At 57.4% G+C, this 43649-nt stretch carries 54 protein-coding genes (1 of these 54 running past the window's edge); 29 read left to right on the forward strand and 25 right to left on the reverse strand.

The annotated features are described in order from the left end of the window. Positions 1-325 carry the 5' end (the start) of a threonine-phosphate decarboxylase gene (locus RUESEDTHA_RS16415; protein ID WP_180887792.1) on the reverse strand. The gene continues 641 nt to the left of window position 1, outside the view, so the window shows 325 of its 966 coding nt (coding positions 1-325); its start codon is at positions 323-325; its stop codon lies off the left edge, out of view. A 183-nt stretch (positions 326-508) separates the two neighbouring features. On the opposite strand from RUESEDTHA_RS16415, the gene RUESEDTHA_RS16420 reads away from it, so the two are divergent. Next, on the forward strand, positions 509-871 hold the full coding sequence (locus tag RUESEDTHA_RS16420) for a response regulator transcription factor (RefSeq protein WP_180887793.1): 363 nt from the start codon (positions 509-511) through the stop codon (positions 869-871). Here the strand turns inward: RUESEDTHA_RS16420 and RUESEDTHA_RS16425 are convergent. Then, complete coding sequence (locus RUESEDTHA_RS16425) at positions 853-1842, reverse strand: glutathione S-transferase family protein (protein WP_180887794.1); 990 nt, start codon at positions 1840-1842, stop codon at positions 853-855. The genes RUESEDTHA_RS16420 and RUESEDTHA_RS16425 overlap by 19 nt on opposite strands. A gap of 213 nt (positions 1843-2055) precedes the next feature. Here RUESEDTHA_RS16425 and RUESEDTHA_RS16430 point away from each other — a divergent pair, with 213 nt between their 5' ends. Continuing rightward, positions 2056-2409 carry a hypothetical protein gene (locus RUESEDTHA_RS16430; protein ID WP_180887795.1) on the forward strand — a complete coding sequence of 118 codons (354 nt, stop codon included), beginning with the start codon at positions 2056-2058 and terminating at the stop codon, positions 2407-2409. A gap of 35 nt (positions 2410-2444) precedes the next feature. On the opposite strand, the gene RUESEDTHA_RS16435 is transcribed toward RUESEDTHA_RS16430, so the two are convergent. Further along, a complete protein-coding gene (locus RUESEDTHA_RS16435; protein ID WP_180887796.1) occupies positions 2445-3617 on the reverse strand; it encodes a MalY/PatB family protein in 1173 nt (390 codons plus the stop codon). 94 nt (positions 3618-3711) lie between these two features. Here RUESEDTHA_RS16435 and def (RUESEDTHA_RS16440) point away from each other — a divergent pair, with 94 nt between their 5' ends. From def (RUESEDTHA_RS16440) to RUESEDTHA_RS16460, 5 genes are read left to right on the forward strand one after another with little or no spacing between them, the layout of a single operon-like run. Next, the gene (def, locus tag RUESEDTHA_RS16440; protein WP_180887797.1) at positions 3712-4230 is read left to right on the forward strand and encodes a peptide deformylase; all 519 of its coding nucleotides are present in this window, start codon (positions 3712-3714) and stop codon (positions 4228-4230) included. Continuing rightward, positions 4227-4721, forward strand: a complete 495-nt coding sequence (gene def / locus RUESEDTHA_RS16445; protein WP_171125295.1) for a peptide deformylase — start codon at positions 4227-4229, stop codon at positions 4719-4721. The genes def (RUESEDTHA_RS16440) and def (RUESEDTHA_RS16445) overlap by 4 nt, the downstream gene beginning before the upstream one ends. A gap of 43 nt (positions 4722-4764) precedes the next feature. Further along, positions 4765-5679 (forward strand): methionyl-tRNA formyltransferase, encoded by a 915-nt coding sequence (fmt, locus tag RUESEDTHA_RS16450; RefSeq protein ID WP_180887798.1) that lies wholly within the window; start codon positions 4765-4767, stop codon positions 5677-5679. 6 nt (positions 5680-5685) lie between these two features. Further along, positions 5686-5922, forward strand: a complete 237-nt coding sequence (locus tag RUESEDTHA_RS16455) for a hypothetical protein (RefSeq protein WP_180887799.1) — start codon at positions 5686-5688, stop codon at positions 5920-5922. A gap of 1 nt (position 5923) precedes the next feature. Continuing rightward, the gene (locus RUESEDTHA_RS16460; RefSeq protein ID WP_170413888.1) at positions 5924-6160 is read left to right on the forward strand and encodes a GlsB/YeaQ/YmgE family stress response membrane protein; all 237 of its coding nucleotides are present in this window, start codon (positions 5924-5926) and stop codon (positions 6158-6160) included. Between the two features lie 51 nt (positions 6161-6211). On the opposite strand, the gene RUESEDTHA_RS16465 is transcribed toward RUESEDTHA_RS16460, so the two are convergent. From RUESEDTHA_RS16465 to RUESEDTHA_RS16485, 6 genes are all read right to left on the reverse strand, one after another. After that, positions 6212-6835 carry a trimeric intracellular cation channel family protein gene (locus RUESEDTHA_RS16465; protein WP_180887800.1) on the reverse strand — a complete coding sequence of 208 codons (624 nt, stop codon included), beginning with the start codon at positions 6833-6835 and terminating at the stop codon, positions 6212-6214. Beyond that, the gene (rnhA, locus tag RUESEDTHA_RS16470; protein WP_171125287.1) at positions 6832-7299 is read right to left on the reverse strand and encodes a ribonuclease HI; all 468 of its coding nucleotides are present in this window, start codon (positions 7297-7299) and stop codon (positions 6832-6834) included. Before rnhA ends, RUESEDTHA_RS16465 begins: the two co-directional genes overlap by 4 nt. Next, positions 7292-7879: a bifunctional 2-polyprenyl-6-hydroxyphenol methylase/3-demethylubiquinol 3-O-methyltransferase UbiG gene (locus RUESEDTHA_RS16475; protein ID WP_255431786.1), complete on the reverse strand. Its 588-nt coding sequence runs from the start codon at positions 7877-7879 to the stop codon at positions 7292-7294. Before RUESEDTHA_RS16475 ends, rnhA begins: the two co-directional genes overlap by 8 nt. After that, positions 7876-8328 carry a DUF3429 domain-containing protein gene (locus RUESEDTHA_RS20910; protein ID WP_255431787.1) on the reverse strand — a complete coding sequence of 151 codons (453 nt, stop codon included), beginning with the start codon at positions 8326-8328 and terminating at the stop codon, positions 7876-7878. Before RUESEDTHA_RS20910 ends, RUESEDTHA_RS16475 begins: the two co-directional genes overlap by 4 nt. Then, positions 8325-9275, reverse strand: coding sequence for a 4-hydroxy-3-methylbut-2-enyl diphosphate reductase (gene ispH, locus RUESEDTHA_RS16480; protein ID WP_180887802.1), 951 nt, complete (start codon positions 9273-9275; stop codon positions 8325-8327). The genes RUESEDTHA_RS20910 and ispH overlap by 4 nt, the downstream gene beginning before the upstream one ends. 187 nt (positions 9276-9462) lie before the next feature. Then, positions 9463-10035 carry an NYN domain-containing protein gene (locus RUESEDTHA_RS16485; protein ID WP_058278950.1) on the reverse strand — a complete coding sequence of 191 codons (573 nt, stop codon included), beginning with the start codon at positions 10033-10035 and terminating at the stop codon, positions 9463-9465. 140 nt (positions 10036-10175) lie between these two features. Between RUESEDTHA_RS16485 and folK the strand changes: the two genes are divergently transcribed. The 5 genes from folK to RUESEDTHA_RS16510 all read left to right on the forward strand — a co-directional run bounded on the left by folK (position 10176) and on the right by RUESEDTHA_RS16510 (position 14812). After that, complete coding sequence (folK, locus tag RUESEDTHA_RS16490) at positions 10176-10745, forward strand: 2-amino-4-hydroxy-6-hydroxymethyldihydropteridine diphosphokinase (RefSeq protein ID WP_180887803.1); 570 nt, start codon at positions 10176-10178, stop codon at positions 10743-10745. A gap of 94 nt (positions 10746-10839) precedes the next feature. After that, a complete protein-coding gene (rpoZ, locus tag RUESEDTHA_RS16495; RefSeq protein ID WP_142639234.1) occupies positions 10840-11193 on the forward strand; it encodes a DNA-directed RNA polymerase subunit omega in 354 nt (117 codons plus the stop codon). 26 nt (positions 11194-11219) lie between these two features. Next, positions 11220-13352: a bifunctional (p)ppGpp synthetase/guanosine-3',5'-bis(diphosphate) 3'-pyrophosphohydrolase gene (locus RUESEDTHA_RS16500; protein ID WP_180887804.1), complete on the forward strand. Its 2133-nt coding sequence runs from the start codon at positions 11220-11222 to the stop codon at positions 13350-13352. Between the two features lie 16 nt (positions 13353-13368). Beyond that, positions 13369-14067 carry a DUF2062 domain-containing protein gene (locus tag RUESEDTHA_RS16505; RefSeq protein ID WP_180887805.1) on the forward strand — a complete coding sequence of 233 codons (699 nt, stop codon included), beginning with the start codon at positions 13369-13371 and terminating at the stop codon, positions 14065-14067. Continuing rightward, a complete protein-coding gene (locus RUESEDTHA_RS16510; protein WP_180887806.1) occupies positions 14060-14812 on the forward strand; it encodes a pyridoxine 5'-phosphate synthase in 753 nt (250 codons plus the stop codon). Before RUESEDTHA_RS16505 ends, RUESEDTHA_RS16510 begins: the two co-directional genes overlap by 8 nt. Before the next feature lie 10 nt (positions 14813-14822). Here RUESEDTHA_RS16510 and RUESEDTHA_RS16515 read toward each other — a convergent pair whose 3' ends face one another. Beyond that, the gene (locus tag RUESEDTHA_RS16515; protein WP_180887807.1) at positions 14823-15671 is read right to left on the reverse strand and encodes a PHB depolymerase family esterase; all 849 of its coding nucleotides are present in this window, start codon (positions 15669-15671) and stop codon (positions 14823-14825) included. Between the two features lie 123 nt (positions 15672-15794). On the opposite strand from RUESEDTHA_RS16515, the gene acpS reads away from it, so the two are divergent. The 3 genes from acpS to rnc all read left to right on the forward strand — a co-directional run bounded on the left by acpS (position 15795) and on the right by rnc (position 17785). After that, positions 15795-16196 (forward strand): holo-ACP synthase, encoded by a 402-nt coding sequence (gene acpS / locus RUESEDTHA_RS16520; protein WP_171125271.1) that lies wholly within the window; start codon positions 15795-15797, stop codon positions 16194-16196. Between the two features lie 75 nt (positions 16197-16271). Continuing rightward, entirely contained in the window at positions 16272-17111 is an 840-nt protein-coding gene (gene lepB, locus RUESEDTHA_RS16525; RefSeq protein WP_180887808.1) for a signal peptidase I, read from the forward strand. Next, on the forward strand, positions 17108-17785 hold the full coding sequence (rnc, locus tag RUESEDTHA_RS16530; protein WP_180887809.1) for a ribonuclease III: 678 nt from the start codon (positions 17108-17110) through the stop codon (positions 17783-17785). Before lepB ends, rnc begins: the two co-directional genes overlap by 4 nt. 3 nt (positions 17786-17788) lie before the next feature. Here the strand turns inward: rnc and RUESEDTHA_RS16535 are convergent, their stop codons facing one another. Together RUESEDTHA_RS16535 and RUESEDTHA_RS16540 are read right to left on the reverse strand one after the other, a co-directional pair. Next, complete coding sequence (locus tag RUESEDTHA_RS16535; protein ID WP_180887810.1) at positions 17789-18547, reverse strand: hypothetical protein; 759 nt, start codon at positions 18545-18547, stop codon at positions 17789-17791. After that, positions 18544-19305, reverse strand: a complete 762-nt coding sequence (locus tag RUESEDTHA_RS16540) for a hypothetical protein (RefSeq protein ID WP_219635874.1) — start codon at positions 19303-19305, stop codon at positions 18544-18546. The genes RUESEDTHA_RS16535 and RUESEDTHA_RS16540 overlap by 4 nt, the downstream gene beginning before the upstream one ends. Positions 19306-19535: 230 nt before the next feature. Between RUESEDTHA_RS16540 and era the strand changes: the two genes are divergently transcribed. The 3 genes from era to recO all read left to right on the forward strand — a co-directional run bounded on the left by era (position 19536) and on the right by recO (position 21640). After that, positions 19536-20444 carry a GTPase Era gene (gene era / locus RUESEDTHA_RS16545; RefSeq protein ID WP_171126846.1) on the forward strand — a complete coding sequence of 303 codons (909 nt, stop codon included), beginning with the start codon at positions 19536-19538 and terminating at the stop codon, positions 20442-20444. Continuing rightward, positions 20441-20770 carry a DUF1491 family protein gene (locus RUESEDTHA_RS16550; protein ID WP_180887812.1) on the forward strand — a complete coding sequence of 110 codons (330 nt, stop codon included), beginning with the start codon at positions 20441-20443 and terminating at the stop codon, positions 20768-20770. Before era ends, RUESEDTHA_RS16550 begins: the two co-directional genes overlap by 4 nt. Before the next feature lie 144 nt (positions 20771-20914). Further along, entirely contained in the window at positions 20915-21640 is a 726-nt protein-coding gene (gene recO, locus RUESEDTHA_RS16555; RefSeq protein WP_180887813.1) for a DNA repair protein RecO, read from the forward strand. Here recO and RUESEDTHA_RS16560 read toward each other — a convergent pair. From RUESEDTHA_RS16560 to RUESEDTHA_RS16570, 3 genes are all read right to left on the reverse strand, one after another. After that, positions 21624-22016 (reverse strand): META domain-containing protein, encoded by a 393-nt coding sequence (locus tag RUESEDTHA_RS16560; RefSeq protein ID WP_171126842.1) that lies wholly within the window; start codon positions 22014-22016, stop codon positions 21624-21626. The two genes, recO and RUESEDTHA_RS16560, sit on opposite strands and share 17 nt — an antisense overlap. Before the next feature lie 13 nt (positions 22017-22029). Then, complete coding sequence (locus tag RUESEDTHA_RS16565) at positions 22030-22584, reverse strand: hypothetical protein (protein WP_180887814.1); 555 nt, start codon at positions 22582-22584, stop codon at positions 22030-22032. A 171-nt stretch (positions 22585-22755) separates the two neighbouring features. After that, positions 22756-24447, reverse strand: a complete 1692-nt coding sequence (locus RUESEDTHA_RS16570; protein ID WP_180887815.1) for an acyl-CoA dehydrogenase family protein — start codon at positions 24445-24447, stop codon at positions 22756-22758. Between the two features lie 144 nt (positions 24448-24591). Here RUESEDTHA_RS16570 and RUESEDTHA_RS16575 point away from each other — a divergent pair, with 144 nt between their 5' ends. Further along, positions 24592-25356 (forward strand): sulfite exporter TauE/SafE family protein, encoded by a 765-nt coding sequence (locus RUESEDTHA_RS16575; protein WP_180887816.1) that lies wholly within the window; start codon positions 24592-24594, stop codon positions 25354-25356. On the opposite strand, the gene RUESEDTHA_RS16580 is transcribed toward RUESEDTHA_RS16575, so the two are convergent. The 3 genes from RUESEDTHA_RS16580 to RUESEDTHA_RS16590 all read right to left on the reverse strand — a co-directional run bounded on the left by RUESEDTHA_RS16580 (position 25353) and on the right by RUESEDTHA_RS16590 (position 28174). Next, a complete protein-coding gene (locus tag RUESEDTHA_RS16580; protein ID WP_255431788.1) occupies positions 25353-25895 on the reverse strand; it encodes a hypothetical protein in 543 nt (180 codons plus the stop codon). The two genes, RUESEDTHA_RS16575 and RUESEDTHA_RS16580, sit on opposite strands and share 4 nt — an antisense overlap. A gap of 33 nt (positions 25896-25928) precedes the next feature. Further along, positions 25929-26219, reverse strand: coding sequence for a hypothetical protein (locus RUESEDTHA_RS16585; protein ID WP_171125248.1), 291 nt, complete (start codon positions 26217-26219; stop codon positions 25929-25931). 356 nt (positions 26220-26575) lie between these two features. Further along, a complete protein-coding gene (locus tag RUESEDTHA_RS16590) occupies positions 26576-28174 on the reverse strand; it encodes a phosphoenolpyruvate carboxykinase (RefSeq protein WP_180887817.1) in 1599 nt (532 codons plus the stop codon). Positions 28175-28519: 345 nt separating this feature from the next. Here RUESEDTHA_RS16590 and RUESEDTHA_RS16595 point away from each other — a divergent pair, with 345 nt between their 5' ends. From RUESEDTHA_RS16595 to RUESEDTHA_RS16625, 7 genes are all read left to right on the forward strand, one after another. Then, positions 28520-29224 carry a response regulator transcription factor gene (locus RUESEDTHA_RS16595; RefSeq protein WP_180887818.1) on the forward strand — a complete coding sequence of 235 codons (705 nt, stop codon included), beginning with the start codon at positions 28520-28522 and terminating at the stop codon, positions 29222-29224. 33 nt (positions 29225-29257) lie between these two features. Further along, positions 29258-30976 carry a sensor histidine kinase gene (locus tag RUESEDTHA_RS16600; RefSeq protein WP_180887819.1) on the forward strand — a complete coding sequence of 573 codons (1719 nt, stop codon included), beginning with the start codon at positions 29258-29260 and terminating at the stop codon, positions 30974-30976. 89 nt (positions 30977-31065) lie between these two features. Continuing rightward, a complete protein-coding gene (locus RUESEDTHA_RS16605; protein ID WP_370456806.1) occupies positions 31066-31449 on the forward strand; it encodes an HPr kinase/phosphorylase in 384 nt (127 codons plus the stop codon). Next, a complete protein-coding gene (gene rapZ, locus RUESEDTHA_RS16610) occupies positions 31446-32327 on the forward strand; it encodes an RNase adapter RapZ (protein ID WP_180887821.1) in 882 nt (293 codons plus the stop codon). The genes RUESEDTHA_RS16605 and rapZ overlap by 4 nt, the downstream gene beginning before the upstream one ends. Further along, positions 32324-32731 carry a PTS sugar transporter subunit IIA gene (locus RUESEDTHA_RS16615; RefSeq protein WP_171125234.1) on the forward strand — a complete coding sequence of 136 codons (408 nt, stop codon included), beginning with the start codon at positions 32324-32326 and terminating at the stop codon, positions 32729-32731. Before rapZ ends, RUESEDTHA_RS16615 begins: the two co-directional genes overlap by 4 nt. A 2-nt stretch (positions 32732-32733) precedes the next feature. Then, the gene (locus tag RUESEDTHA_RS16620; RefSeq protein WP_170428736.1) at positions 32734-33003 is read left to right on the forward strand and encodes an HPr family phosphocarrier protein; all 270 of its coding nucleotides are present in this window, start codon (positions 32734-32736) and stop codon (positions 33001-33003) included. Positions 33004-33042: 39 nt separating this feature from the next. Then, positions 33043-33942, forward strand: a complete 900-nt coding sequence (locus tag RUESEDTHA_RS16625) for a lysophospholipid acyltransferase family protein (RefSeq protein WP_171125232.1) — start codon at positions 33043-33045, stop codon at positions 33940-33942. A 74-nt stretch (positions 33943-34016) separates the two neighbouring features. Here the strand turns inward: RUESEDTHA_RS16625 and RUESEDTHA_RS16630 are convergent, their stop codons facing one another. After that, a complete protein-coding gene (locus tag RUESEDTHA_RS16630; RefSeq protein ID WP_180887822.1) occupies positions 34017-34892 on the reverse strand; it encodes a 3-hydroxybutyryl-CoA dehydrogenase in 876 nt (291 codons plus the stop codon). Between the two features lie 162 nt (positions 34893-35054). Between RUESEDTHA_RS16630 and RUESEDTHA_RS16635 the strand changes: the two genes are divergently transcribed. Then, entirely contained in the window at positions 35055-35876 is an 822-nt protein-coding gene (locus RUESEDTHA_RS16635) for a DUF6473 family protein (protein WP_219635876.1), read from the forward strand. Positions 35877-35924: 48 nt separating this feature from the next. On the opposite strand, the gene RUESEDTHA_RS16640 is transcribed toward RUESEDTHA_RS16635, so the two are convergent. The 6 genes from RUESEDTHA_RS16640 to RUESEDTHA_RS16665 form a co-directional block, all read right to left on the reverse strand. Beyond that, entirely contained in the window at positions 35925-36854 is a 930-nt protein-coding gene (locus RUESEDTHA_RS16640; RefSeq protein WP_180887823.1) for an electron transfer flavoprotein subunit alpha/FixB family protein, read from the reverse strand. Then, positions 36854-37612, reverse strand: coding sequence for an electron transfer flavoprotein subunit beta/FixA family protein (locus tag RUESEDTHA_RS16645; RefSeq protein ID WP_180887824.1), 759 nt, complete (start codon positions 37610-37612; stop codon positions 36854-36856). The genes RUESEDTHA_RS16640 and RUESEDTHA_RS16645 overlap by 1 nt, the downstream gene beginning before the upstream one ends. A gap of 243 nt (positions 37613-37855) precedes the next feature. Then, positions 37856-38428: a cob(I)yrinic acid a,c-diamide adenosyltransferase gene (locus RUESEDTHA_RS16650; RefSeq protein ID WP_171125226.1), complete on the reverse strand. Its 573-nt coding sequence runs from the start codon at positions 38426-38428 to the stop codon at positions 37856-37858. Then, on the reverse strand, positions 38429-38632 hold the full coding sequence (locus RUESEDTHA_RS16655) for a twin transmembrane helix small protein (protein ID WP_180887825.1): 204 nt from the start codon (positions 38630-38632) through the stop codon (positions 38429-38431). Positions 38633-38712: 80 nt separating this feature from the next. Beyond that, positions 38713-39540 carry an SDR family NAD(P)-dependent oxidoreductase gene (locus RUESEDTHA_RS16660; protein WP_180887826.1) on the reverse strand — a complete coding sequence of 276 codons (828 nt, stop codon included), beginning with the start codon at positions 39538-39540 and terminating at the stop codon, positions 38713-38715. A gap of 69 nt (positions 39541-39609) precedes the next feature. After that, entirely contained in the window at positions 39610-40221 is a 612-nt protein-coding gene (locus tag RUESEDTHA_RS16665) for an SH3 domain-containing protein (RefSeq protein WP_255431789.1), read from the reverse strand. A 200-nt stretch (positions 40222-40421) separates the two neighbouring features. On the opposite strand from RUESEDTHA_RS16665, the gene parC reads away from it, so the two are divergent. Both parC and RUESEDTHA_RS16675 read left to right on the forward strand, forming a co-directional pair. Next, the gene (gene parC / locus RUESEDTHA_RS16670) at positions 40422-42770 is read left to right on the forward strand and encodes a DNA topoisomerase IV subunit A (RefSeq protein WP_180887827.1); all 2349 of its coding nucleotides are present in this window, start codon (positions 40422-40424) and stop codon (positions 42768-42770) included. A 97-nt stretch (positions 42771-42867) separates the two neighbouring features. Further along, positions 42868-43461, forward strand: a complete 594-nt coding sequence (locus RUESEDTHA_RS16675; RefSeq protein ID WP_180887828.1) for a hypothetical protein — start codon at positions 42868-42870, stop codon at positions 43459-43461. The last annotated feature ends 188 nt before the right edge of the window (positions 43462-43649 follow it).

The following is a 43649-nucleotide window of genomic DNA, read 5'->3' on the forward strand; positions in this document are numbered from 1 at the left end:
TGACGTGAACCCGCCCACGCGGTGCAAGATCGGGTATGCGCGCAATCAGGGCCGAAGCGCCTGGTGCGGGTAAAATATCAACCCCGTCGGGGACGGACCAAAACCGACGCGCAGCACTGGTCAGGCGTTCAAACGCGCCATGATCGGGAAGCGCGCTCCAATCCGAGGGCGTCAAACCCGTGACATCATAGGGATGCGGATTGATCCCGGTCGAAAGGTCCAGCCAATCGCCGCGTGCCCCACCATAGGATTCGATCGCCCCGTCTAGCCCGCCGCCATGATCGCGTTTGGATCGGGGGTTCAAGATATCGTTATGGGTTGTCATCGTGAAGCTCATTGGAATCCCAGATTTCTGTCCGTTTCAAGCGGATTTTCGCCGTCGGCACAAGCAAATCCACGAGATCCGGAAGCCCTGCAGATACCGTTAACAGTTTGTTAAGGAAATCGCGTGATCACAAACTGCAGGGGCCAGCACTGTTTGTTCTACCTTGCCCCGAGGTTGTTGCTGATGAATGTTTTGATTGTAGAGAGTAACCCCGATCTTGGTCGGGTCTGGAAAAGGCATATAGAGCGTCAGGGCGCTGAGGTCACGCTTGTGGCCGGGCAAGAGGCCGCGATCCTTGCGCTTTATGGCGCAGAGTTTGACATCATTGTGTTGGACCTTGTGTTGGAAACCGGCAGCGCGCTGGCTGTCGCCGATTTCGCCAGTTATCGCCGCCCCGAAGCGCGGGTGATTTTTGTCACCAACACCACGTTCTTCTCGGATGGGTCGATTTTTGCGCACAGCCCGAATGCGTGCGCTTATGTCCAAAGCGAAACGCCGCCAGAGGATCTGGCGGCGATGGTTGAACATTACGCGGCCGGTCGCTGACCGCGACCGTGCGGTTCCATGTAATCCAGCACGGGGTTCACCGGGATAATCCGATGCGGATTTATACTGTCGTGACTATAGTGGTAGTGCCGCACGATATGGTTCATGTTCACGGTCTGTGCGACACCGGGCCATTGATAAAGCTCGCGGGTATAGGCCCACAGGTTCGGGTAATCGACCAGACGGTTTCGGTTGCACTTGAAATGCAGGTGATAGACGGGATCGAACCTGATCAAGGTTGTGAATAGCCTCCAATCAGCTTCTGTAACGCGATCTCCCATAAGATAGCGATGGGAACTCAGGCGGTCTTCCAGCCAGTCCAGTGTTTCAAATAGCGGCCCAACAGCCGCGTCATACGCTTGCTGGCTGGTTGCGAACCCTGACTTATATACGCCGTTGTTGACGTCAGAATAGATACGTGCGTTGACCTCTTCGATATCGTCACGCATAGCCTCGGGCCAGTAATCGTCGGTGTTTCCCGTGATCCCGTCAAAGGCCGAGTTGAACATGCGGATGATCTCGGAACTTTCATTCGAAACAATGGTTTTCTGGGTTTTGTCCCATAGAATTGGCACCGTAACGCGGCCCGAATAGGCGGGATCGGCCTTGGTATAGACTTGATGGGCGAACTCCAACCCAAAGAGCCCGTCCCCTGTAGCGCCATGGTCGTCCGTTTCAAACGTCCAGCCTTTGTCCATCATGTCAGGATGTACCACTGAAACCGAGATAAGGTCAGTCAGCCCTTTCAATTCGCGAAAGATCAACGTGCGGTGTGCCCAGGGGCAGGCGAGGCTGACATAGAGGTGATAGCGATCCGTTGCGGCCTTGAAGCCCCCCTTGCCGGAAGGACCTGCGCTGCCGTCTGCCGTTATCCAATTGCGAAACTGCGCTGCACTTCGTTTGAACGCCCCGCCTGTGGACTTGGTGTCATACCATGTGTCGTGCCACTTGCCGTCTACCAACAGGCCCATGCTCTGATCCTCCGAATTGAGATGTCAAAGAACATAGGCGGTCGCCTTAAAGGTTCCTATGCGAGGCGACGCGCATATTGCCTGCGTCTGCGCACAAGTCCGGTTGGGATTTCCGTGCAACAGGTTGAAATCCAAACGCTCTTGGTGACCAACTTTACTGGATTTTTACATTCTGACCCTCAGAATAGGACTCTGCTGCGGGGGAAATTTGCAATGACGACCTATGTTTCAAAGGAAATGAGTGCCGAATTGGATGCGGCACGAATCGCGGGATTGAAAAAGACAAGCCGACTTCGTGTCGAATTTGGCGACAATACGTTCAAAATCCTACGATTGTGGAGGGATGGCTTTACCGTCGAAGCTGAAACGACACCTCAGCTTCGTGGTCTGGTCGATATCTATGATGGCGCAAATCACCTCTACCAGTGCCTGATCATCGCGGATCAGGACGAAGCCGGTGAAATGCGGTATGAATTCAAGCGCAGCACTGCTGCCTCGGATAAGGCCCCGCTGGATTTCTACCGCGATCCCGATGCCCCGATAGCTTTGTTGGGGCACAAGGATTGATCCATTGCCCAACGGATGACGCGTTGGGCTTGGATTTACTGCAAGTCAGAAAAAGCGTGTTTCAGCCTGTTGCATGCCTCTTCCACGCGGCTGCGTTGGGTTGCCAGGTTGAACCGCTCGAATGTCTCGCCACCCGGGCCAAATCCGGGGCCGGGCGAGGTTGCGATCTTGGCGTCCTCACGTAGACGACGGATAAATTCAGGGTGATCCATTCCGGTTCCTGAAAAATCGACCCAAGCCAGAAAAGTCGCCTGAAGTGGCATGGACCACAGGCCGGGGATATCTGCGATGGCTGCGTCAAAAAGCTTACGGTTGCCGTCAAGATGCGCAACCTGTTCGTCGACCCATGCTGCGCCCTCGGGCGAATAGGCCGCCATGATCATCGCCACGCCCAAAGCGCTGGGCGCATAGTCAAGGGTGCTGAGGCGATGAACCATCGCTGCGCGCAGTTTCGGGTCGGGAATGATCATGTTACCGGTGCGTTGACCCGCAATGTTGAACGTCTTGGAGGCCGCCGTCAGGGTCACCGTCCACGGCCGTGCATCGGGCGCGGCCACGTCCATCGGGACAAAGGTGCTGCCGGGATAGACCAGATCATGGTGAATCTCATCAGACACCAACACAAGGCCATTGCGTTCAGCAAAGGCTGCCACAGCGCGCAACTCATCCGCAGTCCAAACCCGGCCGGACGGGTTTTGCGGTGAACACCACAGAAGCATCTTTTCCGACCCGTCCAAGCGCGACTGCGCGTCGTCCAGATCAATCGTGTAACTGTCGCCCTGTCGTGCCAGCGGGCATTCCACCACGCGGCGGTCGGATTTGTTCACCTTGTGGGCGAACTCATGATAGACGGGCGTGAATATGACCACGCCGTCCCCCGGGTCGGTCCACACATCCAGACACAACGCGATCGCGTTGCCCAGCCCTTGCGAGGTCAGGACCCAATCTGTGTCAATTTCCCATCCATGACGGTTCTTCATCCACCACTGGACCGAGGTCAGATAGTCAGGGTGCGCCCACGAATACCCGAAAACACCGTGTTCCGCGGCCTTTCGAACGGCTTCGATAACGCAGGGTGCGCTGGGATAATCGGAATCTGCCGTCCACATCGCCAGCCCGTCCTGCGGTGAAATACCGTAGAGTTTCTCTAGCTTGTCCCATTTTGAACTATAAGTGCCCCGGCGGTCGATCAGGTCGTTAAACGTCATGTCTTCTCCATCTGTCCGCAGGAAAGCTAGCTACAATTTTGGCAGGTGCAAGGGGGGCGTTGCGGCGGGGCGTGTGATGGCCTAAATCAACCTCATGAAACGCTCAATTCTTATTCATCCCGACCCCCGACTGAAAAAGGTCTGTGCCCCGGTGAGTGATCTGTCGGACGAGCTGCGTCAACTGGCCGATGACATGCTGGAAACCATGTATGACGCCCCCGGCATCGGGCTGGCCGCACCACAGATCGGTGTGCTGGATCGGCTGATCGTGATGGACTGCGTCAAGGAAGAGGGCGAGGAACCGCGCCCGCTGATCATGTTCAACCCCGAGATTATCGCATCGTCGGACGAAACCAACGTTTACGAGGAAGGTTGTCTGTCGATCCCCGAGCAATTTGCAGAAGTGACCCGACCCAAAGTCGTCGAGGTGGCGTGGATTGACCGCGATGGCAATGCGCAGCAGGAAACATTCGATGACCTTTGGGCGACCTGCGTGCAGCACGAGATTGACCATCTGAACGGCAAGCTGTTCATCGACTATCTCAAACCACTGAAACGCCAGATGATCACGCGCAAGATGCAAAAGCTGAAACGTGAAAAGGCGCGCGCATGACCGTTCGTACCTGTCTGCCATGGCCCGACAAGCGCCTGCGTACCAAGGCAGAGGTTGTGAGCGAAATCACCGACGATATCCGCGCGATCTGGGATGACATGGTCGACACGATGGAGGCGATGCCCGGCGTGGGCCTTGCTGCGCCTCAGATCGGTGTGATGCTGCAGTTGGCCGTCGTCGATGGTTCGACCGAGCGGGGCCGGGCCGTGCGACTGGCGAACCCCGAGATTCTGCACAGCTCAATCGAGATGCGTGAACATGATGAGGCCAGCCCGAATCTGCCCGGCGTGTCGGCCAAAGTGAAACGGCCTCGTGCGGTGACCGTCAAGTTTCTGAATGAACAAGGCATGATCGACCGCCGCGATTTTGTCGGGATCGAGGCGACAAGTGTGCAGCATCAGATCGACCATCTGAACGGGCGCATGTATTTCGACCGGCTCAGCAAGGTCAAACGCGACATGCTGCTGCGCAAAGCCAAGAAACTCGCGTAGGCCGGGCTTCAGCCCGGCACCGCCTAAGCCTCGGAGCCCTGTCATGCGCATCATCTTCATGGGAACGCCCGAATTCTCGGTACCGGTGCTGGATGCGCTGGTTGAGGAAGGGCATGAGATTGCCGCCGTGTATTGCCAGCCGCCGCGCCCGGCAGGGCGGGGTAAGAAAGACCGCCCGACCCCGGTGCACGCGCGGGCCGAGGCGTTAGGCCTGACCGTACGCCATCCGGTTTCTTTGAAATCCGAAGAAGAACAATCCGCTTTTGCCGCCTTACAAGCTGACGTTGCCGTCGTTGTGGCATATGGCTTGCTGTTGCCTCAGGCCATTCTGGATGCGCCGCGCTTTGGCTGCGTCAACATCCATGCAAGCCTTTTACCCCGCTGGCGAGGGGCCGCGCCGATTCACCGTGCAATCATGGCGGGTGATGAACAAACCGGTATCTGCATCATGCAGATGGAGGCGGGGCTGGACACCGGCCCTGTCCTGCTGCGGCAGGCCACCGATATCCGAGATCAGGAAACGACCGACCAACTGCATGACCGGCTTTCTGAGATGGGCGCGGGTCTGATCGTTCAGGCGCTGGCCACCTTGCCGGAGTTGACGCCGGTGAACCAGCCCGACGACGGCGTGACCTATGCCTCCAAGATCGACAAGTCCGAGGCGCGCATCGACTGGACCCGCCCGGCTGTTGAGGTCGATCGCCAGATACGCGGATTGTCACCCTTTCCCGGTGCATGGACTCTGGTTGAAGGCGAGCGGATCAAACTTCTGGCCTGCTGTCTGGCCGAGCGACAGGGCACCCCCGGTCAGGTTCTGGACGATGCGTTGTGTGTTGCTTGCGGAGAGGGGGCCGTGAAGCTCCTGCGCTTGCAAAGGGCGGGCAAAGGGGCGCAGGATACAGAAACGTTCCTGCGCGGTTGGCCAATCCCGGCCGGTACGCTGTTTCAATCGGAGTAACACCGCATGTTCATGATCCTGATGGGCACAGTCGTGATCGCCGGGATTGTTGGATACCTGTCCGAGAAGACCGGTTTCACGCGTAACGGATATGTGCCTTCGATCATCATATGCATTGGCGGGGCGTTTCTGTTTTATTTCATCCGTATCATGTTCGGCATCAGCTTTGGCGCGCCCGGTCTGAATGCCGTGATCTCATCCATTGGCGCGTTGATCATCGTGCCGACGCATTGGAGGAAGTGACATGCCCGTAATCGCTCTGATCGTGATCGGCGCGGCCGCAGGGTTTCTGGCCACACGCCTTATGCGGATTGAGGCTGACATTCCGACAACGATGCTCATTGGCATCGTCGGCGCGTTGGTCGGAGGGTTTCTGCTGCGCGCATTGATAACCGTTGCAGGGTGGCTGTCCGGTTTTGTCGGTGCTGTTCTGGGCGCATTACTGGTGATCTGGATCTGGCAAAAATATCTGCGCCGCTGATCTGCGTGTCCTCGGCCGAACCGATACAATCTAATTCTTGTAGTCTGGTTCTTATCGACGCGGTGGGCGGCTTTTGTAGACTGGCAATCGCCAGCCAAACAGCAGTGATCCAGCCCTGAGTGCCCAGCAGACAAGGGCACAGGCCGAAAGTGCGGCAAAGGTATCCAGCCCTAAACGGGTTGCGAATACGGCCGTCAGAGCACCGGCAAAGGCGCAAGACACATAAAGCTCGCCCTGTTTCAGAACCAGCGGGACCTCATTGCAAACCACGTCACGCATCAGCCCGCCGAGGCAACCTGTAATGATCCCCATCAGAACAACGATGACGCCGGAATGTCCCAGTGACAACGCAGCCGCTGTTCCTGCGGCAACGGCGATGGACAGGGCAAAACTGTCCAGCCAAACCAGCCAGTTATATCGGCTTTCCATCAGGTGCGCGGTGAAGAACACCAGCGCGGCGGCACCCGTTGCGATCAGGATGTAATTTGGCTGGCCAACCCAGAAAACCGGGTGCCGGTCCAGCAGCAGATCACGCACTGTTCCGCCGCCAACCGCGGTCAGGCAGGCAATGAACGCAAAGCCGACCAAATCCAACTGCGCCCGGCTTGCAACCAAGGCACCCGTCAACGCGAACACAAAGACCGAGGCATAGTCCAGCAGTGCCAGTCCGCTCACGCCTTTTCCTTTTTCGGCTTGAACGGAGCCATGCCTGCACGGGCCAGTTCGTCGGCCTTTTCATTCTCGGGGTGTCCGGCATGTCCTTTGACCCACTCCCACGTCACGTCGTGGCGGGTCTGCGCTTCGTCCAGTCGTTGCCACAGATCGACATTCTTGACGGGCTTTTTGTTCGAGGTCTTCCAGCCATTGCGTTTCCAGCCGAAAATCCAGCCGGTCACTCCGTTCTTTACATAGGCGCTGTCTGTAACGACCGTGATCTTCGAGGCCCGCTCCAGTGTTTCCAACGCGCTGATCGCGGCCAGCAATTCCATACGGTTGTTGGTTGTTTCAGCCTCTCCGCCGTTCAGCTCGCGTTCTTTCAGAACGGTGTCGCCATCCATCGCGCGCAGCAACACACCCCATCCGCCGGGGCCGGGATTGCCCGAGCAGGCCCCGTCTGTATAGGCGAACAGTTCAGGCATGGGCGAGCACCAGAATGAAGCCGTCGTATGACCCGGCCAACCCCGCACCGACGCCAGTGGTGATTTGGTCGATGCTAAATCCGGTAGTTGCAAGGGCCTCTTCGATCTCGGTCTGCGAGAAATAGGTATAGAACCGATCCAGATCGTCGCGATGTTCCCCCGTGCCGAGTTTCAGGCCAAGGAAGAAAACACCCTGAGGTTTCAAGGCCCGGCGGATCGCCGTCAAATGACGTGGGAAATCTTCGCGGGGGGCGTGCAAAAGAGAAAAGCTGGCATAGATGCCGTCATACTCAGCAACCTCGGTCACGTCATCGAACGTGCCGAGATGCGCATCTATGCCATTTTCCAAGGCGTGATCAACAAAGGCCTGTGTTGCGTCCAGCGCGCGAACCCGCAACCCTTCGCGCTGCAAGAACGCACTGTCTGAACCGGGGCCAGAACCGAGGTCCAGAATATAGCCGCCATCCACGACGGCTTCGGCAAAGGCCATGCGCGCTTCGATTTGTTCGGGGGGCAGGGGGACACTCAGGTATTCTGCAACGCGGGTTGTATAAGCGTCGATCGTTCTTTTATCGGTCACAAGTATACTCCGACGGCAAGGCAGGCCAAGACAACGGCCGTCAGCAACATGCGCAACCGCATCCACCAGACCGGGGTCAGTCGCCAGTATGAAAACATGGCGTCCAATAAAAGCAACCCGGCAAATCCGTACATCAGGTTTGTTCCGGCACTGACTGGGCCGCCGCCCGTCTTGAAGAACGCCCATAGCGCAGGCAGGACCGAGAGCGTGTAGCAGGTTGCTGCCTTGCTGCCCGACGTTTTGGTCGCGAAGCCCCACAAAACGCCTGACATGAAGCTCAGGATGACCGAACCGTAGAATAACTGGACATATGGCCCAACAAACCGAGGCCCCAGCGCCTGTTTCCCCCAGTCGTTCAGATCACCGTTCAGGTAGGTCAGAGCACCCCAGATGAACGGGATGAGACCGGCTAGTCCAAGAAGCAGGGGGGCTTTGGGTATTCCGTTCATGCGGGTTCCCGCAGCACGCGCGGGACTTTGAATTCAACGTTTTCAACGGCCGTTTCCACCATCTCGACCGTCACGTCATAGTGGTCGCGGAACGCATCTATCACCTCGTTCACCAACACTTCGGGGGCCGATGCACCTGCGGTGATTGCAATGCTTGAGATCCCTTCCAACGCGCGCCAGTCGATATCGGTCGCGCGCTGCACAAGCTGAGCATAGTCACACCCGGCGCGCGAGGCGACTTCGACCAGACGCCGTGAATTGGACGAATTGGGTGCGCCTACCACCAGCAGGGCGTCCGATTTGGGCGCAACGGCCTTGACCGCTTCTTGCCGGTTGGTCGTCGCATAGCAGATGTCTTCCTTATGCGGTCCGACAATGGCAGGGAACCGGGCTTGAAGGGCCGCGATAATGTCTTTTGTGTCGTCGACAGACAGGGTGGTCTGGGTCACAAAAGCCAGCTTTTCGGGGTTGCGAACCTGAACCGTAGCAACATCTTCGACCGTTTCGACCAACAGCACTTCGCCCGCCGGCAGTTGGCCCATGGTCCCAACCGTTTCCGGATGCCCCTTGTGGCCGATCATGATCATCTGCAGGCCCGCGTCCGAGTGGCGCTGGGCTTCGACATGGACCTTGGAGACCAAGGGACAGGTCGCGTCCACATAGATCATTTCGCGCCGTGCCGCCGTTTCCGGGACCGATTTCGGCACGCCATGGGCGGAAAAGATCACTGGCCGGTCATCAGGGCATTCGTCCAGTTCCTCGACAAACACCGCTCCTTTGTCGCGCAGCCCGTCGACGACAAATTTGTTATGCACGATCTCGTGGCGCACATAGACCGGTGCGCCCCATTTTTGCAGGGCCATTTCGACGATCTTGATGGCCCGATCGACACCGGCGCAGAACCCGCGCGGCGCGGCAAGGTACAAAGTCAGCGGGGGCTTGTTCATGTCACGGTCTCCTTAAGGCCACAGGTAAGTCTTTTCCCGGCCTTGGTCCAGACAGGACTGCGTCATTGATCTGACATGAATCAGTGCTAGCCAAGAGGTGTTTTAGCACCTGTCTTTAGTTAAAGAAGCGCGGTCAGGTGTTAAGCCTGACCGCGCCGTTTTCAACTCGGTTGTGAGTGATCGGGTGTTACTGCCCACCGGCCGCAACGCTGCGCGGTTCCATGGGCATCTCACGCGGAGGGCGGCCGATCACGTCGCGCAGGTCCTCCAACTCGATGAAGTTGTCCGCCTGGCGGCGCAGTTCGTCCGAGATCATCGGCGGCTGGCTGCGAATGGTCGAGACGACCGATACACGCACGCCCTGACGTTGCAGGCTGGCAATCAGCGGGCGGAAATCCCCGTCGCCCGAAAACAGCACGATATGATCCACGCGTGGTGCCAGTTCCATGGCATCCACGGTCAGTTCAATGTCCATGTTTCCTTTGACTTTCCGACGCCCCATGCTGTCGGTGTATTCCTTTGCCGGTTTTGTCACCATGGTGAAGCCGTTGTAATGCAGCCAGTCAACCAAAGGACGGATCGGCGAATACTCGTCGTTCTCCAAGAGCGCTGTGTAGTAGAAAGCTCTGAGCATTTTACCGCGACGCATGAATTCCTGACGCAGCAGCTTGTAGTCGATATCAAACCCAAGTGCTTTGGCGGCCGCATAAAGATTCGAGCCGTCGATGAACAGCGCTAGCCGTTCGTCTTTATAAAACATAAATAGTTCCTTCCGGTACAAACCAGAACGCCGGGTGTTACGTGAGTGAGTCTAGGAAATAGGCGGCGCGCTGATACGCCTATAATTAGGGCATTTAATGTGTATCGCAAGTATGCAATTCACCGAATATAGGGAGTAGAATGCGCAAATTTTCGTCAAAAGTGGTGATCGCACTAGGCGCAAATCTCAATTTGAGGGATCAGGGGCCCAAGGTGACACTGGAAAAGGCGCTTGACGCGATACCGCGTCAGGGGGTGGTGATTCGCGCGGTCAGCCGCTTTTTCGAGACGCCGTGTTTCCCTGCCGGAGCGGGGCCGGATTATGTCAACGCGGCCGCGCTGATCGAGGCAGACAAGACCCCGGCAGAACTTTTGCACTTGCTGCATGAGGTCGAGCATGACCACGGCCGCCAACGGGTTCAGCGCTGGGGGATGCGGACGCTGGATCTGGATCTGGTTTGCTATGACGATCAGGTGCTGCCCGATCGCGATGGGTATGAGCGGTGGAGAACCTTGTCTGCCGAAGACCAAAAACAACAGACGCCGGATCAGTTGATCCTGCCGCATCCCCGCCTTCAGGATCGGGCTTTCGTATTGGTACCCATGGCAGATATCGCCCCAGATTGGCGTCATCCGGTGCTGGGCCGAACCGTGTCGGAAATGCTGGCAGACCTTCCTGCAGACGATGTCGCGGCGGTCACCCCAATGTGAACGGTGCATTTGCAGCATTTCCTGCTTGTCAAGGCGGGGATTCGCGCTTAGATAAACCTCTTCCTGACATGGATTCAGTAACGGAGAGCGCCCTATGGCCCGCGTGACGGTTGAAGACTGCGTAGACAAAGTGCCAAACCGGTTCGAGCTTGTGATGCTTGCCGCCCATCGTGCGCGCGAGATTTCCGCTGGTGGCCCGATCACCGTGGACCGCGACAACGACAAAAACCCTGTCGTTTCGCTGCGCGAGATCGCGGACGAAACCCAAAGCGCGGATGAGCTGCGTGAGCGCCTGATCGAAGCCAACCAGACCCAGATCGAGGTTGACGAGCCGGAAGAAGACCAGATGGCTCTGCTGATGGGTGCGGAAACCGATAAGCCTGCGGACGACGATATGTCCGAAGAAAAGCTTCTGCGCGCTCTGATGGAGGCTCAAGGCCAGGGGTAATCCCCTCGAACGAAGGTGCGGACCGGATGATTTCTGCAGACGATCTGATTGCGCTGGTCCGCAACTACAACCCTAAGACAAATGCAGACCGCATCGCCCGGGCTTATGAGTTCGGAAAGCAGATGCACGAAGGCCAGTTCCGCCATTCGGGAGAGCCTTATTTTACCCACCCCGTTGCCGTTGCCGCCATCCTGACCGAACAGCGTCTGGATGATGCAACGATCATCACCGCCCTTTTGCATGACACGATCGAAGACACCAAGGCCAATTACGGCAAAGTGTCCGATTTGTTCGGGGATGAGGTCGCTAAGCTGGTCGATGGGGTCACCAAGCTGACGAACCTGCAGCTTTCCAGCCGTGAAACCAAGCAGGCCGAAAACTTCCGCAAACTGTTCATGGCCATGTCCAAGGACCTGCGGGTTATTCTGGTCAAGCTGGCTGACCGCCTGCACAACATGCGCACGATCAAGGCGATGCGCCCCGAAAAGCAGGTGCAAAAGGCGCGCGAGACGATGGATATCTACGCACCGCTTGCAGGGCGCATGGGGATGCAATGGATGCGCGAGGAGCTGGAAGACCTCGCCTTCCGCGTTCTGAACCCCGAAGGCCGCCAGTCGATCATTCGCCGCTTCATTACATTGCAGCGTGAAACCGGTGATGTGATTCATCGCATCACGGGCGATATGCGGCGCGAGTTGGAAAAGGCCGGGATCGAAGCCGAGGTGTTTGGCCGCGCCAAGAAACCTTATTCGATTTGGCGCAAGATGCAGGAAAAGGATCAGGGCTTTTCGCGCCTGTCTGATATCTATGGATTCCGCATCATCACTCAGACCGAAGAAGATTGTTACCGGACGCTGGGCGCAATCCACCAACGCTGGCGCGCGGTGCCGGGGCGGTTCAAGGACTACATCAGCCAGCCGAAATCGAACGGGTACCGCTCGATCCATACAACCGTGTCGGGGCGCGACGGTAAACGGGTCGAGGTGCAGATTCGTACCCGTCAGATGCATGATGTGGCCGAAACAGGTGTGGCCGCGCATTGGTCTTATCGCGATGGTGTCCGCTCGGAAAACCCGTTTGCGGTCGATCCGGCGAAATGGATCGCCAACCTGACCGAACAGTTTGACAGCGAAGAGGATCACGAAGATTTCCTCGAGGCGGTCAAGTTGGAGATGTATTCCGACCAGGTGTTCTGCTTTACGCCCAAGGGCGACGTGGTCAAGCTGCCGCGCGGGGCAACGCCGATTGACTTTGCCTATGCAATCCACACCCGGATCGGGTCCGCCTGTGTTGGCGCCAAGGTGGACGGCATCAGGGTTCCGTTGTGGACACGGATCAAGAATGGGCAATCGGTGGATATTATCACCGCCGACGGGCAAACCCCGCAGGTCACATGGCTTGAGATCGCGGTGACCGGGAAGGCGAAAACCGCCATTCGCCGTGCGCTGCGCGAAGTGGACCGTGAACGGTTCATCAAGCTCGGCAAAGAGTTGGCGCGGTCCGGCTTTGATCACGTTGGGCGCAAGGCGACCGACAAAGCCTTGGATACGGCTGCCAAGCATCTTCGTTTGAAAGACCGCCACGAATTGCTGGCGCGGCTTGGCAGCGCGGAACTGACCGCCCATGATGTGGTCAGCGCGGTCTATCCGGAACTGACACAGGATGACGGCGACGCAATCCCGCTGCGCCGTGCTGTGATCGGTCTGGAACCGGGGCAGAAATTCGACCGCGCGCCTTGCTGTCAGCCTCTGCCGGGTGAGCGGATCGTGGGCATTACCTATCGCGGGAAAGGCGTTGTGGTCCACGCCATTGATTGCGATCGTCTGACCGAGTTTGAGGGCGAGCCCGACCGTTGGGTCGATCTGCACTGGCATACCGGAACGCACCCGGCTGTATATGGTGCAACCCTGGATCTGACCATTGGCAATGACGCCGGGGTACTGGGGCGTATTTGCACATTGATCGGCGAGAAAAAGGCCAATATTTCAAACTTGGAATTTGTCGACCGCAAGCCGGATTTTTACCGCTTGTTGATCAATGTCGAACTGCGGGATCTGGAGCAATTGCATTCGCTGATGCTGATGCTTGAGGCCGAAAGCGACGTTGCCGCGGTCGAACGCTACCGGGACAGGACCAAAACCGCCGTGGCGGCTGGCTAGGAAGGGGTGATCAGGAGTGGTTTTCAAGCGCCGAGATCGACGCTCGCCTGTCCAGATCGCATCCGAATTCGTCTATCCCCGAGGCGGATGGACGCGCGCTTTTCACTACGTCAAACATCGGGTCCGCCGTCTGCCGGATTCGCCTGAACGTATTGCGCGAGGGATTGGGGCAGGGGTCTTTGCCGCGTTCACACCTTTTTATGGGCTGCACTTCGTCGTGGCCGCGGTGTGCGCGCGTCTGATCAACGGCAACATTCTGGCTGCGCTCAGCGGGACATTCTTTGGTAACCCTTTGACTTATGTACCTATCGGAGTGGTTTGCCTGCAGACGGGCCATTTCCTGCTCGGGACCGAGTTTCAGGAAGGCGACACGCAGGGACTGATGGGAAAATTCGCCAATGCCCTGCGCGATCTGAAAGACAACCTGATCGCTATGTTCACCGACCGGGTCGCGGATTGGCACGGGCTTGGCATCTTCTATCGTGAGGTGTTCTACCCCTATCTGATTGGCGGAATTCTTCCGGGTCTTTTGGCCGCTGCGATTTGTTATTACCTCAGCCTGCCTTTGATCCGCACTTATCAGCAGCGCCGCCGCGACAAGATCAAGGCAAAGTTTGATGAAATCAAACGGCTGGCCGAAACCAAGGCTGCCGTTCCAGTTTCAAACGCACTAGGCTCGGCCAAAAGTTCGGAAAGGGAATCAGGCGATGTCTGAAAATCATTTGCGTCTGGGCGTGAACATCGACCACGTGGCGACCATTAGAAATGCGCGGGGCGGGGCCTACCCCGATCCAATGCGCGCCGCAAAACTGGCAGAGGAGGCTGGCGCAGACGGCATTACTGCCCATCTGCGCGAGGATCGCCGCCACATTGTCGACGCCGATATTGAAGCGTTGATGGATGCGCTGACCGTTCCGCTGAATTTTGAAATGGCCGCCACGCCCGAGATGCAGAAGATTGCCCTGCGCCACAAACCGCACGCCGTCTGTATCGTCCCCGAAAAGCGCGAGGAACGCACCACTGAAGGCGGGCTTGAGGTCGCGCGCGAGGAAAACAAGCTGGCGCATTTCATCGCTCCGCTACGGGACGTCGGCTGCCGCGTGTCCATCTTTATCGCCGCCGACCAACGCCAGATCGAGGCGGCCCATCGCATCGGTGCCGAAGTGATCGAACTGCACACCGGTGCATATTGCGACGCCTTTGCCGAGGGTCACATGGACGAGGCCAACCGTGAACTGGAAAGCCTGCGCGAGATGTCGGCTTTCGCCCATTCGCTGGGCCTTGAGGTCCACGCAGGCCACGGCCTGACCTATGACACAGTTAAACCCATCGCCGCCTTCCCCGAGGTGCGCGAGCTGAATATCGGTCATTTCCTGATCGGCGAAGCCATCTTTCGCGGCCTCACCCCCGCCATTGCCGAGATGCGCAGGTTGATGGATGAGGCGCGGAGCACTAGCTGAAACGGTGTCTCTACCGAGTGGCGGGAAGTTCGATGAACCATTGCGCCACTTGGTCCGCCCAATCGGCCTGTCGACCATGGCCGTGTGGCCCTAACGCCAACGTGACCGATCCCGCTTTACATTTGGTCCATCTTTTTTCCCAAGTTGATGAATATGTATCCACCGCATTTGCCATTTGGCCGCATTCATTGGTGCGTGTCAGAAGTTCGACAGACTTGAAAACACTTCCTTGTTCAAATTCATAACCGCCGAAAACCACGAACCTGCCTTCCAGCGGAACGGTGCGATCTGCGAATCCATGTGAATGATGCATATGCACCGGGCCGCTGCACCGACGCCACATCGGTTCCCAAAACGCGCCGGATGCGGATGCGTAGGCAGATGCAAAGTCGTGCGAATAACAGGCCTTGTCCCAGACCATTGAACCGCCACGGGAATACCCGGCAAGTAAAATTCTTGCTCCGTCCAGGCCAAAACGACCAACGGCGTCCGCTTTTATGTCATCAAGTGCCTTCAAATCATCTCGGGGCCAGCGGTGGCCATCGTGAACGCCCCAGTCCAGCACTTTGGGGTTACCGACATCTGCCTGTCCATTTGGAACGATGACCGCAATTCCCCTTTCAATGAAGGCGGTTGTGAGGTTGGGTCGTTTGACAGCCGAGTCGGCGGTGGCGGCATATCCATGCAGGTAGATTACGCTGGGGGCATTTTGCGGTACCTCTGGCAAGACGACCCTATAGGTGAGCTGCCCAACCTGGCATGGATTGCCCTCTTCTCCGCAGTCCTGATCTTGCGCCGTGGCGATGCTGGCCAACGGTAATATGACCGCCACAATTCCCCAGAGTAGTCTGTTGAGCATCTCCAAAGCCCTCTGCTCGGACAATTTGGTCAATGCTTATCATAAAATAGCGTTGACCCACCATCTGCTTGCCAAGCCAGTCAAATTACCGTTGATTGTCGCCATTGAAAATTTGAGAAACCAATGATCCTCGGCATCGGCACAGACCTCGCGAATATCGAACGTATCCAAGGCACACTTGACCGGTTCGGCGACCGGTTCCGCAACCGCGTCTTTACTGAGATTGAACAGCGCAAAGCCGAAAACCGCGCTGATACTGCGGGAACCTACGCCAAACGCTGGGCTGCGAAAGAAGCGTGCTCCAAGGCGCTGGGCACCGGTCTGCGTATGGGGATCGCGTGGAAGGATATGTCAGTCACCAATCTGAAAACCGGTCAACCGGTCATGCATGTGACGGGTTGGGCGGCAGAACGGCTGCGCGAGATGACACCCGAGGGCCACGAGGCAATCGTTCACGTCACGCTGACCGATGATCACCCCTGGGCCCAGGCCTTCGTAGTGATCGAGGCGCGCCCGCTTCAATAACGCAGCGCTCAGCCTTGACTAACCTTGCCGCGCCACGCATGTAGCACCCCAACAAACCAAGGACCGGAGAGCAGTATGGCCGAGGACGTCAAAACCGGAAATCCCGTGTGGGAGACGATCAAAACCATCGTCTACGCGCTGTTGATCGCAGGTGTTTTCCGCACGCTGTTCTTTCAGCCCTTCTGGATTCCGTCCGGCTCGATGAAACAGACCCTGCTGATCGGGGACTTCCTGTTCGTTAACAAGATGGCCTATGGGTATTCTTATGCGTCCTGTCCCAGCCTGATCATTCCCAGCGTTGGTCTGAATATAGACGCCGAAGAAATCTGTGGATGGATGCAGGGCGAGGATAACACGCGTATCTGGGGCGCTGAGCCAGAACGTGGCGATGTGATCGTGTTCCGCCATCCGGTCAACGGGCGCGACTATATCAAGCGCCTGATCGGTTTGCCGGGAGATCGTATTCAGATCCGCGAAGGGCAGATCATTCTGAATGGCACCCCGGTCCCGCAGAAGCCCGACGGGGTATTCACCGAAATCTCTGAACCTCAGGGATCGCAGGGGCTGAGACCACGTTGCGAAAACGGTCCGGTTGGCTTTGGCGGTCTTTGCGAAAAGTCCCGTGTGATTGAGACATTGCCCAATGGCGTGTCTTACGATGTGCTAAATATCGGCAATCAGGGATCGGACAATACCGGCATCTATACCGTGCCCGAGGGTGAATATTTCTTTATGGGCGACAACCGTGACAACTCCAGCGACAGCCGCCTGCCGGTATCGGCCGGGGGAGTTGGGTATGTCCCCTATGAAGACCTGATCGGTCGCGCCGACCGTATCATGTTCTCGTCCGCTGGCCGGTCTATGCTGTTCTTCTGGACTTGGCGGGGCGACCGGTTCTTTAAGGCGGTCAATTGAAGCTATCGGCTGAAATAAAAGCTTTTCAAAAGCGGTTGGGGTATGAGTTCTCGAACCCCGAACTTCTGGTGCGCGCGCTGACCCATGGATCAGTCTCGTCGCCGACACGACCAGATAATCAGCGGTTGGAGTTTCTGGGCGACCGGGTTTTGGGTCTGGTGATGGCAACGGCGCTTCTGGAAAGCGACAAGAAAGCGTCCGAAGGGCAGCTTGCCCCACGGTTCAACGCCCTTGTCCGAAAAGAGGCCTGTGCGGACGTAGCGCGGCAGATTGATCTGGGCGCGGTTTTGAAACTGGGCCGGTCCGAGATGCTGTCGGGCGGTCGTCGCAAACAGGCCCTGCTGGGGGACGCGATGGAAGCGGTTATTGCCGCAGTCTACCGCGATGCCGGTTTTGAGACAGCGGCCGAGGTTATCCTCAGGCTGTGGGGTGACCGGGTTTACAATGTCGAAGAGGATGCGCGCGACGCAAAAACCTCTTTGCAGGAATGGGCGCAGGCGCGGGGGCAGAAACCCCCGTCCTATGTGGAAATCAAGCGCAGCGGCCCGGATCACGCGCCGGTTTTCACCATCGCCGCCCGTCTTCAGGACGGAACCGAGGCGCAGGCAACGGCAGGATCAAAGCGTCAGGCAGAGCAGGCAGCTGCAAAAGCGCTGTTGGGCAGGCTGACCTGATCGCTAAGGTGCGGGCGGCAGTTTTCCCTGCTCTTGCAGCACCTTCAATATGCTCAGGATTGTATCCGGGCTGACGTCGAAAGACCCATCCAGCGCAACGCCAATCCCCCCGTCCCCAATCTCCACCGTGCCTCCGGCATCATAGCGCGGGTCAATGGATGAAAGTTCTGGCGGCAGCGATGGACAGATTGGGTTACGCTTTAGCAGGGCGTCAGCGGCCTTTTCGATGATGCTGCGGGCATCGTTCAAAACCCCCTGCTTTGTGTCGGCTTCAAGGATCGGGGTTTCAAGGGTTAACTCCAAACCGGCTAAATCAAAATACACGCACTGGTTTTGCACCTGAACAGACGCAGTGGCGGTAAATGTGATCGTATTCGCCGCTATGCTGTCCTGCCGTTTGGGAGGCTGCCCGAGTTGATGATCGCACCGGAAGGCCTCCATCTTGACGCGGCCTTCCACATTCACATCGCGCCCGAGGGCGGTCAGATCAAGGCTGTCCAATGTGACGTCGGCATTACACAAGTCGGACAATTCAGTGTTTCTTAGGCCCTGTATCAACGCGGCTTGGAGATCCCGCAAGTCCAGAAGGGCATCCACCGAAATACGGGTTGGTGAAACCTCTTTTAGCGTCAGGTTCAACTGGTACGGAATTTCAGTGCCATCCGATCCCAGGGTCCGCTCAAACCCGAGCTGGACGTCACGGGCATCCGCTGGTTGAAAGGCCAGACAAAAACTAAGAGCAAGGGCAGAGAACCACTTCATTCCACCACCTCGAACCCTTGCTTTTCCTGTAGCGCCGCGATTAGGTCCAACAGTGTTCCGGCACTGGTATCGATCGATCCGCTAAGCGCGGCACCAACGCCGCCGCTGCCGATTTCCCTGATCCCGCCAGAGGTAAAGCGCGGCTCCAACCCTTTCAATTCACTTGGAAGCTCTGGGCAAATGGGGTTTTCCGCCAGTACTTCGGCGCCTTTTTCAAGGATCAAGAGGCGGGCTTTTTCCGTCAGCCCGATCATGTCAGAGACAGTTCCGACAAACCCCTGCAAGTCCAATTCCACATCTTCCAGACGTAAGTGAAGACAGTTCCTTTCAACTGCGGCAGAAGCCTTGATCATGACATCCACATTCTGCCCGAACAGCAACACACCTCGGTAGTGCGTTTTGGGATCATCGGTGTCGCAGGCATAGAATTTGGCCTGAACCTGTCCATCCGCCACCAAGGCATCCGCCTGGGCTGACACCTGTGAAACAGCCAAAGCAAATTTTTGCTGGCAGGTTTCCTTCAGAACGCTTGAAAATAGCCACGGCGCGAGGTCCTGGAGCGAACGAAGATCCAAAAACGCGTCCAAACCCAACCGGGTTTCGCCTGCGTCTTTAAGGGAAACGAATAGGGTATAAGGAAGGTCCTTGTCTTTGACCTGCACGGTTTCGGCAATGCGAAACTTCACGGTCTCGGCATATGCCGGTTTAATGGCCGTAGATACCGAGCAAACCAGAACAGTGATCATTCCGGCAAACATGCTGCCCGTCCAATGCCTGATGCCGACGAAAGCTGAAAACACGTAGTCCACCTGTAATATGCAACTTTAGGCTAGCAGAGAATTTTGCACGCCGCTGGCCTTTTTTCGGGGAATGTGGGTAGCAAGTGGTCGCGGGGCGGCTGCGCATGGCTGTCTTGCAACAAATGCCTCTGGTCCATCGACTCTTTCTGATATAGGGGTGCGCACTTGCAAACAGGATCGCAGCACACATGACCACACGCGCCGGATTTATCGCTCTGATCGGAGAGCCTAACGCAGGCAAATCCACCCTTCTGAACCGGATGGTCGGGGCCAAGGTTTCGATCGTGACGCATAAGGTTCAGACCACGCGCGCCCGTATTCGTGGCGTCGCGATGGAAGGGGATGCGCAGCTTGTGTTTGTGGACACACCCGGCCTGTTCAAACCACGTCGCCGACTGGATCGCGCGATGGTTGCCGCCGCGTGGGGCGGGGCGGCGGATGCCGATGTCGTTGTTCTGATGGTCGAGGCGCATCGCGGCATCACCGAAGGGGTCGAACGTATCCTGGAAGGGCTGGAAGAGATCGGACAGGGCCGTACCATCGCGTTGGCGATCAACAAGATCGACAAGGTGCCCAGTGAAAAGCTGCTGGCGCTGACCAGCGACCTGAACGCGCGCTATCCATTTGCTGATACCTTCATGATTTCGGCCGAGAAAGGCCACGGCGTCGATGACCTGCGCAAATGGTTGGCGGCCGAATTGCCCGAGGGTCCGTGGCTCTATCCCGAAGACCAGATTGCCGATCTGCCGCTGCGGATGATCGCAGCCGAAATGACGCGCGAGAAATTGACCCTGCGGCTGCATCAGGAATTGCCCTATCAGCTCACGGTCGAGACCGAGAACTGGGAAGAGCGCAAGGATGGCTCTGCCAAGATAGATCAGGTCATCTATGTCATGCGCGATGGCCACAAAGGGATCGTTTTGGGCAAACGCGGCGAAACAATCAAAGCCGTCAGCCAAGCGGCCCGCGCCGAACTGGAAGAGTTTCTGGACCGCAAAATCCACCTGTTCCTGCAGGTAAAGGTCCGACCTAACTGGCTGGAAGAGTCCGAGCGCTATTCGGAAATGGGGCTGGATTTCAAAGACGGAAACGCATGACCCGTCTGACCGCAGATTTCTGGGTTCACGCCTATATCGCGCGGTTGCGGCTTCAGGATATCCCTGCATTTGTCGTGGCGCATGGCGACGACACGGCCGGTGCCGTCTTGGTCAAGATGAACACGCTGGATGGCCAGGCGGTGGCATACCAACGCAGCTTTGACCTGATGAGCGGTGAGCGTAAATGGGTGGAACTGTCCAGTGGTGCGGAGGCAGACGTGGACCAAGCCATACAGCGCCAACGCAGTTTCGATCCCGATCTTTGGGTGATCGAGGTTGAAGACCGGCAAGGGCGGCATCTTTTGGGTGAGGACGGGCTGGAGTGATGGTCCGGCGCAGCACGAAACAACTTGAGCCCAAACCCTAGCGCAAAACGCCAAGCCTTCGTAGCGCTGCGCATCTGATACCCTTGCACACTGCGCCGGCTTGGGATTTGCTGCGCTCAGTACAATCTGTCACGGGATCAAAACTTGGACTGGCGCGATCATGGCATCCTTCTGACCTCCCGCAGACATGGTGAGACCTCGGCGATCATCGAGGTCTTTACCGAAGTTCACGGCCGTCACGCCGGGGTTGTTCGGGGTGGGGCCAGCCGCAAGATTTCTCCGATCCTGCAACCGGGGGCGCAGTTGGATGTGCTCTGGCGGGCCCGGCTGGAAGAGCATCTGGGCACGTTTCAGGTTGAACCGCTGCGGTCTCGCGCCGCGGCGGCGTTTTCCGGTCGGCTGGCGCTGTCCGGGCTGAACGCGGTCGTGGCGTTGTTGTCCTTCAGCCTGCCCGAGCGTGAACCGCATCCGGGGATCTATAAGCAAACCGAACAATTGATGGACCTGTTGGGCCAAGATGAGATTTGGCCATTGGCTTATCTGCGTTGGGAACTGGCGTTGCTTGAGGAATTGGGCTTTGGCCTCGACTTTTCAGCCTGTGCCGTGACCGGCGCGACCGAGGGGTTGATTTTTGTCTCGCCGAAAACCGGCCGTGCGGTCAGCAAGCAAGGCGCAGGGGAATGGGCGGACAGGCTGTTGCCTTTGCCCTCCTGCCTGAAGGGCGAAGGCACTGCCCCGGATACAGAGATCGCGCAGGGTCTGCGGACCACAGGCTATTTTCTGGAGCATCATCTGGCCCCGTCACTCGGTCACAACCCACTGCCCGAAGCCCGGGCCCGTTTCATTGATCAATTCACTCGGCGGCTTTGAACACCATCTCATGCCCGTCGTCATTGCGCAGGATCAGGACATCGCCGGAGACTTCGGACTGGGTCATGGCCAATAGCGCCGCAAAGTAGAAGCCTTCGGCCTCAAGCCCGGCACATGCCGCGCGTGTGGCCGTCAAGTCGGCAATTTCGAACCAAGGGTAGGGTGCGTTCAGCGTACCGCTGTAGCTGTTGCAGGGGGCATTGCCCGCGATCTTGCCTTCTTCGGGGAAACTCAGCAGCGCGCTTGCCGGAAAGCGTTCACCATCGATTTCCTGCAGCACCCAAGTCTGATCCGCCGCGCCATAGGCAGCAACCGTTTCGTCCTTGTCGCATTGCAATAGCGCCAGCAGGGGGAAAGCAAAGACGAGGCGTATCATGCCGGTATCCTTATCAATACGGTATTGCGCCGTTCAACAGTTCTTCGCGAACCTCGCTACGAGGCCGCCAGTTATACCGCGTGTCTTCGCGCACTGGGGCCCAGAAAAGCGCCCCACTGTTCCGCCAAGGGTCGAGAATGACACCATCATACATTGAGGCACCTTTGGCGCTGATCAAGGCCGAGTGGTGGATGATACGAAACGACGTTGGCGGTGACGTGGCCCAATGCACGTCCAGTGTCCGAAAATCTTCCTGTCGCAGGCGTGTGGACATGGCTTCGGCCCAGTCGTTGCACAACCCTCGTTCCCGAAACCCGTTGATGACCTTTGCATTGTGAATGATCGCCGGGTCGGTAACATTCCAGTCCCGCGCCAATTGTTGCGAATATGTGTATGAAATGCGGGCAGCCCTTTGTGCCTCGGCAGGGTCGACACGCGGGTCGAGGTCCGTGATAGCCGCAGCAAGCGCGTCAATGTCGACTTGACCGGCGCTTGGTTGCGTGGTCGTGCAGCCGCCAAGCGCAAGGGTCAGGACGGTCGCGCAAAGTACCAATAAAGATCGGATCATTCTGATTTTCGCATTTGGAACTGTTTGTATGTTTTGGCTGCTCTATCGTCGTTTCGAGTGAATTTATAGAACGAACTGAAAGATTGACCAAAGGCCGTTTATCCCTTTTGACAAAAAAGACCCGGCGCGAACGCCGGGTCAAGTTGGGGAAACGGGGTTGCCGTAATCAGGTTAGCCCAGCAGACGCCGAGCGATCACTTGTGCCTGAATTTCGGCAGCCCCCTCAAAAATGTTTAGAATGCGTGCGTCACACAGAACGCGGCTGATCTTGTATTCCAATGCAAAGCCGTTGCCGCCATGAATTTGCAGCCCGTTGTCAGCGGCGGCCCAAGCAACACGAGCCCCCAACAGTTTGGCCATGCCAGCCTCAAGGTCGCAGCGCTGACCGTGGTCTTTTTCCCATGCGCTGAAATAGGTCAACTGACGCGCGATCATGATTTCAACAGCCATCATCGCCAGCTTGCCCGAGACACGCGGGAAATTAACCAGCGATTTGCCGAATTGCTTGCGATCCTGCGCATATTGCATGGCAATATCCAGCGCGCTTTGCGCCACGCCAATGGCCCGTGCGGCGGTTTGGATGCGGGCGGATTCGAAAGTCTCCATCAGTTGTTTGAAGCCTTTGCCCTCTTCGCCGCCCAGCAGGTTTTCACCTTTGACTTTGAAGCCGTCAAAACCCAGCTCGTATTCTTTCATGCCGCGATAGCCCAGAACCTCGATCTCACCGCCGGTCATGCCTTCGGTGGGGAAGGGGTTCTCATCTGTGCCCGGCGTTTTTTCGGCCAGGAACATCGACAAGCCACGGTGGTCTGTGGTGTCAGGGTTGGTGCGGGCCAGCAGGGTCATCACGTGGGTTCGTGCGGCATGGGTGATCCATGTCTTGTTTCCGGTGACTTCGTAATTTCCATCCTCGGTCTTGGTCGCGCGCGTGCGCAGGCTACCAAGGTCGGACCCGGTGTTGGGTTCGGTGAAAACAGCCGTGGGCAGGATCTCGGCGCTGGCGATTTTGGGCAGCCATTGGGCCTTTTGTTCGTCTGTGCCGCCGGCGATGATCAACTCGGCGGCAATCTCTGACCGAGTGCCCAGTGAGCCCACGCCGATATAGCCGCGCGACAGTTCCTCGGACACAACGCACATCGAGGCTTTGGACAGGCCAAATCCGCCGAATTCTTCGGGGATGGTCAGGCCAAAGACACCCATCTCAGCCAGTTCTTCAATGATCTCAATCGGGATCAGTTCATCCTTGAGGTGCCAGTCGTGCGCGTTCGGTTCGACTTTTTCCTGTGCGTAACGGCGGAACTGGTCGCGGATCATTTCCAGTTCTTCTTCCAAACCCGAAGCGCCAAACATGGTCGCACCGGCCTGATCCTCCATCAGGGCCACCAGACGTGTGCGGGCGGCCTGAGAGTTCGCCTGCGCCATCAGCGTCTGCACTTCGGAGCTTTGGAAGCCCGACAGCGCGTCCCAGCCAAGGCCCATATCCTGCAGGCGCACGACCTCACCCTGGTTCATCGGAATGCCGCCGGCGACCTGATGCAGATATTCGCCAAAGGCGATCTGGTGCAGCAATTGTTCGATTTCGCCAAATTTGCCATCGGCGTCCAACGCCTCGGCCCAGCGTTGCATTTGTTGCAGGGATTGCTGGTACGTCGCAAGCCATGCCAGCCCATGTGCTGCGGTTTGGTTCGCTTCGATCAACGCACCAGATACACGACCGTCCTTGGTTACCATTGCCCGGATCGACTCGCGCGCGCGTTCGAATACTGCCTCGACAGCAGGCACCGCCACGCGGGTCAAAGTCAAAAGGTCGGGCAATATCGCGGATGTTGTCATCTGGGTCATATCCTGTCCGTCATGGGCCATGAATCACGTCCTTTTCTGGGTCGTATGGTCTTACCATGCTGCACGTGCAGCGCAACAAAAATACGAATTACGCTGCGAAAAAGTTCAAAAATTGCTTGAGCATTTTTGCAATGCAGAGAATTTCAGGGATGCTATCACAGTGCCATGACGTTGTTTTCCGCTTTCACTTCGCAAGAGTTGCTGCTCGCCTTCGGCGTCGCTTTCTTGGCCGGTTGGATCAAAGGTATGGTCGGGTTTGCGATGCCAATGGTGTTGGTATCCGGGCTAAGTATGATCCTGTCGCCTGATCTTGCCATTGCCGGTCTGATATTGCCGACAATTGTGACGAATGGCTTTCAGGCGTTTCGAGAAGGGGTGCCCGCAGCCATTGACGCCATCCGGCAGTTTCGGGTGTTTCTAAGTGTCGGATTGGTGTTCCTGCTTTTGGGCGCGCAACTGGTCAGTATTGTCCCGGAAAAGACGTTTGTGTTGATTATCGGCATTCCGGTGACGTTCTTCGCCTTGATTCAGATGTTGGGCTTGAAGCTGACGCTTGAAAAGTCCTCGGCCCGGATCGAGGCCAGCATCGGATCAATCGCAGGGTTTGTCGGCGGGTTGTCAGGGGTCTGGGGGCCGCCCACCGTTCTTTACCTGACTGCGCTGAACACGCCGAAGGCCGTACAGATGCGGGTGCAAGGCGTGATCTATAGTCTGGGTGCCGTGGCTTTGTTGGTGGCGCATCTGGGTTCGGGCATCTTCAATGCCCAGACTGCTCCGTTCTCGGCAGTTTTGATTTTGCCTGCGCTGATCGGCATGTGGGTAGGGCTGCAGTTACAATCACGTATTGATCAGGCGCGGTTCCGAAAGGTTACGTTGCTGGTCTTGCTGATTGCCGGACTGAACCTGCTGCGGCGCGGCATTCTGGGTTAGGTGCGGCTATCCGCAAAGCGGAACGCGAAATACAGTCCGAGCATCAGGAAGAACAGGCCCGAGATATCACCGATAAGGTAAGCGACGTATTCAACGCGCGCGCTGCCGAAGACCAGGTTGGTCAGCCCCGCGACAAGGAATGAGGTTATGACGCCGACCCCCATGATGCAGGACCAGCAGGGTTTGCGGTCGGTGCGCGGGAACAGGTCCCAGCCTACCCATTTCAAAAGGTAGAATACTGCCGGAACAGTGGTCACGGCAATTGCGATCGCCATGAGGCGGCTGGGCAGAAACACGTCAGAGCCACCAAGAAACGCGAACACAATAAAGACGCCCGGAAGTAAGGCGTAGATCGAACGCCAGCCAAGTAGCCACGCTGCCAGAACGCGCACACCGTGCGGCAGAAACAAAAGGCTGGCGCGGCTTGGGTATTCCGGAAAGAAAACATTCTGCAGCGGCATCAGAACCTCAAACGTGAGGAAGGATGCCACAACATAAGCCAGCGAAGCGTAGAAAGTGTCAGAGGCCCATTTGTGCACGGCGATCAACCACCATCGTGCAGGCAGAAGCCATCATCTGGGTGCATGAACGATATACCGACCCCGGTTCGCGCTGCCGCTTTGCGAAAGATAGCCTTTCTGCACAAGCGACTTCAGCGCGCGGAAAAATGTGGGGCGTGAAACACTTTGAACCAGTGTATGTTCGATCAGACCAAACGTGCGGACTTCCTGATCGGCCTTCGAAAGTTCTTCGGCAGCGTAATAGATATCGCGTTCCACCGGAGACAGTTGTTCAAGCCCCAGCGTGCGCTCCATGCTTTGCATAAGCTTACGTAGTTCGGTCAGTTTCGAGATTTCCGTCATGATCTTACCTGTTCTTTGCCTGTGTCATCCGCCGTCCAATTTCAGCGGGTGGAAACGTGCCGATTATTCAGCAAGTCTCGTATTGACACTCATCCCCTAATTTCTAGACTTACTTTCGATTGGGTTGCTCAGTTCGCGTGTTGTGAGTGCACGCTTGAGCGACCGCTAGGTTTTTTCACTTTCCGCCCGGTGCCAAGGCGCCGGGCTTTTTCGTCACAATGACACTTAGCGATACCGTAATCCGTGAATCCGGGCAATGAATTTGTATGCGCCATTGGCGTTATTCAACCCAGAAGAGATGACGATTTAGTGAGTCGCGCAAAGAGAAAAGGGGGCGAAAATCGCCCCCTGTCTGATTATCCGATTGCGACGGCTTTTATGTCCTCGTCGATGAACGGTAAGTACTGTTCAAAGTTCTCGGCGAACATTTGCACCAGCTTCTCGGCCTGTTTGTCAAAGGCGACCTGATCGTCCCAAGTGCGGCGCGGATCCAGCAGAACCTCGGCCACACCGGGAACGGAAACCGGCACATCAAAGCCGAAATTGGCGTCCTTACGGAACTCGGCATCGCGCAGCGACCCGTCCAGAGCAGCGGTTAGCAAGGCACGGGTGGCACGGATGGGCATCCGGCTGCCAACGCCATAGGCACCGCCGGTCCAGCCGGTGTTGACCAGCCAGCAGGTCGCGCCGTGCTGGGCGATCTTGTCCCGCAGCAAGTTGCCGTACTCTTCCGGGCGGCGCGGCATGAACGGTGCGCCGAAACAGGTCGAGAAGGTCGGCTGAGGCTCGGTGATGCCGCGCTCTGTTCCGGCAACCTTGGAAGTGAAGCCAGACAGGAAGTGATACATCGCCTGTGCTGGGGTTAGTCGCGCGATCGGGGGCAGCACGCCAAACGCATCACAGGTCAGCATGATGATGTTCTTGGGATGGCCACCCAATGCGCTGCTGGATGCGTTCGAGATGTACTCCAACGGATAGGCGCAGCGCATGTTTGCGGTCAGCGAGTCATCCTCGAAGTCCAGCTCCTTGGTTTCGGGGTCGAATACCATGTTCTCGATCACGGTACCGAACTTGCTGGTGGTCGCGTAGATTTCCGGTTCCGCCTCGGGGTTCAGGCTGATCGTCTTGGCATAGCAGCCGCCTTCGAAGTTGAAGGTGCCGCGATCGGACCAGCCATGTTCGTCATCGCCGATCAGGGTACGCGACGGGTCGGCGGACAGGGTGGTCTTGCCCGTGCCCGACAGGCCGAAGAATACGGCGGTGTCGACCGGGTTGCCGACGGCGTGGTTGGCCGAACAGTGCATCGGCATTACGCCTTTTTCGGGCAACATATAGTTCAGCAGGGTGAACACGGATTTCTTATTCTCGCCCGCGTATTCGGTGCCGCCGATCAGGATCATCTTGCGGTCGAAGTTCAGCGCGATCACCGTCTCGCTGCGGCACCCGTGTTTCTTGGGGTCGGCCAGGAAGCTGGGGCAGTTGATGATGGTGAAATCGGCTGTGAACTCGTCCAGATCCTCGCGATCCGGGCGGCGCAGCAGGTGACGGATGAACAGGTTGTGCCAGGCCAGTTCGGTGACCATGCGCACATTGATCGAATAGGCAGGGTCCGCCCCGCCAACGAGATCCTGCACGAAATAGTCGCGGCCCTTCATATGCGCCAGCATATCGTCATAGAGCGCGTCGAAGCCCTCGGGGCTCATCTCGGCGTTGTTTTCCCACCAGATCGTGTCGGCGACGCTGTCGGTTTTGACGACGTGCTTGTCCTTGGGCGAACGGCCGGTGAACTTGCCGGTCGTGACCAGAAACGCACCGCCATTGCCCAGTGTGCCTTCGCCGCGCTTCAGTGCCTCTTCGATCAGCGCCGGTTCCATGAAGTTGTAATAGACATTGCCCAGACCCTCGATGCCCTGATCTTCGAGGCGGAATTGCGGGTTAACCCGTCCAGATGTCATGTGTGTCTTCTCCTGTGGCGGCGCGAAGGCTTTGGGCCTGGTGCGCTCTTGGGGCAAATTGCCGGATCGTTCCGGCGGACAGGCGCGTCTTATCACGGTCATTTGGGGCATGAACAGGACGGTTTGGCGCAGTTAGCGCAACCAAGGTCAGGTTTAGCGCCATCACAAATTTCCTGTCGGAAATCATGGCGCTTTTCCGGCAACATTAACGGCTTTTTTGCCGCAACTGTGTGACAACAAACGCACGATTCGCAGATACGGATTGATTCGCGGCCTTAAAAACGCCAGAAATACCTTACTAATAACGATATAAAGCATGAGTGAGCAGGAATAGGGGCAAACCCGATGTCAAAGATTGCACTGGTGGACGACGACAGAAACATTCTGACGTCCGTGTCCATGACTCTTGAGGCCGAAGGCTTTGAAGTCGAAACGTACAACGACGGACAGGCTGCGTTGGACGCATTTAACAAGAAACTGCCGGATATGGCCGTTCTGGATATCAAGATGCCGCGCATGGATGGCATGGATTTGTTGCAGCGCCTGCGGCAGAAAACCCAGATGCCGGTGATCTTTCTGACCTCGAAGGATGACGAAATCGACGAAGTGCTCGGCTTGCGCATGGGGGCTGACGACTACGTCAAGAAACCCTTCTCACAGCGCCTGTTGGTCGAACGTATTCGCGCGCTGCTGCGGCGGCAGGAAGCGACTTCGGGTGATGTTGCAACGGCCAGCACGGGCGATGCCAAGGTCATGGAACGGGGTGAGCTGCGGATGGACCCGCTGCGTCACGCGGTCAGTTGGAAAGGTGCGGACGTATCCCTGACGGTGACTGAATTCTTGTTGTTGCAAGCCCTTGCGCAACGCCCCGGTTTTGTCAAAAGCCGTGATCAACTGATGGATGTCGCTTACGACGATCAGGTGTATGTAGACGACCGTACGATTGACAGCCACATCAAGCGTCTGCGCAAGAAAATGCGCGCCGCTGATTCAGAGTTTTCGGCCATCGAAACTCTGTACGGGATAGGCTACCGGTACAACGAAGAATAAGATTGACCGCTTAACAAAGGGTAGTTGGGCCTCGTGCGCGATACGGAACAAGCCAGCGAATTGCGGGACGGTGATGTGGTTCTGGGCGATGACTGGGTCATCCCCCAGGATCCTGACTCGGCCGAACTGGGGGCATCGCGCCGCAGTCGAAACCTGTTTTCGCTGCGCGGGTCGCCGCTGGCCCGAAAAATCATCACCTTTAACCTGATTGCTCTGGTTATTTTGGTCACCGGGCTGCTCTATCTGGATGACTCACGGGACGAACAGGTAAAGCAGACCGCGAGCAATCTGATGGGCGACGCCCAGTTGGTCAGCAACGTGTTCGAAGCGCAATTGCGCCAGAGTTCTGCCGCTCATTCGCTGAGCACGGCCGAGCTTGATGTTAAAGACACTCTTGCCGGGTTGAGCCTTCCAGAAGGCGGCGAAGTTTTTGTGTACGATGCGGCGGGAACTCTGATCGGTTGGACCCGTGGCGGTGCAACAAGCGCCCCAATGCCCAATCTTCTAAGGTCAGAAGCCGAAGTTCAGACCGGCAGCACCCTGATCAGCGATGCGCTGAACGCTGTCTGGAAAGGCCTGTCCAAGATTTTCACCAACGCCAACCCGGATGAGGCACCGACGCTTGCACAGCGCGTGCAGTCCCTGATCCCGACCGCGCTGCAAGGGCAGATGCAGGTGCAGGCCGTAAAAGATGCAGCAGGCGAAACGGTTATCGTTGCCGCTTCGCCCATTTCATTAGAGGGGTCGCCCGTCGGTGCTGTTGCGATGGCCGGACCTGCCGGTGAAATCGACGCTTTGGCCCGGCGCGAGCAAGAGCGCATTTTGCAGATGTTCGTGGTTGCGCTTTTGGTTTCCATCGGCCTGAGCCTTGTTCTGGCGTCGACAATTGCGAACCCGTTGGCAGACTTGGCCGCCGCCGCCGAGTCGGGCAAAGACCGCGGTGCGGGAGTAAACCCGGGACGAATTCGCATTCCCGACCTAAGTGCACGCCCCGATGAAATCGGTCGCCTCAGCCGGGCGCTGCGGGGCATGGTGAACGCGCTATACAACCGGATCGATTCGAACGAACAGTTCGCCGCCGATGTTTCGCATGAAATCAAGAACCCCTTGGCCAGCCTGCAATCCGCCGTCGGCACGCTTCGCATGGTCAAGCGGGAAGATCAGCGTGAAAAACTTTTAAGCGTGATCGAACATGACGTCCGTCGATTGGACCGCCTGGTCAGCGATATCTCGAACGCGTCACGCCTGGATGCGGAACTGGTCAAAGAAGAAGAACAACTCTTCGATCTGCTGAAACTGCTGGGCAATATCAGCCAGTACTTGGGGGAAGAGGCGCGGGGCAAAGGCGTGGATTACATCACCGATCTGCCGTCTCAGCCGATCGAAATAAACGGGCTTGAGGCGCGCCTGGCCCAGGTGTTTGTCAACCTGATCACAAATGCGATCTCCTTCTGCGAAAGCGGTGACGCCATTCGCGTCTGGGTGCGTCGCCGTGAAAACCGCGTTCTGATCGTCGTCGAAGACACAGGGCCGGGCATCCCGGAACAGGCACTGACCAAGGTTTTCAAACGCTTTTATTCGCAGCGCCCGGTGGAACATTTTGGCAATAACTCGGGCCTTGGGCTTGCGATCTCAAAACAGATCGTCGAGGCGCATGGCGGCGTGATCTGGGCCGAAAACATTCGTCCGACAGAGGCCGACGTTACATCCGATCCACTTGGTGCGCGCTTTGTCGTGGGTCTGCCCGTGTAGTCATGAGCGGTCGGGCCCTCGCAGACGTCGCGCATCAGAACACTGCCATTATACATGCCACATGTGTTGCCCTCGACGGGCGGGGTCTGTTGATCCTTGGTACCGCTGGGGCAGGAAAATCGGCCCTTGCGCTGCAGATGATGGCTTTGGGGGCAGGGTTGGTTGCAGATGACAGGGTTGTTTTAAGCATGGAAGCTGAAAAGGTCCTGATCGATGTTCCTCCAGAGATCCAAGGACTGATTGAGGCGCGCGGCGTCGGCTTGTTGCGTGCGCAATCGGTCGGGCAAGTAAATCTGAGCTATGTTGTTGATCTGGACCAGACAGAGACAGCCCGCTTGCCAGACGTAACGGAAATCCGTGCCCTGAGGCAAACTGTTCCCTTGCTACGCGGCGCGGGTGTCCCCAATTTGGCATCAGCTTTGATGCAATTACTCAAGATGGGGCGTGTAGACCCTGAATGGCCCAGCACATGACAACTCAGCGGCGCATCGTTCTGGTGACAGGACCTTCGGGCGCTGGCAGATCAACGGCGATCCGCGTTCTCGAAGACCTTGGCTTTGAGGCCATCGACAACCTTCCGATGGGGCTGTTGCTGCGCCTGCTTGAAGGACCCGCAACCGACCGTCCTATGGCGTTGGGAATAGACGTGCGGAACCGCGATTTCTCGACGATCGGGTTCATTGAACTGATCGCCAAAGTTCAACGCATGGACCATGTCGACATTTCAACCCTGTACCTCGACTGCGACGACGAAGTTTTGGTGCGCCGCTTTTCCGAAACCCGACGCCGCCACCCCGTCGCGTCAGATTCAAGCCCCGAAACCGGCATTCGGCAGGAAAAAGAACTACTCGCCCCGATCCGTGAAATTGCGGACACGTTGATCGACACCAGCCCGCTGAACGTTCACCAGTTGCGCGAAGAGGTCGAGCGCTGGTTCGCGCCGCAAGGTGGACGCCATCTGGCGGTATCTATCGAGTCCTTTTCGTATAAGCGCGGCTTGCCTCGTGGATTGGATATGGTTTTTGACTGCCGGTTTCTCGCCAATCCGTACTGGCGCCCGGAACTTCGTGCCGAAGATGGTCGAAACCCTGATGTGGCGCGCTATGTTCAGTCTGACGCGAACTATGCACCGTTTTTTGACCGTGTTGTCGATTTGCTTGAACTCCTGTTGCCTGCCTATCGCGCCGAAGGCAAAGCGCACCTTTCGGTGGCCTTTGGGTGCACCGGAGGACAACATAGATCCGTTGCTACCGCCGAGGCGGTCGCAAAGGCCCTTGCAGAGCAGGGGCAGCAAGTGGCAATTAGGCACCGCGAAATGGAACGTCGATCGTTGAATGTGAGGTCGGATTGATCGGGATCGTACTTGTTGCACATGGTGGGTTGGCTCAGGAGTACCTGGCCGCAATGCAGCATGTGGTCGGAAAACAGCCCGGCTTGGCCGCGATCTCGATCGAAGCGGATCATGATCGCGACGCCAAGCAGAACGAAATCTGTGTCGCCGCAGACAGTGTAGATGTGGGAGACGGTGTTGTTGTCGTAACCGATCTGTTTGGTGGCAGCCCATCGAACCTAAGCTTGCGCGCCTGCGCCCCGCAGGATCGGCGTATCCTTTACGGTGCAAATCTGCCTATGTTGATTAAACTGGCCAAATCCCGCCACTTGCCGATCGGCGATGCCGTCCGGCAGGCGATGGAGGCTGGACGCAAGTATATCAATGCGCAAAATGTGACGTTGGACGAAGACCGGATTGATTAAGAATGACGAACCGAAGCTTGAAAATAATCAATGAAAAGGGCTTGCACGCCCGTGCCTCGGCAAAGCTGGTCGAGGTGGTCGAAGGTTTCGACGCCCAGGCCGAAGTATCAAAAGACGGGCTTTCCGCCTCAGGTGACAGCATAATGGGTCTTTTGATGTTGGCAGCATCGCGCGGAACGACTATTGACGTCGAGACATCCGGACCGGATGCTGAGGCGTTGGCTGATGCGCTGGAAACCTTGGTGAACGACAAGTTCGGGGAAGGGTTCTGACGGCGCCTGCTGCGACATCAAGAACGGGAAGACCAGGATTTGGCGGAAACGACGCACGAGACCAAGACAGGCCCGGTTGTGGATGGGACCGAGGACCAGGGCGAAATCTACGATCGTAGAACCCTGACCTACGCAAACTCTTTCGACGATGCCTGGACTTCAACCGCTATCCGCGCCATCGAATGGTGTACGGGCAAACTGACCATTTTGCGTATGGTCAACAAATTCGAGAAGAAGAACGAATACTATCGCGGCCAACGGTTCTGGGGCGGCGCGCTTGAGGTTATGGGTATTAACCTGACTACACCTCAGGAACAGATTGCCCGCATCCCGAAAACCGGCCCGGTGGTCGTGGTTGCCAATCACCCCCACGGAATGGTCGACGGCATGATTCTGGCCGAACTGATCGGGCAGGTGCGCAGTGATTATCGTATCCTGACGCGCTCTGTTCTGACTGGTCTGGACGAGGCCGCGACGTCTTTCATGATCCCTGTCCCCTTTCCACATGATCCGGAAGCACAGGCCAAAATGCTTGAAATGCGCGGCAAGGCGATGGAGCACCTGAAAAATGGCGGAGTGGTCGCCTTGTTTCCGTCTGGTGTGGTGATGTCGTCTGATGACTGGTTCGGCCCCGCGATCGAGCGCGAGTGGAACGTGTTTACGGCCAAGATGATTCGCCGATCGGGCGCGCAAGTCGTTCCTATCTTCTTTCCCGGCAGAAACTCGCGGGCATACCAGATCGCCAACAAAATGTCCGCGATTCTGCGTCAAGGCCTGCTGCTGCACGAGATCGTTCGCTCCTGCAACAAACCGCAGTCACCGGTAATAGGTGATCCGATCTCAGAAGAAGACATGCAACTGCTCGAGCGCGACCCACGCGGCTTCATGGCTTGGCTGCGCAAGCACACATTGGGACTTGGTGAGTCGCTTAAACCCTGATCCGTCTCTTCATCTGGCCAAAAATATCCCGGGGGTGAGGCCGGATGAAATCCGGGCGAGGGGGCTGGCCCCCTTTACCGGGTCGGGACAGGCACTTCGCCTCGATAGTCATAAAAACCGCGCTGTGTCTTGCGCCCTAGCCACCCTGCCTCGACATATTTTGTCAACAAAGGGCACGGGCGGTATTTGGTGTCGGCCAATCCGTCATGCAGAACATTCATGATCGCCAAACACGTGTCCAAACCGATGAAATCCGCCAGCTCAAGCGGACCCATCGGATGGTTTGCGCCCAGTTTCATTGACTGGTCGATGGATTGAACATTCCCGACGCCCTCATACAGGGTATAAACAGCTTCGTTTATCATCGGCATCAGAATTCGGTTCACGATAAAGGCCGGGAAGTCCTCGGCGCTGGCTGCAGTTTTGCCAAGCCGGTCCACGACGGTTTTGCAGGCGCTGAATGTCTCTTCGTCGGTGGCAATGCCGCGAATCAACTCGACCAATTGCATGACGGGAACCGGGTTCATGAAGTGGAACCCCATAAAGCGCTCGGGCCGGTCTGTTCGACTTGCGAGCCGCGTAATGGAAATCGACGACGTGTTTGATGTCAGGATCGTATGTGGCTGCAAATGCGGCTGAAGATCTTCGAAGATCGCCTGTTTGATCGCCTCGCGCTCTGTGGCTGCCTCGATCACAAGGTCGGTCTGGCCCAGCTCGGGCAATTCAAGCGTGGTCTTGATGCGCTTCAGCGCGGCCTGCATTGCGTCGTCCGAGATTTTTCCACGCGATGCTTGTCGCGACATATTCCCTTCGATCGTTGTTATCGCGCTGTTAAGTGCGTCCTCGCTGACGTCAGTCAGCAAAACGTCGTAATCGGCCAGGGCAAGAACATGGGCAATGCCGTTCCCCATCTGACCTGCGCCAATCACTCCGACCGATTTTACATCCATATTCAGGTGCCTTTGTGCCACGGGTTATGGCGACAGTATCGGCAGTTTGGGGCAGGCGGCAAGAGGATCAAGCATCTGGATTTTGCTTCAAATGCGCACATTAGGTAATTCTCAAGATTTGCGGCTGCATGATGGCACCCGGGTGAAAAATGGGTGAGTGGTATGAGCTATCATCAAACAGGCTCGGGGGGACCCGAGGATGCCGTGTGCCAATATGATGGATCGCGGTTATGGTTTCGTGGGCCGCAGCGATCTTTGGATACGCCTTACATGGCATGTGTCGGCGGAACCGAAACCTTTGGGCGCTTTGTTGAACGCCCTTTTCCCTCGATTCTCGAGGGCAAACTGGACCGCAGGTGCCTGAACTTGGGCAGTCTTTTCTGTGGGGTGGACGCGCTGTTGCGGGATACTGGCCTGCGATCTTTGCTAAGTGGCGCAGAGATGTGTGTCCTGCAGGTCCCAGATATCCTGGGGCAATCAAATCGTTTTTATAGGGTGCATCCCCGGCGAAATGACCGGTTCCTTGCACCTACCGATGATTTGTGTTCGCTTTACCCCGAGATCGACTTCACGGACGTGCATTTCGTGCATCACCTTGTGTCTCTGTTGAAGGGATATCAGGACGCGCGGTTTGAGGCGGTTGCCGAAGACCTGCGTAAGAATTGGGTCAGGTTGCTGTGCGATCTGTTGAACTCTCTGAAGGCACCTGTGATCCTCTTGAATCTGGATGTCCGGCGGCAGTCCGACGACTGTGAATTTGGTACAGAAGCCCAAGTCCCTGTTTCAGCAGAAATGCTAGAGGCTGTCCGTCCCTATTGCATTGATGTTGTAGACCTGTCCGTTAACGTTTCTGGCCAGTCCGAGGATTTGGAAGACATGTTGTTTGGAACATTGCAGCAGCCGATGGCCGAGCACATGATCGGCCCCGCTGCACACAGGAAAATTGCCGAGGCCCTTTCGCGCCGTATTCGGGACTTACAATGAAAAAGGCCCGCCGTTTGGCGGGCCTTCTGTTTAAAGCGAAGCGTGGGTTTAGCCCAGTTTCTCAGTCAGTTCCGGTACCGCCTGGAACAGGTCGGCAACCAGACCAAAGTCAGCAACCTGGAAGATCGGCGCTTCTTCGTCCTTGTTGATCGCAACGATGACCTTGGAGTCTTTCATGCCCGCCAGGTGCTGAATCGCGCCCGAGATGCCGACAGCAACATACAGGTCCGGTGCAACAACCTTACCGGTCTGACCCACCTGCCAGTCGTTCGGCGCATAGCCCGAGTCGACCGCCGCACGCGACGCGCCAACAGCGGCGCCCAGCTTGTCGGCCAGGGTTTCGATCAGTTTGAAGTCCTCTTCCGAGCCGACACCACGGCCGCCAGAGACAACAACGCCAGCCGAGGTCAGCTCGGGACGGTCGCTCTCGGCAACCTTGTCTTCAACCCAGGAGGACAGACCAGCGTCAGCACCGACCGAGATGGTCTCAACTGCAGCCGAACCGCCTTCGCCTGCCGCATCAAAGGACGCGGTGCGGAAGGTGACGACTTTCTTGGCGTCGTTCGACTTGACGGTCTGGATCGCGTTGCCCGCATAGATCGGACGCTCGAAGGTCGCGCCGTCAACCACGCCAGACGCATCGGATATCACCATCACATCCAGCAGCGCAGCAACGCGCGGCATCACGTTCTTGGCGTCGGTGGTGGCAGGGGCAACGATGTGCTCATACCCGTCGGCCAGACCCACGATCAGTGCTGCGGTCGATTCCGCCAGGCGGTGGCCCAGCGACTCGTCTTCAGCGACCAGAACCTTGGAAACACCGTCGATCTTCGCAGCGGCCTCACCAGCAGCAGCGGCAGAGCCGCCTGCGGCCAGAACGGTCACGTCACCCAGAGCCTTTGCGGCGTTGACGGCTTTGGCGGTAGCGTCCAGCGCCAGTTCACCATTGTTAACTTCGGCGAGAAGAAGAACAGCCATTACACAGCCCCCGCTTCTTTGAGTTTCGCAACCAGCTCGTCAACCGAGCCTACGACGATACCAGCGGCACGCGCCGGCGGCTCTTCGGTTTTGACGATTTCCAGACGGGGCGAGACGTCGACGCCGTAATCGGCGGCAGTTTTCTCGTCCAGCGGCTTTTTCTTCGCCTTCATGATGTTGGGCAGCGACGCATAGCGCGGCTCGTTCAGGCGCAGGTCAACGGTTACGATGGTCGGCATCTTGACGCTGATGGTCTGCAGGCCGCCGTCAACCTCACGGGTGATCTTGGCGCTGTCGCCTTCAATGTCGACTTCGGACGCAAAGGTGCCTTGGCTCCAACCCAGCAGAGCCGACAGCATCTGACCGGTGGCGTTCATGTCGTTGTCGATCGACTGTTTGCCCGCCAGAACGAGGCCCGGCTGCTCTTCCTCGACCACTTTGGCCAGGATTTTTGCAACGGCCAGCGGCTCGATGTCCTGATGCACGTCATCGGCTGCAACAACCAGAATGGCGCGGTCAGCGCCCATGGCCAGAGCGGTGCGCAGCGTTTCCTGCGCCTGCTTGACGCCGATCGAAACGGCAACAACTTCGTCGGCCTTGCCCGCTTCTTTCAGGCGGATCGCCTCTTCCACGGCAATCTCGTCGAACGGGTTCATCGACATTTTGACATTGGCGAGATCGACACCGCTACCGTCCGCTTTCACGCGGACCTTCACATTATAGTCAATCACGCGTTTGACAGGCACGAGTACCTTCATTTTGCGCTTTCTCCTTACAAATCCGGTAAGCCGCGAAGCGACTCCACCAATGCTCTCGGGGGTCTGAATAGCGTTTCAATTCGAATGGCAACAGAGCAAAATCGTCACGTCATGGTCTTGGGACGTCGCGTTTCGTATTTTTTGACGCTACGGCGCGCAATATTATTGCTGAGTCATTAAGGGGTTCAGTGGCTGGGCTCTCTTTTTTGGCCCGGCCATTGCCACCAAGACGCTGTGCCGCATTCAGCGGTTCGCGCCCGGAACCCACAACACGTCCCGCGTGCCGTTTTCATTGGCGCAGCGGGCAGCAACGAAGAACCAGTCGCTTAGGCGGTTGAGGTATTTCACCGCGACCTCGTTGACGGGTTCCATATTCGTCAGCTCAACCGCCAGTCGTTCAGCCCTGCGGGAGACGGTACGACAGACATGCAGATGAGCCGCCAGGCGTGAGCCACCCGGCAGGATGAAACTGCGCAGCGGCTCAAGTGTTTCGTTCATCACGTCAATTTCAGCCTCGAGGCGGTCAATCTGTGCGGGTACGATTCGCAGGGGGGGATAATCCGCCTCGGCGTCTTTTTCCATGTCGGGGCGGCAGAAATCAGCCCCCAGATCGAACAGGTCGTTCTGGATTCGCGACAGCGCAGCTTCGACTTCGCCCTCGGCCTCGGTACGGGCGACGCCGACAAAGGAATTCAGCTCATCCACGGTGCCATAGGCTGCCACGCGGCCCGAATACTTTGCGACGCGTTCGCCATTACCCAACGCGGTTTTCCCGTCATCGCCGGTGCGCGTGTAGATTTTGTTGAGAACGACCATCTATTGAACCCCCTGCCCACGGAGCCAGACGTAGAGCACGATCAAAACCACGGCAATGAATTGAAACAGGATGCGAAGTCGCATCATTTTGTTGCTTTTCATCGCGGCTGCCTTGCCGCTTTTGCCGAAATTCGAGATGCCGATCGCCAGCACCACAACAACAGCAGCCATGGCCAACAATAGAACGACCATCAAAAGGTCCATGAGTACACCGTCCGCGTTACTTGTTTCGATGGGCTATCATCTAGCCTCAGACGTTCAAAAAGCGAACGGGTAATTTCGCCTCAGACGTCCGACAGGATGCGATCAATTGTGCGCGTGGGCAGGATCCGCCGCAGCCACCCGGCGATATAAGTCGGCATGGTGACATAGTAGCGGGCGCGCGGGCGTTTGGATTCCACCGCATGTGCCAGCTTGTCGGTCACCGCCGATGCCGGCAGTTCGAACCGATCGGGCCCTGAGGATTCGTACAGTCTTTTCAACAACGAGGCTTCGTATCGGTCGCGTAGGGCCGAGTCTTGCCAATTGATGAAACGCTCGAAAACCGGGATCGAGTTTTCGCGGATTTTGGAGGTGATGGGGCCGGGTTCGATCAGGATGACCTTTATGTCTGTGTCGGCCAGCTCCAACCGCAATGTATCGGTCAATCCTTCAACCGCATATTTGGTTGCCACGTAAGCGCCCCGCCAAGGATAGGCGACCAGACCGAGAACAGACGAATTTTGAACGATTCGCCCGTGCCCCTGCGCGCGCATGACGGGGATGACCTGCCGCGTGAGGTCGTGCCAGCCAAAGAAATTTGCCTCGAAGATCGCGCGCAGGCCATCTGTTGGCAGGTCTTCCACCGCACCGGGAAGACCATGCGCACCATTGTTGAACAATGCATCGAGCGTGCCGCCTGTCTTATCCAAAACATCCTGCAGGCCGGACGTGATGCTGTCACTGTCGGTATAGTCGATCCGGGGGCTTTCAAAACCCTGCGCTCTCAGGCGATCGCAGTCACGTTGCTGCCGACACGAGGCAAATACGCGCCAGCCGCGTGCCCGCATTCCATGCGCCGCGTCCAGCCCAATCCCCGAAGAGCAGCCGGTGATAAGAATTGTCTTCTGCATGGTCTTCCTGCCTCTTGCCTTGCACCAAAGCTATGGCGGGGCAGGGGGCAGGACAATGTCAGCGCCGCGTCAATCTGCGGTTTTTCTGACCAGAGATGCGGAAATCCATCCGACCTGTTGCTCGGGCAACACGCGCAACCTTAGCCAGCCGGTGCCTGAATCACTGAGGACTTCAACCTTTTGGCCGATGGATGCTTTGCCGATGACAGGATAGATCGTCCCCGGACCGTCGCGCATATTCACCCGCGTTCCCGAGATCTCGCGGATGTCCTTTTGTGGCTCTTCGTAAGCTGATGGTTCCACAACCTCTTCGGGCTGGGTTTCAGCGATCTGGCGCAACCCGGTTATGCCGTCTTCGAGGGACGCCAAGGTGATGTTGGCACTTTGATCGGCAAAAGCCGACAGGCCCGAGAATGTCTCGAGGCTGGAGGGTTCCGGCAGGATTTCCACGATCTCTTCTTTGGCCAAGATCGGTTTCACCCGCACGGTTGGCGTGCGCAGGGCGACATTGGTCACCAATTGCTCGGCGCGGGTGTGTTGCAATGGCACAGGTTCGGGCGCAACGGCCACGCGCTCGGGTTGGGCGGTGCGCAGTCCGCGCGGCTCAAAATCAGGGCCGCCGCTCATGACGTAAAAACACCATCCGAGCGCGGCAAAAGTAACAACAACAAGGCGCGACATGGCGCATCCCCCGGTAATCGAAAAAGGTAAAAAAGGCAGCAGTTCAATTGAAGAGAGCCTACCATAATTCACGATCGGAGTCGAAAGATTGGGGGAAATCCTAAGCTTGCCTCCCCCTGTTGCAAAAAGCGCCACTTGTCCCCAGCAAAATGCGCGCTGGTTGCTTTACCGCGGCGCGCTTGCGTCGTATCACATCATATATGAACGACACGATCGACGACCCCAACATGGAGGCCCCCGATGGCGGGGGCGAGGTGGCTGAACCGCTGCGCCGCGCGATTGGCGAACGCTATCTGACCTATGCTTTGTCGACCATCATGCACCGGGCCTTACCGGATGCGCGCGATGGTCTGAAGCCGGTTCACCGGCGAATCCTTTATGCCATGCGTGAGCTGCGACTCAGCGCGACGGGGGGATTCCGTAAGTCGGCCAAGATTTCCGGCGACGTGATGGGCAACTATCACCCGCATGGTGACGCCGCGATTTACGACGCGATGGCGCGCTTGGCGCAGGACTTTAACGTCCGCTATCCGCTGGTCGACGGGCAGGGGAATTTCGGCAATATCGACGGCGATAACCCGGCCGCCTCGCGGTACACCGAGGCGCGGATGACCATCGTGGCCGAGGCGCTGCTTGAGGGGCTGAACGAAGACGCTGTCGATTTCCGCGACAACTATGACGGTACGCTGACTGAACCTGTCGTGTTGCCGGCACAATTCCCGAACCTGCTGGCCAACGGGGCCAGCGGTATCGCGGTCGGCATGGCGACGAATATCCCGCCGCATAACATCTCGGAACTCTGTGATGCCTGCCTGCATCTGATCAAAACGCCGGATGCGCGCGACGACACATTGTTGAACTACGTGCCCGGTCCGGATTTCCCGACAGGTGGCGTGATCGTCGAGCCGCCCGAGAACATTGCGCAAGCCTATCGCACCGGACGCGGGTCGTTCCGCCTGCGCTGTAAGTTCGAGGTTGAAGATCTGGGCCGTGGTCAGTGGCAGATCATTGTCACCGAGATTCCCTATCAGGTTCAGAAATCCAAGCTGATCGAAAAGATCGCCGAACTGATCCAGACCAAGAAAATCCCGATCCTCGCCGATGTACGCGACGAATCTGCCGATGACATCCGCCTGATCCTTGAGCCGCGTTCCAAGAACGTGGACCCCGAGGTGTTGATGGGAATGCTTTATCGCAATTCGGACCTTGAGGTGCGGTTTAGCCTTAACATGAACGTGTTGATCGACGGCGTGACGCCCAAGGTCTGCTCGATGAAGGAAGTGCTGCGCGCCTTCCTCGATCACCGGCAAGAGGTCCTGCTGCGTCGTTCACGTCACCGTATGGCCAAGATCGACCACCGGTTGGAAGTGTTGGAGGGCTTTATCGTTGCCTTCCTGAACCTTGATCGTGTGATTGACATCATCCGCTACGACGACGACCCCAAAGCCGCGCTGATGCGCGAGGATTGGGGCATCGACCATGTCCGGGCAACTGATGAGTCCGATTATGTCTCGCCCAAACCGGGCGAGGGCGAGTTGTCCGAGGTTCAGGTTGACGCGATCCTCAACATGCGCCTGCGCAGTCTGCGCCGTCTGGAAGAGATGGAACTGGTGCGTGAACGCGATGAACTGATGCTGGAACGCGCCAACCTCGAAGACCTGCTGGCCGATCCCGCCCTGCAATGGGCCAAGATCGCCGAGCAGTTGAAAGAGACCAAGAAGACCTTCGGCAAAGACTACGAAGGTGGTGCGCGCCGCACCCAGTTTGCCGAAGCCGGGAACGTCGAAGAAGTGCCACTTGAGGCGATGATCGACAAGGAACCGATCACGGTCGTGTGCTCTCAGATGGGGTGGATTCGCGCCATGACGGGTCACATTGACCTGAAGCGTGAGCTCAAGTTCAAGGATGGCGACGGTCCGCGCTTTATCTTCCATGCGGAAACCACCGACCGTCTGCTGGTGTTTGCGTCGAACGGACGGTTCTACACGGTCAGTGCGGCCAACCTGCCCGGCGGGCGGGGTATGGGCGAGCCGCTGCGCCTGATGGTGGATCTGCCGAACGAGGCGCAGATTATCGACATCATGATCCATAAGCCGGGGCGCAAACTGCTGGTGGCCTCGGATGCTGGCAACGGTTTCATGGTGCCAGAGGATGACGTTCTGGCCCAGACCCGCAACGGCAAACAGGTGCTGAACGTCAAGGGAGACGAAACCGCTATGATCTGTAAGCCGGTCGAAGGCGACCATGTGGCCGTGGTATCCCAGAACGGTAAGTTCCTTGTGTTTCCCGTCGAAGAGCTTCCCGAAATGGGGCGTGGCAAAGGTGTTCGTTTGCAAAAGTACAATATGGCGCGCGGACGGCAGGGAACACTTGAGCTGGATGGAGGGCTGTCGGACCTCACGACCTTTGACTGGGCAGAGGGGCTCAAATGGTCCATGGGAGGGGATAAAACCCGGCATGAGGCCGATATGTCCCAGTGGCTTGCGAAACGCGCCAGCGTTGGGAAAAAGCCGCCATATGGCTTCCCGAGGGACTATAAATTCTCGTGATCGCGCCGCCGCGACAGTCAAATTCCGTCGATGCAGCTTGGCACAAGCCCGGTTGGTGCGCTAAGTCAAAGAAAAACAGGCCTATCGAGACGAGATCATGTTACGCATTCTAACCTTGATAACCGGATTGACCCTGCTTGGCGCATGCGCGCAAACGCAGCTATACGAAGAGCCCGAGTCGTTGGGGGAGTTCAAGCTGCGCGTGAACTATGCCTTTGCCGAAAAGGCTGTGCAGGGTCCCGTTTCCCGCGATGCCACGCCGGATGAGTGGACAGCAGCGATTCAGAACGCCGTGGATGTCCGCCTAGGCCGGTATGAGGGCGCGCAGGAATACGACATCGGCATCAGTCTCGAAGGATACATGCTGGCCCCGCCGGGTATTCCGGTCATCTACAACCCCAAAAGCACGGCGATTGTTTTGGTCAACGTCTACGACGTGAAGAACAAGGAATTCCTGGCCAAGGGAAAACAGTTTCAGGTTCTGGAAGATACGACCGGTGAAAGTGCCCTGACCGGGTCGGGAAATACCCGCACCAGAGAAGAACAAATGAGCGGTCTGGCCCTGAAGGTTGCGGACCGAGTCGAAGAGTGGTTGGCCGAAGAACATGAAGAGAATGGCTGGTTCCAACGCCGCCCTGACCTGATACAACCTCTCGAATCCGGCGAGCTCACGCAAAATCCGGCATCATGAACGGGTTTTAACGCAGGATGTGCTTGATTTTCCCCTGCGAACCAAATATCTCGCGCGCGCAGATGTAACCACGGGACCAAGGGTCCCCCAAATCGCAAAAGGGCGCCTGAGGAATGGCAAAGGAAAAGTTTGAGCGTACAAAACCGCACGTCAACATCGGCACGATTGGCCACGTTGACCATGGTAAA

This window comes from Ruegeria sp. THAF57 (assembly GCF_903914075.1).
GTDB lineage: Bacteria > Pseudomonadota > Alphaproteobacteria > Rhodobacterales > Rhodobacteraceae > Ruegeria.

What these genes read in the sequence shown, in the direction of transcription:
- RUESEDTHA_RS16420 (WP_180887793.1), top strand. Translation starts at nt 509, where the DNA reads ATGAATGTTTTGATTGTAGAGAGTAACCCCGATCTTGGTCGGGTCTGG.
- RUESEDTHA_RS16425 (WP_180887794.1), bottom strand. Translation starts at nt 1,842, where the DNA reads ATGGGCCTGTTGGTAGACGGCAAGTGGCACGACACATGGTATGACACC.
- RUESEDTHA_RS16430 (WP_180887795.1), top strand. Translation starts at nt 2,056, where the DNA reads ATGACGACCTATGTTTCAAAGGAAATGAGTGCCGAATTGGATGCGGCA.
- RUESEDTHA_RS16435 (WP_180887796.1), bottom strand. Translation starts at nt 3,617, where the DNA reads ATGACGTTTAACGACCTGATCGACCGCCGGGGCACTTATAGTTCAAAA.
- def (WP_180887797.1), top strand. Translation starts at nt 3,712, where the DNA reads ATGAAACGCTCAATTCTTATTCATCCCGACCCCCGACTGAAAAAGGTC.
- def (WP_171125295.1), top strand. Translation starts at nt 4,227, where the DNA reads ATGACCGTTCGTACCTGTCTGCCATGGCCCGACAAGCGCCTGCGTACC.
- fmt (WP_180887798.1), top strand. Translation starts at nt 4,765, where the DNA reads ATGCGCATCATCTTCATGGGAACGCCCGAATTCTCGGTACCGGTGCTG.
- RUESEDTHA_RS16455 (WP_180887799.1), top strand. Translation starts at nt 5,686, where the DNA reads ATGTTCATGATCCTGATGGGCACAGTCGTGATCGCCGGGATTGTTGGA.
- RUESEDTHA_RS16460 (WP_170413888.1), top strand. Translation starts at nt 5,924, where the DNA reads ATGCCCGTAATCGCTCTGATCGTGATCGGCGCGGCCGCAGGGTTTCTG.
- rnhA (WP_171125287.1), bottom strand. Translation starts at nt 7,299, where the DNA reads ATGCCTGAACTGTTCGCCTATACAGACGGGGCCTGCTCGGGCAATCCC.
- RUESEDTHA_RS20910 (WP_255431787.1), bottom strand. Translation starts at nt 8,328, where the DNA reads ATGAACGGAATACCCAAAGCCCCCCTGCTTCTTGGACTAGCCGGTCTC.
- ispH (WP_180887802.1), bottom strand. Translation starts at nt 9,275, where the DNA reads ATGAACAAGCCCCCGCTGACTTTGTACCTTGCCGCGCCGCGCGGGTTC.
- RUESEDTHA_RS16485 (WP_058278950.1), bottom strand. Translation starts at nt 10,035, where the DNA reads ATGTTTTATAAAGACGAACGGCTAGCGCTGTTCATCGACGGCTCGAAT.
- folK (WP_180887803.1), top strand. Translation starts at nt 10,176, where the DNA reads ATGCGCAAATTTTCGTCAAAAGTGGTGATCGCACTAGGCGCAAATCTC.
- rpoZ (WP_142639234.1), top strand. Translation starts at nt 10,840, where the DNA reads ATGGCCCGCGTGACGGTTGAAGACTGCGTAGACAAAGTGCCAAACCGG.
- RUESEDTHA_RS16500 (WP_180887804.1), top strand. Translation starts at nt 11,220, where the DNA reads ATGATTTCTGCAGACGATCTGATTGCGCTGGTCCGCAACTACAACCCT.
- RUESEDTHA_RS16510 (WP_180887806.1), top strand. Translation starts at nt 14,060, where the DNA reads ATGTCTGAAAATCATTTGCGTCTGGGCGTGAACATCGACCACGTGGCG.
- RUESEDTHA_RS16515 (WP_180887807.1), bottom strand. Translation starts at nt 15,671, where the DNA reads ATGCTCAACAGACTACTCTGGGGAATTGTGGCGGTCATATTACCGTTG.
- acpS (WP_171125271.1), top strand. Translation starts at nt 15,795, where the DNA reads ATGATCCTCGGCATCGGCACAGACCTCGCGAATATCGAACGTATCCAA.
- lepB (WP_180887808.1), top strand. Translation starts at nt 16,272, where the DNA reads ATGGCCGAGGACGTCAAAACCGGAAATCCCGTGTGGGAGACGATCAAA.
- RUESEDTHA_RS16535 (WP_180887810.1), bottom strand. Translation starts at nt 18,547, where the DNA reads ATGAAGTGGTTCTCTGCCCTTGCTCTTAGTTTTTGTCTGGCCTTTCAA.
- RUESEDTHA_RS16540 (WP_219635874.1), bottom strand. Translation starts at nt 19,305, where the DNA reads ATGTTTGCCGGAATGATCACTGTTCTGGTTTGCTCGGTATCTACGGCC.
- era (WP_171126846.1), top strand. Translation starts at nt 19,536, where the DNA reads ATGACCACACGCGCCGGATTTATCGCTCTGATCGGAGAGCCTAACGCA.
- RUESEDTHA_RS16550 (WP_180887812.1), top strand. Translation starts at nt 20,441, where the DNA reads ATGACCCGTCTGACCGCAGATTTCTGGGTTCACGCCTATATCGCGCGG.
- RUESEDTHA_RS16560 (WP_171126842.1), bottom strand. Translation starts at nt 22,016, where the DNA reads ATGATACGCCTCGTCTTTGCTTTCCCCCTGCTGGCGCTATTGCAATGC.
- RUESEDTHA_RS16565 (WP_180887814.1), bottom strand. Translation starts at nt 22,584, where the DNA reads ATGATCCGATCTTTATTGGTACTTTGCGCGACCGTCCTGACCCTTGCG.
- RUESEDTHA_RS16570 (WP_180887815.1), bottom strand. Translation starts at nt 24,447, where the DNA reads ATGGCCCATGACGGACAGGATATGACCCAGATGACAACATCCGCGATA.
- RUESEDTHA_RS16575 (WP_180887816.1), top strand. Translation starts at nt 24,592, where the DNA reads ATGACGTTGTTTTCCGCTTTCACTTCGCAAGAGTTGCTGCTCGCCTTC.
- RUESEDTHA_RS16585 (WP_171125248.1), bottom strand. Translation starts at nt 26,219, where the DNA reads ATGACGGAAATCTCGAAACTGACCGAACTACGTAAGCTTATGCAAAGC.
- RUESEDTHA_RS16590 (WP_180887817.1), bottom strand. Translation starts at nt 28,174, where the DNA reads ATGACATCTGGACGGGTTAACCCGCAATTCCGCCTCGAAGATCAGGGC.
- RUESEDTHA_RS16595 (WP_180887818.1), top strand. Translation starts at nt 28,520, where the DNA reads ATGTCAAAGATTGCACTGGTGGACGACGACAGAAACATTCTGACGTCC.
- rapZ (WP_180887821.1), top strand. Translation starts at nt 31,446, where the DNA reads ATGACAACTCAGCGGCGCATCGTTCTGGTGACAGGACCTTCGGGCGCT.
- RUESEDTHA_RS16620 (WP_170428736.1), top strand. Translation starts at nt 32,734, where the DNA reads ATGACGAACCGAAGCTTGAAAATAATCAATGAAAAGGGCTTGCACGCC.
- RUESEDTHA_RS16630 (WP_180887822.1), bottom strand. Translation starts at nt 34,892, where the DNA reads ATGGATGTAAAATCGGTCGGAGTGATTGGCGCAGGTCAGATGGGGAAC.
- RUESEDTHA_RS16635 (WP_219635876.1), top strand. Translation starts at nt 35,055, where the DNA reads ATGAGCTATCATCAAACAGGCTCGGGGGGACCCGAGGATGCCGTGTGC.
- RUESEDTHA_RS16640 (WP_180887823.1), bottom strand. Translation starts at nt 36,854, where the DNA reads ATGGCTGTTCTTCTTCTCGCCGAAGTTAACAATGGTGAACTGGCGCTG.
- RUESEDTHA_RS16645 (WP_180887824.1), bottom strand. Translation starts at nt 37,612, where the DNA reads ATGAAGGTACTCGTGCCTGTCAAACGCGTGATTGACTATAATGTGAAG.
- RUESEDTHA_RS16650 (WP_171125226.1), bottom strand. Translation starts at nt 38,428, where the DNA reads ATGGTCGTTCTCAACAAAATCTACACGCGCACCGGCGATGACGGGAAA.
- RUESEDTHA_RS16655 (WP_180887825.1), bottom strand. Translation starts at nt 38,632, where the DNA reads ATGGACCTTTTGATGGTCGTTCTATTGTTGGCCATGGCTGCTGTTGTT.
- RUESEDTHA_RS16660 (WP_180887826.1), bottom strand. Translation starts at nt 39,540, where the DNA reads ATGCAGAAGACAATTCTTATCACCGGCTGCTCTTCGGGGATTGGGCTG.
- RUESEDTHA_RS16665 (WP_255431789.1), bottom strand. Translation starts at nt 40,221, where the DNA reads ATGTCGCGCCTTGTTGTTGTTACTTTTGCCGCGCTCGGATGGTGTTTT.
- parC (WP_180887827.1), top strand. Translation starts at nt 40,422, where the DNA reads ATGAACGACACGATCGACGACCCCAACATGGAGGCCCCCGATGGCGGG.
- RUESEDTHA_RS16675 (WP_180887828.1), top strand. Translation starts at nt 42,868, where the DNA reads ATGTTACGCATTCTAACCTTGATAACCGGATTGACCCTGCTTGGCGCA.